The organism is Methylotetracoccus oryzae, assembly GCF_006175985.1.
GTDB classification, from domain to species: domain Bacteria; phylum Pseudomonadota; class Gammaproteobacteria; order Methylococcales; family Methylococcaceae; genus Methylotetracoccus; species Methylotetracoccus oryzae.
In genome coordinates, this window is record NZ_SRSH01000024.1 from 1 (window position 1) to 57671 (window position 57671).

At 63.9% G+C, this 57671-nt stretch carries 50 protein-coding genes, 1 tRNA gene and 2 pseudogenes (1 of these 53 running past the window's edge); 37 read left to right on the top strand and 16 right to left on the bottom strand.

Translation table 11 applies throughout. The features are described from left to right. Nucleotides 1-607: 607 nt before the first annotated feature. From BWR02_RS18680 to BWR02_RS18730, 11 genes are all read left to right on the top strand, one after another. Complete coding sequence (locus tag BWR02_RS18680) at nt 608-952, top strand: hypothetical protein (RefSeq protein WP_236102425.1); 345 nt, start codon at nt 608-610, stop codon at nt 950-952. A 131-nt stretch (nt 953-1083) separates the two neighbouring features. Then, on the top strand, nt 1084-3663 hold the full coding sequence (locus BWR02_RS18685) for a heavy metal translocating P-type ATPase (protein ID WP_236102427.1): 2580 nt from the start codon (nt 1084-1086) through the stop codon (nt 3661-3663). A gap of 96 nt (nt 3664-3759) precedes the next feature. Continuing rightward, entirely contained in the window at nt 3760-4317 is a 558-nt protein-coding gene (locus BWR02_RS18690) for a hypothetical protein (protein ID WP_139559431.1), read from the top strand. An 80-nt stretch (nt 4318-4397) separates the two neighbouring features. Next, on the top strand, nt 4398-4592 hold the full coding sequence (locus BWR02_RS18695; protein WP_129883211.1) for a hypothetical protein: 195 nt from the start codon (nt 4398-4400) through the stop codon (nt 4590-4592). A 6-nt stretch (nt 4593-4598) separates the two neighbouring features. Then, nucleotides 4599-6962: a P-type ATPase actuator domain-containing protein gene (locus BWR02_RS18700; protein WP_139559432.1), complete on the top strand. Its 2364-nt coding sequence runs from the start codon at nt 4599-4601 to the stop codon at nt 6960-6962. 93 nt (nt 6963-7055) lie between these two features. After that, nucleotides 7056-7517, top strand: a complete 462-nt coding sequence (locus BWR02_RS18705) for a hypothetical protein (RefSeq protein ID WP_139559433.1) — start codon at nt 7056-7058, stop codon at nt 7515-7517. Nucleotides 7518-7554: 37 nt separating this feature from the next. Continuing rightward, complete coding sequence (locus BWR02_RS18710) at nt 7555-8022, top strand: hypothetical protein (protein ID WP_162560236.1); 468 nt, start codon at nt 7555-7557, stop codon at nt 8020-8022. A 1-nt stretch (nt 8023) separates the two neighbouring features. Further along, nucleotides 8024-9202: a transporter gene (locus BWR02_RS18715; RefSeq protein ID WP_201276328.1), complete on the top strand. Its 1179-nt coding sequence runs from the start codon at nt 8024-8026 to the stop codon at nt 9200-9202. A 409-nt stretch (nt 9203-9611) separates the two neighbouring features. Beyond that, a complete protein-coding gene (locus BWR02_RS18720) occupies nt 9612-11177 on the top strand; it encodes a Re/Si-specific NAD(P)(+) transhydrogenase subunit alpha (protein ID WP_139559435.1) in 1566 nt (521 codons plus the stop codon). A gap of 10 nt (nt 11178-11187) precedes the next feature. Beyond that, nucleotides 11188-12588 carry a Re/Si-specific NAD(P)(+) transhydrogenase subunit beta gene (pntB, locus tag BWR02_RS18725; RefSeq protein ID WP_139559436.1) on the top strand — a complete coding sequence of 467 codons (1401 nt, stop codon included), beginning with the start codon at nt 11188-11190 and terminating at the stop codon, nt 12586-12588. A gap of 61 nt (nt 12589-12649) precedes the next feature. Then, complete coding sequence (locus tag BWR02_RS18730; RefSeq protein ID WP_139559437.1) at nt 12650-13180, top strand: hypothetical protein; 531 nt, start codon at nt 12650-12652, stop codon at nt 13178-13180. 9 nt (nt 13181-13189) lie between these two features. Here the strand turns inward: BWR02_RS18730 and ppnP are convergent, their stop codons facing one another. Continuing rightward, a complete protein-coding gene (gene ppnP / locus BWR02_RS18735) occupies nt 13190-13501 on the bottom strand; it encodes a pyrimidine/purine nucleoside phosphorylase (RefSeq protein WP_139559438.1) in 312 nt (103 codons plus the stop codon). Nucleotides 13502-13618: 117 nt separating this feature from the next. Between ppnP and BWR02_RS18740 the strand changes: the two genes are divergently transcribed. The 8 genes from BWR02_RS18740 (at nt 13619) to BWR02_RS18770 (ending at nt 19298) form a co-directional block, all read left to right on the top strand. Then, nucleotides 13619-14725: a class I SAM-dependent methyltransferase gene (locus BWR02_RS18740; RefSeq protein ID WP_139559439.1), complete on the top strand. Its 1107-nt coding sequence runs from the start codon at nt 13619-13621 to the stop codon at nt 14723-14725. Nucleotides 14726-15201: 476 nt separating this feature from the next. Next, nucleotides 15202-15801, top strand: a complete 600-nt coding sequence (gene hisB / locus BWR02_RS18745; protein WP_139559440.1) for an imidazoleglycerol-phosphate dehydratase HisB — start codon at nt 15202-15204, stop codon at nt 15799-15801. Nucleotides 15802-15838: 37 nt separating this feature from the next. After that, nucleotides 15839-16489 (top strand): imidazole glycerol phosphate synthase subunit HisH, encoded by a 651-nt coding sequence (gene hisH, locus BWR02_RS18750; protein ID WP_139559441.1) that lies wholly within the window; start codon nt 15839-15841, stop codon nt 16487-16489. 57 nt (nt 16490-16546) lie between these two features. Beyond that, entirely contained in the window at nt 16547-17278 is a 732-nt protein-coding gene (hisA, locus tag BWR02_RS18755) for a 1-(5-phosphoribosyl)-5-[(5-phosphoribosylamino)methylideneamino]imidazole-4-carboxamide isomerase (RefSeq protein WP_139559442.1), read from the top strand. Nucleotides 17279-17306: 28 nt separating this feature from the next. Continuing rightward, on the top strand, nt 17307-18071 hold the full coding sequence (gene hisF, locus BWR02_RS18760) for an imidazole glycerol phosphate synthase subunit HisF (protein WP_139559443.1): 765 nt from the start codon (nt 17307-17309) through the stop codon (nt 18069-18071). Then, a complete protein-coding gene (hisI, locus tag BWR02_RS21130) occupies nt 18068-18457 on the top strand; it encodes a phosphoribosyl-AMP cyclohydrolase (protein ID WP_201276329.1) in 390 nt (129 codons plus the stop codon). The genes hisF and hisI overlap by 4 nt, the downstream gene beginning before the upstream one ends. Further along, complete coding sequence (locus BWR02_RS21135; RefSeq protein WP_201276330.1) at nt 18454-18777, top strand: phosphoribosyl-ATP diphosphatase; 324 nt, start codon at nt 18454-18456, stop codon at nt 18775-18777. The genes hisI and BWR02_RS21135 overlap by 4 nt, the downstream gene beginning before the upstream one ends. After that, the gene (locus tag BWR02_RS18770) at nt 18774-19298 is read left to right on the top strand and encodes a gamma carbonic anhydrase family protein (RefSeq protein WP_129883196.1); all 525 of its coding nucleotides are present in this window, start codon (nt 18774-18776) and stop codon (nt 19296-19298) included. The genes BWR02_RS21135 and BWR02_RS18770 overlap by 4 nt, the downstream gene beginning before the upstream one ends. A 49-nt stretch (nt 19299-19347) precedes the next feature. Here BWR02_RS18770 and aroE read toward each other — a convergent pair whose 3' ends face one another. Together aroE and hemB are read right to left on the bottom strand one after the other, a co-directional pair. Beyond that, the gene (gene aroE, locus BWR02_RS18775; protein WP_139559445.1) at nt 19348-20187 is read right to left on the bottom strand and encodes a shikimate dehydrogenase; all 840 of its coding nucleotides are present in this window, start codon (nt 20185-20187) and stop codon (nt 19348-19350) included. 30 nt (nt 20188-20217) lie between these two features. Then, nucleotides 20218-21231 (bottom strand): porphobilinogen synthase, encoded by a 1014-nt coding sequence (gene hemB, locus BWR02_RS18780; protein ID WP_268921429.1) that lies wholly within the window; start codon nt 21229-21231, stop codon nt 20218-20220. 135 nt (nt 21232-21366) lie between these two features. Here hemB and BWR02_RS18785 point away from each other — a divergent pair, with 135 nt between their 5' ends. Next, nucleotides 21367-22053, top strand: coding sequence for an MlaC/ttg2D family ABC transporter substrate-binding protein (locus BWR02_RS18785; protein ID WP_139559446.1), 687 nt, complete (start codon nt 21367-21369; stop codon nt 22051-22053). Here the strand turns inward: BWR02_RS18785 and hemF are convergent. After that, nucleotides 22048-22968, bottom strand: a complete 921-nt coding sequence (hemF, locus tag BWR02_RS18790; protein WP_139559447.1) for an oxygen-dependent coproporphyrinogen oxidase — start codon at nt 22966-22968, stop codon at nt 22048-22050. The genes BWR02_RS18785 and hemF overlap by 6 nt on opposite strands. Nucleotides 22969-23072: 104 nt before the next feature. Between hemF and cmoB the strand changes: the two genes are divergently transcribed. Further along, nucleotides 23073-24056, top strand: coding sequence for a tRNA 5-methoxyuridine(34)/uridine 5-oxyacetic acid(34) synthase CmoB (gene cmoB, locus BWR02_RS18795; RefSeq protein ID WP_139559448.1), 984 nt, complete (start codon nt 23073-23075; stop codon nt 24054-24056). A gap of 39 nt (nt 24057-24095) precedes the next feature. On the opposite strand, the gene BWR02_RS18800 is transcribed toward cmoB, so the two are convergent. Next, a complete protein-coding gene (locus BWR02_RS18800) occupies nt 24096-24863 on the bottom strand; it encodes a hypothetical protein (RefSeq protein WP_139559449.1) in 768 nt (255 codons plus the stop codon). A gap of 585 nt (nt 24864-25448) precedes the next feature. Continuing rightward, nucleotides 25449-26762, bottom strand: coding sequence for an MFS transporter (locus BWR02_RS18805; RefSeq protein WP_139559450.1), 1314 nt, complete (start codon nt 26760-26762; stop codon nt 25449-25451). Nucleotides 26763-27058: 296 nt separating this feature from the next. Between BWR02_RS18805 and BWR02_RS18810 the strand changes: the two genes are divergently transcribed. From BWR02_RS18810 to recJ, 7 genes are all read left to right on the top strand, one after another. Continuing rightward, nucleotides 27059-27997 (top strand): transporter, encoded by a 939-nt coding sequence (locus BWR02_RS18810; protein ID WP_162560237.1) that lies wholly within the window; start codon nt 27059-27061, stop codon nt 27995-27997. 72 nt (nt 27998-28069) lie between these two features. Then, nucleotides 28070-28591 (top strand): C40 family peptidase, encoded by a 522-nt coding sequence (locus BWR02_RS18815; protein WP_139559452.1) that lies wholly within the window; start codon nt 28070-28072, stop codon nt 28589-28591. A gap of 59 nt (nt 28592-28650) precedes the next feature. Next, complete coding sequence (locus BWR02_RS18820) at nt 28651-29646, top strand: zinc-dependent alcohol dehydrogenase family protein (protein WP_139559453.1); 996 nt, start codon at nt 28651-28653, stop codon at nt 29644-29646. Nucleotides 29647-29867: 221 nt separating this feature from the next. Then, on the top strand, nt 29868-32591 hold the full coding sequence (gene ppdK, locus BWR02_RS18825; RefSeq protein ID WP_139559454.1) for a pyruvate, phosphate dikinase: 2724 nt from the start codon (nt 29868-29870) through the stop codon (nt 32589-32591). 157 nt (nt 32592-32748) lie between these two features. Continuing rightward, entirely contained in the window at nt 32749-33654 is a 906-nt protein-coding gene (locus BWR02_RS18830; protein ID WP_139559455.1) for an NAD(P)-dependent methylenetetrahydromethanopterin dehydrogenase, read from the top strand. 120 nt (nt 33655-33774) lie between these two features. Beyond that, a complete protein-coding gene (locus BWR02_RS18835) occupies nt 33775-34680 on the top strand; it encodes an NAD(P)-dependent methylenetetrahydromethanopterin dehydrogenase (protein ID WP_139559456.1) in 906 nt (301 codons plus the stop codon). A gap of 178 nt (nt 34681-34858) precedes the next feature. Continuing rightward, a complete protein-coding gene (recJ, locus tag BWR02_RS18840) occupies nt 34859-36607 on the top strand; it encodes a single-stranded-DNA-specific exonuclease RecJ (RefSeq protein WP_139559457.1) in 1749 nt (582 codons plus the stop codon). 11 nt (nt 36608-36618) lie between these two features. Here the strand turns inward: recJ and BWR02_RS18845 are convergent, their stop codons facing one another. The 3 genes from BWR02_RS18845 to BWR02_RS18855 all read right to left on the bottom strand — a co-directional run bounded on the left by BWR02_RS18845 (nt 36619) and on the right by BWR02_RS18855 (nt 39512). Further along, nucleotides 36619-37809: an iron-containing alcohol dehydrogenase gene (locus BWR02_RS18845; RefSeq protein ID WP_139559458.1), complete on the bottom strand. Its 1191-nt coding sequence runs from the start codon at nt 37807-37809 to the stop codon at nt 36619-36621. A 1-nt stretch (nt 37810) separates the two neighbouring features. Then, complete coding sequence (locus tag BWR02_RS18850) at nt 37811-38107, bottom strand: antibiotic biosynthesis monooxygenase (protein ID WP_139559459.1); 297 nt, start codon at nt 38105-38107, stop codon at nt 37811-37813. A 106-nt stretch (nt 38108-38213) separates the two neighbouring features. Then, entirely contained in the window at nt 38214-39512 is a 1299-nt protein-coding gene (locus tag BWR02_RS18855) for a citrate synthase (protein ID WP_139559460.1), read from the bottom strand. Nucleotides 39513-39866: 354 nt separating this feature from the next. Between BWR02_RS18855 and BWR02_RS18860 the strand changes: the two genes are divergently transcribed. Together BWR02_RS18860 and BWR02_RS18865 are read left to right on the top strand one after the other, a co-directional pair. After that, a tRNA-Ala gene (locus BWR02_RS18860) sits at nt 39867-39942 on the top strand. Nucleotides 39943-40583: 641 nt separating this feature from the next. Then, nucleotides 40584-42245: a choice-of-anchor tandem repeat GloVer-containing protein gene (locus tag BWR02_RS18865; RefSeq protein ID WP_162560238.1), complete on the top strand. Its 1662-nt coding sequence runs from the start codon at nt 40584-40586 to the stop codon at nt 42243-42245. Between the two features lie 123 nt (nt 42246-42368). Here the strand turns inward: BWR02_RS18865 and BWR02_RS18870 are convergent. Beyond that, nucleotides 42369-42779, bottom strand: a pseudogene (locus BWR02_RS18870) (IS5 family transposase); the annotation flags it as partial. Nucleotides 42780-42875: 96 nt separating this feature from the next. On the opposite strand from BWR02_RS18870, the gene BWR02_RS18875 reads away from it, so the two are divergent. The 5 genes from BWR02_RS18875 to BWR02_RS18900 all read left to right on the top strand — a co-directional run bounded on the left by BWR02_RS18875 (nt 42876) and on the right by BWR02_RS18900 (nt 48275). After that, nucleotides 42876-43367, top strand: a complete 492-nt coding sequence (locus BWR02_RS18875; RefSeq protein WP_521615337.1) for a hypothetical protein — start codon at nt 42876-42878, stop codon at nt 43365-43367. A 91-nt stretch (nt 43368-43458) separates the two neighbouring features. Beyond that, nucleotides 43459-43803, top strand: a complete 345-nt coding sequence (locus BWR02_RS18880) for a hypothetical protein (RefSeq protein ID WP_139559463.1) — start codon at nt 43459-43461, stop codon at nt 43801-43803. Between the two features lie 44 nt (nt 43804-43847). After that, nucleotides 43848-44231, top strand: coding sequence for a hypothetical protein (locus tag BWR02_RS18885; RefSeq protein WP_201276331.1), 384 nt, complete (start codon nt 43848-43850; stop codon nt 44229-44231). Nucleotides 44232-44968: 737 nt separating this feature from the next. Then, nucleotides 44969-46036, top strand: coding sequence for a hypothetical protein (locus BWR02_RS18895; protein ID WP_139559465.1), 1068 nt, complete (start codon nt 44969-44971; stop codon nt 46034-46036). A gap of 793 nt (nt 46037-46829) precedes the next feature. Then, nucleotides 46830-48275, top strand: coding sequence for a sigma 54-interacting transcriptional regulator (locus BWR02_RS18900; protein WP_139559466.1), 1446 nt, complete (start codon nt 46830-46832; stop codon nt 48273-48275). Nucleotides 48276-48385: 110 nt separating this feature from the next. Here the strand turns inward: BWR02_RS18900 and BWR02_RS18905 are convergent, their stop codons facing one another. The 3 genes from BWR02_RS18905 to BWR02_RS18915 all read right to left on the bottom strand — a co-directional run bounded on the left by BWR02_RS18905 (nt 48386) and on the right by BWR02_RS18915 (nt 51287). Continuing rightward, a complete protein-coding gene (locus BWR02_RS18905; protein WP_162560240.1) occupies nt 48386-49477 on the bottom strand; it encodes an outer membrane beta-barrel protein in 1092 nt (363 codons plus the stop codon). Nucleotides 49478-49647: 170 nt separating this feature from the next. Next, complete coding sequence (locus BWR02_RS18910) at nt 49648-49995, bottom strand: hypothetical protein (RefSeq protein ID WP_139559468.1); 348 nt, start codon at nt 49993-49995, stop codon at nt 49648-49650. Then, the gene (locus BWR02_RS18915; RefSeq protein ID WP_139559469.1) at nt 49992-51287 is read right to left on the bottom strand and encodes an ammonium transporter; all 1296 of its coding nucleotides are present in this window, start codon (nt 51285-51287) and stop codon (nt 49992-49994) included. The genes BWR02_RS18910 and BWR02_RS18915 overlap by 4 nt, the downstream gene beginning before the upstream one ends. 187 nt (nt 51288-51474) lie before the next feature. Here BWR02_RS18915 and BWR02_RS18920 point away from each other — a divergent pair, with 187 nt between their 5' ends. Then, a complete protein-coding gene (locus tag BWR02_RS18920; protein ID WP_139559470.1) occupies nt 51475-52743 on the top strand; it encodes a porin in 1269 nt (422 codons plus the stop codon). Nucleotides 52744-52862: 119 nt separating this feature from the next. Here BWR02_RS18920 and BWR02_RS18925 read toward each other — a convergent pair whose 3' ends face one another. Next, complete coding sequence (locus BWR02_RS18925) at nt 52863-53162, bottom strand: hypothetical protein (protein ID WP_236102429.1); 300 nt, start codon at nt 53160-53162, stop codon at nt 52863-52865. A gap of 1537 nt (nt 53163-54699) precedes the next feature. On the opposite strand from BWR02_RS18925, the gene BWR02_RS18930 reads away from it, so the two are divergent. Next, nucleotides 54700-56418, top strand: coding sequence for a choice-of-anchor tandem repeat GloVer-containing protein (locus tag BWR02_RS18930; protein WP_139559471.1), 1719 nt, complete (start codon nt 54700-54702; stop codon nt 56416-56418). A gap of 342 nt (nt 56419-56760) precedes the next feature. On the opposite strand, the pseudogene BWR02_RS21380 reads toward BWR02_RS18930, so the two are convergent. Continuing rightward, nucleotides 56761-57246: pseudogene (locus tag BWR02_RS21380) on the bottom strand (transposase); the annotation flags it as partial. 268 nt (nt 57247-57514) lie between these two features. Then, nucleotides 57515-57671 carry the 3' portion of a hypothetical protein gene (locus tag BWR02_RS18945; protein WP_139559474.1) on the bottom strand. The gene runs 272 nt beyond the window's last position, so the window shows 157 of its 429 coding nt (coding positions 273-429); its start codon lies off the right edge, out of view; it ends in the stop codon at nt 57515-57517.

Here is a 57671-nt window from a genome sequence, read left to right on the forward strand (position 1 = left end):
GCTGTCGTCGGCCATCGTCGTCTCCACGTTCAGGTTGTCTTTCGCACTTTCAACCTTACCGGAGTTCGCGATGGCCTCCCATCTCTGACCCTCGATTTACACCACGTCGCTGGACTCTACCCGATCCCCGGACCGTTGACCCGCACTTGGGCGGGTTTCGGACGCCACTTAGGAAGCATGCGAAACTATTGGCCCGGCACCGCCCGACGACAGGCGCGGCAAATCCTGCCGCAGTGGGCCCGAGTATCGCATAGCACCGGACACCACCAGATTCCTCGGGCGATACCGCAAGCATCAGGCAGCTGAAAGCGTATCCATAGCTATGCATTGGAACCGGGACGCAAACACCGCGCGCCGTCGACCTGTTCGCCCCGTCATGAGCGGCGAAAGAAAAGGGAAACCGGCGTCGGATTTACTGCGCTTTTCCGATAGCCGAGGCCAGCCGAAGCATGCTTCACTTTCACCAGTTGGCAACGTAAGCTATCAATAATAATGCGGTAAATCACGGCCCCGAAGCATAGATCGGGACACTCCCGCCACCGGTTTTGCGCCGAGCCAGATTGTCACCTTTTCGATTTTGATAAACCTTGCCAGGAGGCCTCGTATCATGTCTCAAACGAACCAAACCGCCACCAGTGAAGCAGACCCGCTGCGCTCCATTTCCGATGCCATGCGCGACGCCGTAGACCAGGCGTCGGAAGACGCTGCGAAAGCGCGCGAAAAGCTGCGTGACGCAAGCGCGGGCGCCGCCAACTCCGTTTCGCGTTTCGCCTACACCAGCTCGTACATGATTTCGTACGGCATCGTCTATGCCACCGTCTTCGTTGCGAAATCGATCCCGCAAGACAACCCTATCGTGGAGGGTTTCATCGATGGCGGACGAGCTGCGCTGGACGCCCTCAACGAAGCCAAGGCGGTCTCGAGTCCGCTTGACGCCAGCAGCGAGGCCTGACCGTCGCCCCAACCCGCGGGCCCCGTGTTGGCGCGAAAGCCAACTGCGCAGCCCAGCACGCCAGTGACGACCGGCACTCGCAAGGGTAACGGCGCTGGCTGCCTCGTACTCAACCAGCGAGAGAAATCACCATGCGCGAGCGCGCCACGCCGGTCGATCTGTCCGGCCATGTCGACGTAGCGATCACTCTGCCCAGTCACGGCACTGTCCGCGTCTCCAGCCGTCTGTTGTTCGGGACACCCGACAACCCCCTGAGCCTCCGCTTTCTGAGACGTGCTTTCAGCGCGGAGATGCTGCGGAGCGTCACGATCGTCAATGGCCAGCAGGCGAGCGCGGATCTGCATTATGACCCGGCCCGTCATTCCGCCCGGGACGTTCTCGCAAGGGTTGCCGATTGCCTGGAACGGGAAGGCGCGGCGGCCCCCGACACAACGAAAGCCGAAGGTACCGGTAAACCGTCCCGCGCCGTCACGGTTGCGCCGATCGCCAGCGCCACCGACCGTCATGGAGTGATCCGCTATCACCGCTACGGTCATGTGGTGACCGGCTGGCAGGTCATTGCGCACAAACCCGGTTCCCTGAAACTGAAGAATCCCGCGCTGTACCGGCGCAGCGTGCTATGCGAAGCGATCGAGCGCGAATTGATCAGCGTACTGGGGGTCGACCGCTATCAGACCCATTCGCTGCGCTGTACCGTACAGATTCAGTACGACCCACGTCGCATCGGCGCGCTGAGCCTGATCGAGATCCTCGATGGCGCGTTGGCCGCCGCTGAACGTCAGGAAACGCTGGACAAGCTGGATCTGGATCTGACGATCTGCACGGTGTCGTTGCCGATCGCGGCGGCGGCCCAGTTTGCGGCGCCCGCACTGCTCCCCGTCGCGGCGGGTCTGTTCGCCTACACCGCGATTCCGTGCTTCCAGGGTGCCTGGGACGTCCTGTTCAAGGAACGCCGGCTGGGTATCGATGTACTCGATTCGATCGTCGTCCTGGGCTGTCTTGCCACTTTGCAGGTCTTCCCGGGTGCGGTCCTCGCGTGGTGTCTGTCCTTTGGCCGGCTGCTGGTCAAGAAAACCGAGGACAACTCGAAAAAGCTGCTGCTGAATGCCTTCGGCAAACAGCCACGCTTCGTCTGGCTGGTTCAGGACGGGGTCGAGATCGAGGTGCCGCTCGACCGCGTCGCGCAAGGCGACATCGTCGCCGTACACACCGGCGACATGGTCCCGGTCGACGGCCACATCGTCGAAGGGATGGCGATGATCGATCAGCATGCGCTGACCGGTGAGTCGACCCCGGCCGAAAAAGGTGTCGGCGATCGGGTTTACGCCTCGACGATACTGGTTGCCGGGAAGATCTTCGTGTCGGTCGAACAGGCCGGCAGCGAGACCGCCTCGGCCAAGATCAGCCAGATCCTCAACGACACTGCCGGCTACAAGCTGACCTCCCAGAACAAGGGCGAGCGTCTGGCCGACATGGCCGTCATCCCGACGCTTGCGGTGGGTGGCCTGGCCTACGCGATGATGGGTCCGTTCGGGGCCGTTGCCGTTCTGAACAGCGATCTCGGCACCGGCATCCGCATGGCCGCACCCCTGGCGATGCTGTCGTCGCTGGCGCTTTGTGCGCAGAACGGCATCCTGGTCAAGGACGGGCGTGCGCTCGAACTGATGAACGAGATCGACACGGTGCTGTTCGACAAGACCGGAACGCTGACCCGGGAACGTCCCGAGGTCGGCGACATTGTGACCGCGAACGGACACGCTGCGAACGATGTGCTGCGTTATGCGGCGGCCGCGGAGCGCAAGTTCCACCACCCGATCGCGCTGGCCATCCTCCACCGGGCACAGGAGCAGGGCCTGGATCTGCCGGCCACCGACGACACCCAGTATCAGGTGGGCTATGGGATCCGCGTCGTCGTGGAAGGCCGCACGATCCGGGTCGGCAGCAAACGCTACATGGAAATGGAGGGGCTCCCGATCCCGCCCTCGGTCGAGGCCAAACTCGATGCCGTGCACGCGGACGGCGATACCATGGTGATGGTCGGCATCGACGATCAGCTCGGCGGCGCGCTCGAATTGCGCGCGGCCCTGCGGGCCGAGGTCAAGGACATCATCGCCGGGTTGCGGCAACGCGGGATTAAGCATCTGGCGATCATCTCGGGCGATCACGAGGCACCGACCAAGCGGCTGGCCGAGGAACTCGGCATGGACCGCTACTTCGCGCAGGTGCTTCCGGCCGACAAGGCCGATTACGTCGAACGCTTGCAGCAGGAGGGGCGCAAGGTCTGTTTCGTCGGCGACGGCATCAACGACTCGATTGCGCTGAAGAAGGCGAATGTGTCGATCTCGCTGCGCGGCGCGACGTCGATCGCGACCGACACCGCCCATATCGTCTTTCTGGAACAAAGTCTCGGTAAACTGTGCGAACTGCGGGACATTTCGCGCGCACTCGATGCCAACATCGCCCGCAGCTGGGCGATGATCATCGCTCCGAACGTGGCTTGCGTGGCGGGTGTGTTCACACTGGGTTTCGGTATCGGCGCGTCGGTGCTGAGCAACAATGTCGCAGCGCTGGCCGCTCTGGCCAATGGCATCTGGCCGATGCGCAAGGTGGCGCTGCTCGAGGCCGAGCGTCGTCATCAACTGGAACTGGAATTGAAGGCCGCAGGCTACGATGCAGGATCGGAAGAAGAACGGCTGCTTCAAGAAGCGTGAAGCGACCAGCGGCGCGCTCCCGACGACGATGAGGCCGCGACGGGCCGCCAGTGAAGGCAGACACGGTAATCTCCAGCAGCAGAGGACTCACCGAACATGACGCAACAAGACGACATGCTTTCCGAAAAGACCCGCAGTCGCACGCGTCGCAGCCGCGCGACAGCGACCGCCCAGGCCGCCCCTGACACATCGGCCGCGGTTGCCGAAAGCGGCAGCACCACGGGCCCGCGATTCCATTTCTTCCTGATCGACTCCGGCTGGAATTCAGCCGCGGCCCGCGTCATCCGCGAGAACATCGAGATGATCACACGATTCCAGAACGACGACCCGCTGTTCATCCTCGATCAGGAGCAATCGACCGCGTTGATGCGTCGCCATCCGCACCTGATCGGCAAGGATCCCATCCTGCTCGCGCGTGACCTGCACGCCCGAGGCGCCAGCGGCGACGGCGAATATCACGGCTTTCACCTCAACATGGGCCTGGTCAAGGACCCGGTGACCGCCGTTGCCGGTTTGCGGAAGTTCCTGCACCTGCTCGCCGTGCATCGCCACGGCGCCAACATCGAGGACGTCGTCAAGGAGCAATTGCACCGCGCGGGCCTCAAGGGCGCCATCGAGATCCTGCGCGAAGGCGGCGAGGCGATGCTCGGCTGACCCCTGCGACATTCCCCAGTCCCGCGTCGACGGCAACGCTCGACTCGGCTCATTCCCGCTCAAGGCTTACGGAGATACCCGTGGAACAGTTCAATCACGCACTCACGACCGTTTTCGGCATCGCGTTGCTCGGCGCGCTGGGCTTCGAGATCAGTCGCCGGCGCCGCAAACTGCGCGATCTCTACAACGTACTCGATGCGGAAGACAAGCACGTCGTCGCGGAACTCGACGATCTGGTCGCCTCCGGCCGGCTGCAGCCCTATGTCGCCAACTGACCGATCATGACCGCGACTGCCACGGCGCATCGCCCACCCCAGATCCGAATCGAAGACACGCATCTGCAGATACAGGCGCCCGGGGCATTTGCAACCGGGCGGCTGGCTCAGACGCGTCACTTTGCCCGGCGGGTACTGGGCATGGCGGAAGTACGTTCGCTGAGCCTCGACCCGGCCCGCGGACAGGCCTGCCTGAGCTATCGCGTCGCGGCGGACGAGAAGACGGAATGGCTGCGGCGCCTCGCGGCCGCAGTGGGCGGCGAGGGACCCGTTCTTGCGGATGACGCGTTGCCCGCCTGGCCGGACGGCAGCGAAGTCACGCTGACCCGCAGCGACGATACGATCACGACACTCCGCACCATCGACTCGGGTCCCGATTGGCTGCGGGTCACCACCGGCAGCGGGTCGCCTCTGTCTCGGCAGGATGGACTGAAGGCCGCCCGGGCACTGGCGACCCGGCATGGCGTACTCGCCGCCGAAACCGAAGGGAACGGCATCGTGTCGCTGCACGTGCGCTTCGATCCGACGCAGATCCCGCGCGGCGCGGCGCTGCGCGCCATCGAGGAGGAACTGGCCGCAGTTCCATTGCTCAATGGCGTGCCGGAACAACCGCCGGTCGACTTCGGGCTCTCGAACACGACGCTCGGCCTCAGTACGGTCGGAGAGATCGTCCTGCCCGCCGCGACCCCCCTGGCTGCGGGGATTCTGGTAGCCAACAAGCTGAGCGTGATTCGCGATGCGGCCGTCGACCTGAGCCGCGGCCGGATCGGCGTGCCGCTGTTCGACACGGCCTTGCTGACCTGTTCGATCGTGACCGGACAGGTGCTCGCCTATGCGCTGACCGACTGGTCGCTGCGCTTCTGGCAACAGCGGCGGCGCCGCCAGTTGACCGACGAAACCCGCCGTCTGGCACACGAGGCCTCCGCCATACCCCCGCTCGCGCAACGTATCGAAACCGACAGCGGTGCGCTGCGCGAAGTATCGGTCACGCAGATCGTTCCCGGCGACCGCATCCGCGTCACCACCGGCCACCGGATACCCGCCGACGGGCGCGTCGTTGACGGCATCGCACTCGTGGACGCATTCCCTGGCAGCACGCAAGGCGCACCGATGCGACGTACCGTCGGCGACGCCGTGCTCGCAGGGTGCGTGGTACGCGCTGGCGAACTCGTCCTGCAGGCCGAACACACCGGGCCGAACACACATGCCGGCGCGCTGGTTGCCGCCATCAGGGAGGCGGCCGTCGCATTCCCGCGCGAAGCGACTCTGGAACGTCAGTCGGAGCAGCTCGCGGAGCGATCTGTCGTACCGACCCTGGCCACCGCCGGAGTCGGCTGGGCGGCAGGGGACCTGATCACGGTGGGTGCGATCCTGCATCAGGACTGGATCAGTGGGCCCGCGCTCGCTGTCCCGCTGCTGACGATCAAGCAGATGCGGGATGCGCTCGGCGCCGGCGTCCTGATTCGCAACCCGACGACCCTCCAACGCCTCGCGGAAAGCGATTTCCTCGTACTGGATGGTGATGAACCGGCCCTGGCCGCAACCGTCATGGAACTCACCCGAATCGACAGCGCCATTCCCGACGTCGACGAGGTTCTGCGGCAAGCGGCAGCGGCCGGGATATATCTGGGCGACGAGCGGGGCGAGGCGCTGACCGACGCTTGCCGCGCGCGCGGGCTCGCGGTGCGGCAGGCCGCGCTGGAGGACATCGCGCCCGGTCGAGTCGGTGTACGCCGCGGCCAACACCAGATCACGCTCGTCGATGATCCGAGCACGGACGCGGGTCCGACCGGGCTCCTGGTCGGGATCGACTCGCATGTGGTCGGCCGGCTCGGTTTCGGCCACGGTAAAGGTCTACGTGCCGCGGGTGCGGTGCAACGCCTCCGCGCGGCCGGGCTGCAGACGGGTGTCATCGCCAGCGCTCCGGATGCCTGGGCGGAGGCATTGGGACAAGGTCTGGGTACGGATCTGGCCGGAGGGCAACTGCAGGCGGCCGGCAAGCTGCGTTTCCTGGAGGGACTCCGCCGACGCGGACTGCGTCCGGTCTACGTCGGGCCACTACAGACCCATCCCGAGTTGTCCGCGGTGGCTCATGCGGTCGTGGATACCGGCGGACTCGGCACCCAGTCGACCCGGGCCGACGCGCTACTACTTGCCGGCAACTACGAGTCCCTGGCCGATCTCGTCGAACGTTCGCGGACGCATGAGCCGGCCATTCGGAGCTCGACGCGCATGGCCACGGTTCCCAACCTGCTGTGCGTGGCCGGCGCCTTCGCCGGTCTGCTGAATGGCATCACCGCCGGAATGATTGCCAACGTCGGCGTGCTGGCCGTGGACCGGGAGCTCCGCCGCCGTCTGAGGGCCAATTGACAACCGGCCGGCTGAACGCGAAACACCGCTGACCGCGAGCGATCGGCCGCAGCCAACAGCCCAGCCCCCAACCACCCGTTTTGCCAGATCGACATGAACCAGAAGCCCCGAACGCAGCGCCGCACCGCGAGCACGTCGCGCCGCGAGACAACTGCTCCCGAACCGCCTGCCGCAGCGGCACGCGCTGAAGCGGGACCCGTAAGCCCCCCCGAAACAGAAGCCACGCCACCCGGGCATGCGCCCGAGACCCCGCCGCTGGAGCATGCACTGGAGGCCCTGTCAGTCGACCACGAAACAGCCGAACGCCTGCAACGGCTGCCACGGGATGTCGGTTGGTTACTGATGACCGCCGGTGTCGTCGGCGTGGTGATGCCGGGCGTACTCGGCGTGCCGTTCCTGCTCATCGGCGGCCTGATCGTCAGTCCCGCGACGAACAAACACGCGGAGCGGTGGCTCAGCGGGCATGCGCCGGGCGTCTTCAAGGGCAGCATCCGTCAGATCAACCGCTTCCTCGATGATCTGGAACGCCGCTACCCGCGGCGATCGCGCAGTTAAACACCGGGCACCGACACGGATCCTGCCGGTGAGAGCGGTGCGTGGCATCTTGGGTGTCCTGCTCCTGGTTGCAGCGGGCAGCGGGATGCACGACAGTCCGCGGGCCCAGACCGCCGACCCGCTGGCAGAGCTGACCGACCGCTACCACCGGGACCGCCGTCGCCTGATCACCGAGAACCTCGCGTTGACGGCCGCCGAGTCACGGGCTTTCTGGCCCCTGTACGAGGAGTACGAGCGCGATCTCACCCGTCTGACCGAGCGCCGAAGAGCCTTGATCGCCGAGTTCGGCGAAAACTTTGACGCGATGTCGGACAACATGGCCAAAAAGATCCTGCTCAACCGCCTGAAGATCGAGGAGGAGCGCAACCGGCTCCGCCGCAGTTATCTGCCCCGATTCGAGAAGGTGCTGCCGATCCGCAAACTGGCGCGGTACTACCAGCTCGAATCGAAGATCCGCGCGGCAGTGGAGGCGGGTATCGCTGAGGAACTGCCGTTGCTGGAGTGACGTGAACACCGCATCGGGACACCCCTGCAACAACGACCGCGCCGCCCTGGTGCTGCTCGCCGCACTGACCGGGCCAGCGACAGCCACCCCGATACACTCACCACCTGCAACGGTCGCACCTCAGGCCCCGACCGACACGTCCCGCGCCGCGGACGCGGCCACGACGCCCGCAATGCAAAAGGACCGGCTGATCTGCTGCGCGAGTTTTCGCGAGTACGGCCGCATCGAAGCGAAGACCTTGTGGAACCGGGCGCGGACCCGTGCCCGGTCGTCCGACACACCTCCGCCGACCCGAACCTTTGTGGCGCGCAACGACCTTACCGCCCTCGCACAGGAACAGGCGACGGATGCGAGGGAGACCTTTTTTCGCGGCCGCTACAACCGGTCCCGGGCACGCTTGCCGGAGAATATCGAACGCTGGCGTTCCCAACCGGACATCGCCAACCCCGGCCCCGACCTCGCCAATTTCCCGAACAGCGCCTTCACGCTACCGGCCGGACGCGCCTACATCGAGATGTCGCCATTGACGTTCTACGGTACCGCGGCAGGACAACCGGTCCAGTACAACGCCGAATACCTGTTGCGTTACGGCCTGACCGATGACATCGAGCTCCGCCTGTTCGGCAATGGCCCGAGTTGGATGGGCGGTGCCAGGAGCTCCGCGGGCTTTGCGCCCATCGCCTTCGACACCAAGATCCAGCTCTGGACCGAGAAACCCGACTATTACCTCCCGGCGGCCGGATTCGAAGCCTACCTGCTGACTCAGTGGTTCGGATCCGCCCCGTTCAATGCCGGCACCCAACCCTCGTTCACGTTCAACTTCGACCAATCCCTGCCGTTCGAGATCGACTTCGAATACAACCTCGGCGCCACGCGGGTACAGGCCAGCGACGGTGTCAACGTCTGGGAGTTCAGTTTCCAGTGGGCCCTGCAACGCGACCTGTTCGACGAGGACTTCGCCGTATTCATCCACGGCTTCTATAACGCGATGTCGCTGCCGCGACTGCCCAACGTGACCGTGCCGCGGAGTTTCTACGACGACGTCAAGCAGAATGCGGTTGGCGCCGGTTTCATCTGGACCGCCAACCGGCGTTTCGCGCTGTACGGTCAGGTCAGCGCCGGTACGACGAAGTTCACGCCCTCGACGATCAGCATGCTCGGGTTCGCCGTGTCGTTCTGACCCACCATGCAGGCGTTTAGTGCGCACAGCGCACAGCAGGCGCATCTCGTACGCCGCGCATTGACGCGAATCGTCACCCGCCCCGCCTTTGCGAATACGCGCCCTACATTGCATCGCATCGCCCTCTGCAGGGAGTCCACCGATTTTGTCGGGTGCACCCTGGCCCAGCGCCACCTGCTCGCTCGAACCAAACCACACGCCACCGGTGGCGAAACTGTTCGCTGGCGTGCGCTTTCGTGGGTAAAATCGACGCCCACCGACCCCAACCGGTTTCGCCGCGGTGAGGCTCGAACCCGGCGGCTCCGCAGCTTGGCCCGGTCTGCGTCCGCGCCGAGACGCGCTTTGACGCGCTGGTTCGACGACTGGCGTGGACTTTTGCCTGACCCATAACGAGTGGAGGAGATCGTTGATGCAGATCGGGATACCCAAAGAGATACACGCCGGTGAGAAGCGTGTCGCGACCACGCCCGACGTGGCCGAGAAACTGATGAAGCTGGGCTTCAGGGTCGCCATTCAGACCGGCGCCGGCGAACACGCCGACTTGCCCGACGATGCATTTCGCCAGGTCGGCGTGACCATCGTCGACGATGCGAAGACGCTGTGGAAAACGTCGGACATCATTCTGAAGGTGCGAGCGCCCGAAAGTCAGCCTGAGGTCGCGGCAGACGAAGTCGAATTGCTGCGCGAGGGCAACTGTCTGATCAGCTTCATCTGGCCGGCCCAGCATCCCGAACTGATGGACCGGCTCGCCGCCAAGAAGGCGACCGTGCTGGCCATGGACAGCGTACCGCGCATCTCCCGGGCGCAGAAGCTCGACGCGCTGAGTTCCATGGCGAACATCGCCGGATACCGGGCCGTGATCGAGGCAGCCCACCATTTCGGTCGCTTCTTCACCGGTCAGATCACGGCCGCAGGCAAGGTGCCGCCGGCCAAGGTCTTCATCATCGGCGCGGGCGTGGCCGGGCTGGCGGCATTGGGCGCCGCCGGCGGGCTCGGCGCGATCGTGCGGTCGACCGACACTCGCCCGGAGGTCAAGGACCAGGTCAAGAGCATGGGCGCCGAGTTCATCGAGGTCGACTACCAGGAGGAAGGTGGCGGCGTCGGCGGCTATGCCAAGCTCATGAGCGAGGGCTACCAGAAGGCCCAGCGCGAGATGATCGCGCGTCAGTGCATCGAATGCGACATCGTCATCACGACCGCGCTGATTCCGGGCAAACCCGCGCCCAAACTGATCTCGGCCGGCATGGTCGAGTCGATGAAGGACGGCAGCGTCATCGTCGACATGGCGGCCGAACAGGGCGGCAACTGCGAACTGACCGTCCCGGGCCAGGTCGTCGTCCGCCACGGCGTCACCATCATTGGCTACACCGATCTGCCGAGCCGCCTCGCACGCCAGTCCAGCCAGCTTTATGCGACCAACCTCCTGCGGTTGATCGAGGAGCTGTGTCCCGGCAAGGACGGCACGCTGAACGTCAATATGGATGACGAGGTCATCCGCGGCACCACCGTGATCAAGGAAGGCAGCATCACCTGGCCACCGCCACCGCCCAAGATTTCGGCGACACCGGCACCCAAGATGGCGACCCCTGCGGGGCCTGTCGTCACCGCGAAAGAGAAGGACAAGGCCATGCCGACCTGGCTGTCGGCGACGCTGACGATCGGCATCGCCGCACTGGTGTTCGGCTTCATCGGCGCGACGGCACCGGCCGCGTTCCTGGAGCATTTCACGGTGTTCGTGCTGGCCTGCTTCGTCGGCTACATGGTCATCTGGAACGTGACGCCGGCGTTGCACACCCCGCTGATGAGCGTGACCAACGCGATCAGCAGCATCATCGCGATCGGTGCGCTGATCCAGATTTCCTCCCCGGGCACGCTGATGCTCGTGCTGGCAGGACTCGCGGTCGTACTGACCAGTATCAACATGGCCGGCGGCTTTGCGGTCACCCAGCGCATGCTGCGCATGTTCAGGAAATAAGGGGAGCATCATGAACGAAGGTTTGATGACGGTTTCGTATATCGGAGCCACCATCCTGTTCATCCTGAGCCTGGGCGGCCTCAGCAATCCGGAAACCGCGCGGCGCGGCAATCTGTATGGCATGGTCGGGATGGCCATCGCGATCCTCGCAACCGTTCTGGGCCCGAAGGTCACGAGCTACCTGCCGATCCTGATCGCGATGGCGGTCGGCGGCGGCATTGGGCTGTTCGCGGCGGCCAAGGTCAAAATGACCGAGATGCCGGAGCTGGTCGCGCTGATGCACAGCCTGGTCGGCCTCGCCGCGGTGCTGGTCGGCTACGCGAACTTCTTCGATACGACGATCAAGCTTGAAGGGGTCGAGAAGACGATCCACGAAGTCGAGATGTACATCGGCATCCTGATTGGCGCCGTGACTTTCTCGGGGTCGGTGATCGCGTTCGGCAAGCTGTCCGGAAAGATCAGCGGCAAGCCGATGCTGCTTCCGGCCCGGCATTGGCTGAATCTGGCCGGACTGATCGGCGTCATCTATGTCGGCGCACTGTTCCTGCATGCGGAAGGTCAGGCAGCCCTGATCTACCTCGGCATCATGACGGGGATCGCGCTGCTGTTCGGCATCCACATGGTCATGGCCATCGGGGGCGCCGACATGCCGGTGGTCGTCTCGATGCTGAACAGCTATTCCGGCTGGGCCGCTTCCGCGACGGGCTTCATGTTGTCGAACGACCTGCTGATCGTGACCGGCGCGCTGGTCGGCTCATCCGGTGCGATCCTGTCCTACATCATGTGCCGCGCGATGAACCGGCACTTTCTGTCGGTCATCGCCGGAGGTTTCGGCACCGAAGGCGGCGCCCCGGCCGCTGGCGGCATGCAGCCGGAAGGTGAAGTGCAGCCGATCAGTGCGGCGGACACGGCCGAACTGCTGCGCGACGCGGGCCATGTCATCATCGTGCCGGGTTACGGCATGGCGGTCGCCCAGGCCCAGCACACGGTGTTCGAGATCACCAAGCTGTTGCGCGACAAGGGCGTCGACGTTCGCTTCGCCATCCACCCGGTCGCGGGGCGAATGCCGGGCCACATGAATGTGCTGCTGGCCGAGGCGAAAGTACCTTACGACATCGTCATGGAGATGGACGAGATCAACGACGACTTTCCCGAGACCGACGTCGCAATGGTCATCGGCGCCAATGACATCGTGAACCCGGCGGCACAGGAAGACCCGAACAGCCCCATTGCCGGCATGCCCGTGCTGGAAGTCTGGAAGGCGAAAACCTCGATCGTCATGAAGCGTTCGATGGCATCGGGCTATGCTGGTGTAGACAACCCGCTGTTCTACAAGGACAACAACCGAATGTTGTTCGGGGACGCCAAGAAGATGCTGGATGAAGTGCTGAGTGCATTGAAGGCCGGGTAAGCGGCCAGCCCCCCACCGCGGGGCGGCCCTGCCGCCCCGACGACAGTCACGAGTCGCACGCATGCGAATTCCGTTATCGACGCGGCGCTCCTCGCAGCGCAAGCAGTGGCTGGCCACCGCCAGGAAGGTCTTCTACGGCCTTTTGGCGGTGATTGCCGCCGCGTTGTTTTTCGCGTTCGACATCACCTGGCCGATCCTTGAAGAGGTTCTCATCACGGCGATCGAGTTCGCCGAACAGGAACTCGAGCACATCTTTAGCGAGACACTTGGGTTCGGCCACTACTATGGCCAGGTCGCGACGGCCTGGACAGGGCTTTTCGTCTTTCTGGCCCTGCTCTTCATCTCGATTCGGCGCGGCATGCGACTCGCTCGCGCGGCAAAGGCGCAATGGCCAACCTGGCGCGAGCAGAGAAAGGAACAAGCCCTGGGCTGGTGGCAGCAGGCGCTCGATCGGTTCAACCGCTGGTGGCAGCCTCTGAGCCTGCCAAGGAAGATCGCCGCCGGCACGGCGGCGATCCTGATCACCGTGCCTGTGGCCTGGATACTCGCGGTCGTGCTGACGACGCTGATCCTCGCGCTGCTCGGCTTTTAGCGGCCGGTCTCAGCCGAAATGGCAGATATAGTTCACGACGTCGAGCGCTTCGATATCAAAGCGACTGTCGGCAGGAACGGAGAACGACTGTCCAGCGGAGTAGGACGTCCATTCGCTCTGTCCGTCCAGACGCACGCGGCAGGCTCCGCCGGTGATTTCCATGGTTTCCGGGGCGCCAGTGCTGAAAGTCAGCGTCGACGGCAACAACACGCCCAGCGTCTTGCGGCTGCCGTCGCCGAGGATCACGGTATGGCTGACGCACTTGCCGTCGAAATAAACATTGGCCTGCGTCAGTACGCTGACATTGTCGAATTGGCTCATGGGGAACTCCATTGATGACGAGCGCGCATTATAGCGATCCTCCGGGGCGCGCCTCTTGCTCCTGATCCACCCTGCCAACCGACATCGGTCTCTCTCCATCCAACCCCGCCGCAACACATGCCAGCCCCCCCCGAGAACGCTCAAGGCCACGCACTGGCCCGTTTTTTCGAGCAAACGCACCTACCGATCCCCGACACAGGGTCGATCCTGGCAATACGCAGCACCTCGACCGCAGGTCTATCAGAGTTCGAAACCGAGCGGATCACCTGCCTGCAGACCGAGCGCCGACACGCGGCGGCGCTCGAGCGCGCCGGGCTGGCGGTCGTCAGCGAGGCATCAGGCTCCTTCGCCCTGTGTCTGATCGAAGCCACGCGGGACCGGGAAGAGAACCTGTATCACATCGCGCTGGGCTGGTCGCTGCTCGCCCCTGGCGGCATGCTCGTCCTCACCGCCGCCAACTCGCTCGGCGGAGAGTCGCTGGGGAAAAAGCTGCGGGACTGCGGCTTGCCGGTCGCCAGTGTCTATTCGAAGGCGAAATGCCGGGTCATCGCGCTCGCCCGTCCCCTGGGCTGCGACGCGCCGCCCCCACCCGAATGGCTGGCACTGGGCGCCTTCAAGGAGATTCCCGGCGCCGGACTCGTGGCCGGTCCGGGCATGTTCTCGGCCCATGCGATCGATGCCGGCACCCGGTTGCTGTGCGATGCGCTCGACGGTCCGCTGACCGGATGGGGTGCGGATTTCGGCGCCGGCTACGGCGCGTTGAGCCGGCACGTGCTGGGGCGTTCTCCCGAACTCCGCGCACTCGACCTCTACGAGTCGGAAGCGAAGGCGCTCGCCGCCGCACGGCGCAATCTCGTTGCCTGGGAAGACCGAGTGGAACTTCGGTACCACTGGAGCGACCTGACGGCGACTCTGCCGACGCAACGCTACGACTGGATCGTCATGAATCCGCCGTTTCATTCCGGTTCCGCGACCGAGCCAGCGCTGGGGCAGCAGTTCATCGCGACTGCCGCGAACAGCCTGCGCCCACGCGGCACCCTGTGGCTCGTCGCCAATCGCCATTTGCCCTATGAGACCCTCCTGGCGAGTCGCTTCTCTCACGTCGTCGACCTCGGTCAAACGGCAGGCTACAAGGTTTACCGGGCGTCTCATCCGCTCGATATGCGACACAACGAGCGCTCGCCGCGGACGACACTGCAGCGCGGCCGACACCGCGCCGGCTGACAGGGAAACTCTGAACAAGAGCCGTCGTGTCTTTGTTCAGCGCCGGTGAGCCACAACAGGGCCTCACCTCACAGGATCAAACGTTCGTAACGTTGGTTCCTGGCGATCGGTCCCTGCCGCGCGGGAAGCGCTGAACTGATAAGGACTTCCCAGGGAGATCGGTTGACCTCGTATCGTTCCGATACGTAGAATGAGGCGGTCGCCGGGCGTACGGACAGCTCGGCAACACGACCAACCGCAAACCCGTTGCGGCCGCTCAGGTCATCCAATGCCTGCATCAGGCCCAGTTTTCCTGCCGGGGGTCCAGCGCACGGAGTTACCCACGCCGAATCCGCGCCGAATTCGGATGCAGCGAAGCGGGACGCACAAGGCTTCGTGAGTCGGCGGGGTAAGTCCATGTCTTTTTTCCGCTCCACCCGGCGCGCGAAAATCGGATACCATTGTGGCTGGCCAAACATGTCTTCGTACCCCTAGCGATGTCTACTCAGCCCAGGACCGCGGCGGTCGAGCGCAATACGCTCGAAACGCAGATCGCCGTCCGTCTGAACCTCGATGGAACCGGCGTCTCCGCGCTGCGCACGGGCGTCCCCTTCCTCGAGCACATGCTCGATCAGGTGGCCCGCCATGGTCTGATCGACCTTGACATCGCCGCCACGGGCGATTTGCACATCGACGCCCACCACACGGTCGAAGACGTCGGCATCACCGTCGGTCAAGCCGTCAGTCGGGCGCTGGGCACGAAACAGGGCATCCGTCGCTACGGCCATGCTTACGTCGCACTGGACGAAGCCCTGACCCGGGTCACGATCGACCTCTCGGGCCGGTCTGGACTGTGGTACGAAGTCACTTTCCCGCGGGCACGGATCGGCGATTTCGATGTCGATCTGCTGCTGGAATTCTTCCGCGGCTTCGTGAATCACGCCCAGGTCACCCTGCACATCGACAATCTCAAGGGCACGAACGCGCACCACATCGCCGAAACGATCTTCAAGGCATTCGGACGCGCGCTGCGGATGGCGGCCGAACCCGACACCCGGATGCAAGGCGTGTTGCCGAGCACCAAGGGCGCCCTCTGAACCCACGCCGCTCCCAGACCTTCGCACTCCCCCGGACATGTCTACCGTCGCCGTAATCGATTACGGAATGGGCAATCTCCATTCCATCGCCAAAGCGCTGCAGCATGCCGACCCATCGGTCATCGTGACCGTGACGGCTGACCGCGAGACGATCCTGCAGGCCGATCGCGTGGTGTTCCCCGGCGTCGGTGCGATCCGCGACTGCATGGCGGCGCTGCAACGCCTGCGACTCGACGCGGTGATTCGCGAAGCCGCGGCCGAGAAGCCATTGCTCGGAATCTGCCTCGGGATGCAGGCCCTGCTCGACTCGAGCGAAGAAAACGGCGGCACCCCCTGTCTCGGGCTGATTCCCGGACGGGTCGTCCGCTTTGCCGAATCGACCGGCAACGCGTCGTACAGCCAACAGGAGTTGAAGGTGCCGCACATGGGCTGGAACCGGGTCCACCCGCTGCATGCGCACCCGGTCTGGGATGGGCTGGGGCGGGACCGCTGGTTCTATTTCGTCCACAGCTATTACGCGCAGCCGACGGATCCCCGCTGCATCGCCGCCACGACCGACTACCCCGAGCCGTTTGCTTCGGCGGTGGCGAAAGGTAACATGATCGCGGTGCAGTTCCATCCGGAGAAAAGCCAGGCCGACGGTCTCCGGCTACTGGCCAACTTCCTGCGCTGGCAGCCCGAACCCTGACCCTGCTTTGCACCCCCCGCACCCCCCAATGAACGGCTGATCGAGGCTTAGGATACGATGCTACTAATACCGGCTATCGACTTGAAGGACGGCAAGTGCGTCCGCCTGCGCCAGGGGCGGATGGAGGACGACACGGTATTTTCCGATGACCCGGTGGCGGTCGCCGGACGCTGGGTGCAGGACGGCGCCACCCGGCTACATCTGGTTGACCTCGACGGCGCCTTCGCCGGCGTGCCGCGCAACGGCGCAATCATCCACGCGATCCGGGAAGCCTACCCCGATGTCGAGATCCAGGTCGGCGGCGGGATCCGCGACGAGGAAACGGTGCAGGGCTATTTGAACGCCGGCGTCGACTTCGTGATCATCGGCACGAAAGCCGTCAGCGCACCGCATTTCGTGACCGACGTAGCCGCCGAGTTTCCCAACCACATCATCGTCGGGCTCGACGCCAAGAACGGCAAGGTCGCGATCGACGGCTGGTCCAAATTGTCGCATCACGATGTGGTCGACCTGGCAACGAAGTTCGAGGACGACGGGGTCGTCGCGATCATTTACACCGACATCAGCCGCGACGGCATGCTGGGTGGCGTCAACATCGAGGCGACGGGGCAACTCGCCCGCGCGATAAAGATCCCGGTGATCGCCTCGGGCGGCATCACGAACATCGACGACATAAGGGCGCTGGGCGCCATCGCCGGCGACGGCGTCATGGGCGCGATCACCGGTCGCGCGATCTACGAGGGCACGCTCGATTTCGCCGCCGCGCGGCAGATCGCCGCCGAATACTGAGCCGCCGCCCCCAGCCTGTCACTCCCCGATGCTCGCGAAACGCATCATTCCCTGCCTGGACGTCGACAACGGCCGCGTCGTAAAGGGCGTTCGCTTCGTCGACATTCGCGATGCCGGCGATCCGGTCGAAATCGCCCGGCGTTACGATCAGGAAGGCGCGGATGAACTGACCTTCCTCGACATCACGGCCAGCCACGAGAATCGCGACACCATGGTGCACGTGGTCGAACAGGTGGCCGGCGAGGTATTCATCCCGCTGACGGTCGGCGGCGGCATACGCAAACTCGACGATATCCGCCGTATGCTGAATGCCGGGGCCGACAAGGTCAGCATCAACACCGCGGCCGTGTTCGAACCCGAGTTCGTCAAGGCCGCGGCCGAGCGCTTCGGCTCGCAATGCATCGTCGTCGCGATCGACGCCAAGTGCGTGGGCACGGACCCGCTCCGCTGGGAGATCTTCACACACGGCGGCCGCAAACCGACCGGGCTCGACGCGATCGAATGGGCGCAGCGCATGGTCGACTACGGTGCCGGGGAGATCCTGCTGACCAGCATGGACCGCGATGGTACCCGGATCGGCTTCGACCTCGCGGTGACACGGGCGATCAGCGAGGCGGTCCCGGTGCCGATCATCGCCTCGGGCGGCGTCGGCAATCTGCAGCATCTGGCCGATGGCGTGCTCGAAGGCAAGGCCGATGCCGTATTGGCGGCCAGCATTTTCCATTTTGCCGAATACACCGTCCGCGAAGCCAAGGAGTTCATGGCGGCGCGCGGGATCGAGGTGCGCCTGTGAGCACGACCTGGCTGGACGAGGTGACTTGGAACAGCGATGGACTGGTTCCGGTCGTCGCTCAGGAAGCGGAGAGCGGCGATGTGCTGATGGTGGCCTGGATGAACCGCGAAGCCCTGGCGATGACGCTGGCCGAAGGGTATGCGGTCTACTGGTCGCGGTCGCGAAACCGTTTCTGGCGCAAGGGCGAAGAGTCCGGGCACCGCCAAAAGGTCAGCGAGATCCGCCTCGACTGCGACGGCGACACCGTGTTGCTGAAAGTCGAGCAGGCCGGCGGCATCGCCTGCCACACCGGCCGTCATCATTGCTTCTTCCGCAAACTCGACGACGGCGTGTGGGAAGCCGTGGACCCGGTACTGAAGAAACCCGAAGAGATTTACCGCTCGTGACCACCGATGTATTGCGGCAACTGGCCGCCGTGCTGGAGCAGCGCAAGTCGGAAGCAGCCGACAAATCCTATGTCGCCAGCCTCTACGCCAAGGGACTGGACAGCATCCTCAAGAAGATCGGCGAAGAGGCCACCGAAACGGTCATCGCCGGCAAGGACGGCAGCCCGGAGAAGATCGTCTACGAAATGGCCGACCTGTGGTTCCATTGCCTGGTACTCCTGGCTCATCAAGGGCTTGAGCCGGGAGCGGTGCTGAGCGAACTCGAACGGCGTTTCGGCCTGTCGGGCCATGTCGAGAAAGCCTCCCGCACGAAGCCATGATCGAAACCTTCAACGGCATCACGCCCACGCTGGGACGGAATGTCTACATCGCTGGCAGCGCGGTCGTTATCGGCGACGTCGCGCTGGGCGATGAGGCCTCGGTGTGGCCGACGACCGTGATCCGCGGCGACGTCAACGCGATCAGGGTCGGGCACGAAACCAACATACAGGACGGCTGCGTGTTGCATGTGACACAGAAGACGGCCTCGAATCCCGACGGCCATCCGCTCATCATCGGCAATGGCGTCACGATCGGTCATCGCGTCGTGCTGCACGGCTGCACGATCGGCGATCTGTGCCTGATCGGCATCGGCGCGATCGTCATGGATGGAGCATTCGTCGAGGACCGTGTCATGATCGGCGCCGGCGCATTGGTCCCGCCGGGCAAGCGGCTCACGAGCGGCTTCCTCTACGTCGGCTCACCAGCACGACAGTCACGGCCGCTGACCGAGGCAGAACTGGCGTTCTTTGAAATCTCGAAAAACGGCTACGTGCGGCTGAAGAACCTTTACTCTGCCTAACAGCGCTGCGCGGGCGGCTGTCAACCGTCAGGTCCGCGCGTACTGCCCGCTAGAAACCCCGTTCGTTGCTCAGCAGTTCGATCACGGAGCGCGTATCCGGGCGCACTCCCCGCCACAGTTCAAAGGCTTCGGCCGCCTGCTCGACCAACATGCCGAGCCCATCCGCACTGATCCTCGCGCCGCGCGCCTGCCCCCACAACAGGAACGGCGTCGGCTCCGTGCCGTAGGCGAGATCGTAACAGCCCGCCCCCGAAGCGAGCAGATCGTCCGGCAGCGGAGGAAGCTCGCCAGTAAGACTGGCGGCACTGGCGTTGATGACCAGATCGAACTGCCGCCCCGGAAGCTGATCGAAGCCCACGGCACTGACGGACCCGAGGTCCGAGAAATCCCTCGCCAGTATCCGGGCACGCTCCGGCGTGCGGTTGGCGATGACCACTGCGGCCGGCGATTCCCCGAGCAACGGGGCGAGGATGCCGCGCGCGGCACCACCGGCCCCGATCACCAGGATGCGCCCGTTCGGCACGATCACGCCCAGACGGCAAATCAGATCGCGCAGCAGACCCACGCCATCCGTGTTGTCCCCGAACAGCGAGCCATCGGAGCGGAGCGCCAGCGTGTTGACGGCCTGCGCGCGGCGCGCCCGATCGCTGAGCGTATCGGCCAGCCGCCACGCGGCTTCCTTAAGCGGCAAGGTGCAGTTCAGGCCACGCCCGCCTTCCGCGCCCAGGAAGGCGCGCACCGCCGCCTCGAACTGCGGCAGGTCGACATCCCTGGCCTCGTAATGCAGGCTCTGGCCCGTCTGCTCGGCGAACAGCCGGTGGATACGGGGCGATTTGCTATGGCCGATGGGGTGGCCGAAAACAGCGTACAGGTCTGGCGGCAGGCTCATGGCTTCTCGTCCCGGAAACGGACAGCGTGGCTAGCGATGCGCCCCTTCGCGCAGCCACCGGGCGGCATCCTTCGCGAAGTAGGTCAGGATCGCATCGGCCCCGGCGCGCTTGAAGGCCAACAATGACTCCAGCACGGTCTTGCGCTCGTCGAGCCAGCCGTTCGCCGCAGCCGCCTTCAGCATCGCGTACTCGCCGCTGACCTGATAGACGAAGGTCGGCGCCCCGAAAGCCTCTTTCACTCGGCGGACGACGTCGAGATAAGGCAGTCCCGGCTTGACCATGACCATGTCCGCACCCTCCTCCAGATCCAGCGCAACCTCGCGCAAGGCCTCGTCCGTGTTCGCCGGATCCATCTGATAGGTTTCCTTGCTGCCGCCGCCGAGACTTGCAGCCGATCCGACTGCATCGCGAAAGGGCCCGTAAAAGCTCGATGCGTACTTTGCCGAATAGGCGAGGATACGGGTGTTCACGTGACCGCCCGCTTCCAGCGCGCGACGTATCTCACCGATACGCCCGTCCATCATGTCGGATGGTGCGACGATGTCGGCGCCGGCCTCGGCGTGCGACAGTGCCTGCCGCACCAGCACCGCGGTGGTGGCATCGTTGGCCACGTAGCCGCTGTCGTCCAGCAAACCGTCCTGGCCGTGTGAGGTATACGGATCCAGCGCGACGTCCGTAATCAGACCGAGCGCCGGAAAGGAAGCCTTCAGCGCCCTGACCACGCGCGGCACGAGCCCGTCCGGATTGAAGGCCTCACTGGCATCCAGGCTCTTAAGAGAGCCCGAGACCACCGGGAACAGCGCGATCGCCGGGATCCCGAGCGCCAGCATTTCCTGGGCCTCGTCCAACAACACGTCAAGACTGAGGCGTTCGACGCCGGGCATCGACGGCACGGCCTCACGCCGCCCGCTGCCTTCCGTCACGAACACGGGGTAGATCAGATCGTCGACGGTCAGGCTGGATTCGCGCATCAACCGGCGGCTGAAGGCGTCCTTGCGCATGCGCCGCAGGCGCGTTGCGGGAAACTGGCTGGGGCTGGTCACGGCGGTGGCTTTGGGGAGTCAGAAGGGAGAGCCGGACGACGGCAGCGAAGCGCGTCGTCATATCGAGCCGATAGTCTATTGTGGCCGAGCGCGCTATTATACCGTGCTGGGAAGAGTCCTCTAGGAAACAACGCAATGAATTTCGAACGAGTGGTTGGTGCCCGCACATTCGCTGTTTGGGTTTCGCTGGCAGTGCTTCTCTTCACCGGGCTCGCGCTCGCCGACGAGGGTAGCCTGACGCCAGCCCAGAAGGTGATCCAGGACACGGCCGACCAGCTTCAGAAGAGCCTGCAGCGGCCTGACGTCAAGAGCGACTTCACCAAGGCCACCGGCATTGTCGACACGATCATCCGACCGGCCATCGACTTCGATCGTGTCTCGATCATGGTCCTCGGGAAATACTGGAAGACGGCAACACCGGCCCAGCGCGAACGCTTCAAGACCGAGTTCCGCCGCCTGCTGGTGCGAACCTACACGACTGCCTTCACCGAATATTCCGACTGGAAGATCACCTATCTCCCGTCGACGTCCGAATCCAGCGCAGACAAGACGACGGTCAGGACGCAGATCCTGCAGGCCGGCGCGCAACCCGTCGCGATCAACTACCGCATGGTCAATACCAAGGGAGAGTGGAAGGTCTATGACGTGCTGATCGAGGGCATCAGCCTGTTGCAGAACTATCGCACGAGCTTCACGAGTCAGATCGGCGAGGGCGGTTCACTGGACGGCCTGATCGCCGACCTGACGAAGCGCAACGACACGGCTCACAAGGAACCGGTCCCGGAGGGTGAGTCCGGCGCCGCTGGCGATAAGGACCTATAGCCCCGAACCCAGCCAATCACGCGGCGCCAGATAGTCCCGATAAAGCGCTTCTTCGGCACTGCCGGGCTCTGGCCGCCAGTTGTAGCGCCAGTTCACGACCGGCGGCAACGACATCAGAATCGATTCCGTCCGACCTCCCGATTGCAGCCCGAACAGCGTTCCGCGATCGTAGACCAGGTTGAATTCGACGTAGCGCCCTCGACGGTAGAGTTGGAAGGCACGTTCCCGGTCCCCGTACGGCGTTGCCTTGCGGGCCTGGACGATCGGCAGGTAGGCCGACAGGTAATGGTCGCCGACGCTCCGCATGAACGCGAAAGAGCGTTCGAAACCCCATTCGTTCAGATCGTCGAAGAACAGACCACCGACGCCGCGCGTCTCGTTCCGGTGTTTCAGGAAAAAGTACTCGTCGCACCAGCGCTTGAAACGCGGATAGACCTCCGGGCCGAAGGGTTCGCACGCAGCGCGTGCGCTGCGATGCCAGTGCACGACGTCGTCCAGGCGCGGATAGAAGGGCGTCAGGTCGAAACCGCCGCCGAACCACCAGATCGGCGATTCACCGGCTTTCTCGGCAATAAAAAACCGCACATTGGCATGCGAGGTCGGGACGTAGGGGTTGCGTGGATGGATCACCAACGACACGCCCAGCGCCTGAAAGCTGCGCCCCGCCAGTTCCGGCCGGTGCGCCGTGGCCGAGGCCGGCAGACGTTCGCCGCGCACATGAGAAAAATTGACCCCACCCTGCTCGAACACCTCGCCGTCGTACAGCACGCGCGTTTGCCCGCCACCACCGGAATGGTGCTGCCAGCGATCCTCGACGAAACGCGCGAGCGGTTCCTCGCCTTCGAGACGGCTGCAGATCGTTTGCTGCAGTTGCGTCAGATAGGCCTTGACCGCTTCGATTTCCGTACCTTGCATGATGATTCCCGAACCCCGGAGATAAAGGGCGCCACCCGTCGTTGCGGCGCCACGGACAGACTCGCCGAGTCTATCACAGGGCTTGCCGGGCGCAGCCCGTGCCCATGAGCGAGCCCGCATGCTGGCCGGGACTGGCCGCGATCGACGAGCCCGGCTTCCCGAAAGACTGGCGCGACACGTTGCGCACCGACCTGGAGGCCGTGTTCGCGAACGGCCGCCATGGCCGCTGGCGTGAGTGGCTGGACACCGTGGCGGAGCTGCCACCGGCCAGCCCGTCGGCACTGGACTTCACTTGCGAGGCCGTGACCATCGGCGCACCGGGCGACATCGCGGGACCCGCGCGGGAACAGCTCACGACCCTGTTGCAACGGCTGCATCCCTGGCGCAAGGGCCCGTTCCGGCTATTCGGCATCGATATCGACGCGGAATGGCGGTCGAACCTGAAGTGGCAGCGACTGCAGGCAGCCATCGCGCCCTTGCACGGACGGCGGATCCTCGATGTGGGCTGCGGCAACGGCTACTACGCATGGCGCATGCTGGGCGCCGGCGCCGAACTGGTCGTCGGCATCGACCCCACGCTGGTCCATATCGCGCAATTTCTGGCTGTGAAGCGTTACGCCGGAACATGGCCGGTGCATCTGCTGCCGCTGGGCATCGAGCAGGTCCCGCCACAGCTGCAGGCGTTCGACACGGTGTTCTCGATGGGCGTGCTCTACCACCGGCGCTCGCCGCTGGATCACCTGCTCGAGTTGAAGGGGTGTCTGCGACCCGGAGGGGAGCTGGTGCTCGAGACGCTGGTGATCGACGGCCCGGAAGGGCAGAGCCTGCTGCCCGAAGATCGCTACGCCCAGATGCGGAACGTCTGGTTCATCCCGTCCTGCATGACTCTGGTCGGCTGGCTGCGGCGCTGCGGTTACCGCAATTTGCGGGTCGTGGACGTTGCCGCCACAACACCCCTGGAACAACGGGCAACAGCCTGGATGCGTTTCCAGTCGCTGACGGACTTTCTCGACCCGCACAACCCGTCCCTGACCTGCGAGGGCCTGCCGGCGCCGCAGCGCGCCGTGGTGCTGGCCGAAAGCCCGTAAGCCGAGCCGGACAGCCCTCGCACCGCGAATCTCCCCGGCCTAGGGTTTCGGCCAGACTCCGGTGATGGGCAGATGCGCATCGATGTCCTCATCCGAAGCGTACACATCGACGATGAACCCTTCGCCACAGCGCGGCTTTAGCGGATTGGCGACGAGATCACGTTTGAAGGAGATCTGCAGCGAGTTCTCCCCGACGCCATGGACCGGATGGGGGAATTTCGGCGTCGTATGCTCCATCCAGATGTTGACCTCACCCTCCTTCGGGTCGCGGGTGATCTTGCAGATATCCGCGCCGACGGGATGCACGATGAGCCCCCTCGCACACGAAAGGGCCTGGAAGAAGACCGGGTAGACCGTGAAACGTGTCTCGCCGTTGAATTTTTCGGGCACACTGCCGTGGGTGGCGCCGACACCGACGGGGTTGCCCAAGTCGGGTGAATCGATCGAAAGATAAAACCTGTTGAACACGGCCCTGTCGATCATGGGCTGAAAGCTTCCCACCAAAGACCCCGTCTCGAGGATATCGAAAAGATCCCTTTTACCGTCCTTGTCGATATCAGGAATGGCACCACCGCCCTGCCGCTTCAACACGGGATTCGTGCTGGGCATGATCAAGCTCATGGCAATGACCGGCGCGCCGTCACAGCCATGCACGATCCTGTACGCTGCCGTGACCGAGGAATCCACGACCGCGTAAGGGGGCGGCATGATGATGGCCGAATGTGCCATGGCATGTTGTCCGGGCCCGCAGGCCATCAAGACGAAGAATGCAGCCTTGGCGCCCCGGGTATGCGTTGTGATCGGCATGTCTCCGAACCTCCTGTAAATTGGATGAGCACGAGAAAACGGGGGCTACCGATCAGGACGTACGGGCAAGATATCGTTGCCGCCCAACTCGCTGCACATTGTCTTACGACAGTACTCCCTGCCATGACGGACGACCCTTGTGGCCTTCGCCCGCGACAGATCAGCGTCACAGAGAAGGCAATATTGGCGCCAGCGCGGCGGATGCGGATCCTCACTGCGGCGCAAAACGGCCGGCAGACGCAACATCCGCACCACCAGAACGACCTGCGCGCTGCGGGAACAGGCCGGGCCTGGCTCAGGCCAGGCGACAGCGGGTGGCAGCTGCGAGCCGCCAAAACATGGCGTCCGAGGCCACGCGGCTCGAACACGTCGATACCGGGAATCGAGCGCTATCACGCATCGCCTGCGCGTTATCCCTCAGGCCGACGGGCGTACCGAGCGAACTGGACAACCGAACGTCCGAGACGCGTGCGGCTTACCCTTTCCCGGAGTGCAGCGGAGATCAGCGCTCGATGGCCGCGAGCACGGTGGAGACGGTACCCATGGCCAGCGGGGCCCTGACGGGGGAGTGGTTGCCGCCAAGGCTCAGCGGCGGAACTTCACCCCTTCCTCGGAGGGCACGGCGCCCCAGCCTTCGAAGGCGCCGTGATCCAGCACCCGGATCGCCAGCACCGCAGCCGCGCACAGGGCCGTCAGGTAGTAGCCGAATACCGCGAAACCATCGTTAGTCCCGTAATCGCGCACCAGCCAGGCGGCGAGCAAGGGGGCGGTACTGCCGAACACCGGCGAGGCGATGTTGACCGCAAGACTGACACCGCTGTAGCGCACTCCGGTCGCGAACAAGCCCGTCACGGCGGCAAAGGCCGAGCTGGTGTAGATGCCGATCAGGACCGTGAACGCGAAGAACGCCGGCAACACCCAGCGCGGTTCGGGGTGGCCGGACATGGCGTCGAACAGCGGATGAACGCCGACGACCAGCCCCACGATCCCGATGGCCAGAATGCGCTTGTAGCCCCAGCGATCCGCCAGCCAGCCCCCCAGCAAGGTCGTTGCCAGGGCCACGATCAGGCCGGCCGACGTCACGAGCAACGCACGGCTGGGCGGAAACTGGAGGTTGGCCAGCATGAAGCTGTTGAAATACACGAACGCGAAGAAGAAGCAGCAGGTCATCGGCGTCACCACGGCCACTCCGATCAGGACCCGACGCTTGTGACGGGCAATCACCGCCGCGACCGGATTGCGGTGCAGGGCGTTCTGCGCCTTGGCGGCTTCGTACAGGGCACTTTCCGGCATCTTCTGTCGAATCCGAAAGCCGATCCACGCGGCTCCGAGACCCAGCAGGAACGGGATCCGCCAACCCCAGGACAGGAACTGCTCCGGCGTCAGCCACGCCGAAATTGCGCTGGAAATCAGCGTCCCCGACAACAGGCCCAGACAGGTACTCGCCTGAATCAGGCTGGATGCGAGGCCGATGCGATGACCCGGCGTATGCTCCATCACATAGGTCACGGCCCCGCCCATCTCACCGCCCAGCGAAATGCCCTGGAGCAGCCGCAGCAGGACCAGCAGGACCGTCGCGGCAACGCCGATATCCCCGAACGAGGGCAGCAGCCCGATCGCAGCGGTAGGCAGCGCCATGCCGAGCATCGAGAGAGACAGCGCGCGCTTGCGGCCCCAGCGATCGCCGATCGCACTGAACAGTAGCGCGCCGAGCGGCCGCATGAAAAAGCTGACGCTGAACACGGCGAATGCGGCCAGCATCGCCAGCCCCGGCTCCTCCTTCGGGAAGAAGGTCTCGCCGATGATCACCGAGAAATGGCCGTACAGTGCGAAGTCGTACCACTCGATGGCATTGCCGGCAATACCGGCGACGATGGCTTTGCGCGGGCTGCGACTCATGTAAGCTGGGGATCCGAAACGGTGACGGCAAACATGACCTCGAACACGGATGTTGTCCTGGAGGGCAAGAGGGTTGATCAGGCTCGGGCCCTGCCGAACGCTCGGCAGGGGACCGAAATGCGGTGCAGGGCGGACGGCGGATGATACCCGAGCCCACCCGAAGTTGTGAATTCAGCGCCTTGCGGCATCCGCCGCACACCACCAGACCGGCGCGCGGAGTATTCCCGCCCCGCCCCTCCCGCGGCGGGATGATGCGCGGACGCTCCCGGCATGCTGCACGGCGGCTTCTGATCGTCGTGGCCGCACTGATTTTGCCGAGCTGTGCCGGACGCGGCACCCCCACCCCGGAAACGTCGCCCCCAACCGACCTGGAACGCCGCGGCAAGGGCCTCACGCGTTCCGAGGTTCCGGAATCCAGCCCCGCGACGCGTGAGTGGATTTGGGCACCCTATCTGTACCGAGATCCGGCAACCCCGCAAGAGCGGGCGCAGCCGGACATCAGCACCCCTGGACCGGACACGGCCAACTTCCCGAACAGCGCCTTCACGCTGCCCGAAGGCCGTTTCTATTTCGAGAATTCGCCGGTGGGCTATTACTCGGCCACGCAGCGGACGGCCCCGCAATACGACTGGGAGCTGTTCTTGAGGTATGGCGTCACGGACAATCTGGAATTTCGTCTGTTCACGAATGGCTTGACCGTGGTCGAGGGGGCACCGACGACGGTCGGTTTCAGCCCGTTGACGTTCGATGTCAAATATCAGATCTGGGAGGAAAACCTGGCTTATCGCATCCCGGCCGTTGCCCTCGAAACCTACGTCCAAACGACCTGGGGCTCGTCCTCACTGAGCAATCACACGCAATGGGCCTGGTCCGTCAACCTGGACCACACCCTGCCCTTCGGGCTGGGTCTGGAGTGGAATATCGGCTTGACGAGCATTTTCCTCAACCACGAATCGAACCTCGTGGAGGAAACCCTGTCATGGTCGCTGCAACGCGATCTGACCGAAGACGTCGCCCTGTTCGTGCATGGTTACCACAACGGCGCCGCTTTGCCGCGCGGATCCACCGTGCGCGTCGATCGCGAGCGACTGTTCCGGAGCTTCAACGGACAGGTCTTCGGGGCCGGCGCCACCTGGACCCTGGATGACACCCTGGAAGTCTTCGGGAGCGCCAATGCCGGCATCGGCGATGCACCGGGCTTCATCGGCCTGGCCGGGTTCGCGGTCGCCTTCTAGCCCCTCGGTCTTTACAGGCCCCCGGGTCCGGAGTAAAAACTCGCGCACCGAACTTCTGATGGCGCAACGGGCATGCTGGGCACCCAATCCGCGCATTTGACTCCTGACTGGCGGCGTCTCACCCTCGCCGGCGTGCTGTGCTGCCTCGCGGCCTGCTCCAGCGCCCCGAAAGCCCCGCCCGCCGCAATACCGCGCCCCCGCGCGGCAGTACCGCAGCCGACGGTCATCCCGTTCGCGCTGAGCCTGAAGGGAACCCCTTACCGCTGGGGCGGCAATTCCCCCGCCGAGGGTTTCGACTGCAGCGGATTCGTGCGATATGTCTTCGGCCGCTACGGCATCCATCTGCCCCGGCGCGCGGTCGAACAGGCGTCCTGGCTACCCAAGGTGCCGGTCGGTGCGCGCCGCCCGGGAGACCTGGTGTTCTTCGATACCGGCACGCCGCCGGTGTCACACGTGGGCATTTACATCGGCCGCGACGAATTCGTGCACGCCTCCAGCGCCAAGGCCGGACAGGTGATCATTTCCGACCTCAACAAACCTTACTGGCGCGAACATCTGGTTGCGATAGGCCGACCTCCACCGCTCCGCCGCTAACCTGCAGCGCCGGAGCTGCGCACCGGTCACACTCACCGAACAAACCGAGAGCACCCCCCATGAAAGCGATGTTGATGACCGCAGTCGGCCTGCCCTCCGTGCTGCAACTGGCCGACCGTCCCGAACCCGCCATCACCGCCCCGACACAGATCAAGGTCGCGCTGCACGCCGCGGGAATCAATCCGATCGATACCAAAGTGCGGCAGCGCGGGGTGTTCTACCCGGATGCCCTGCCCTGCGTGCTCGGCTGCGACGGCGCCGGCATCGTCGTCGACAAGGGCGCGGACGCGCATCGCTTCCAGCTTGGCGACCGGGTCTACTTCTGTCACGGCGGATTGGGCGGCGACCCCGGCAACTACGCCGAATATACCGTGCTTGACCAGCGCTGGGCCGTACCCATGCCGGCCAGCCTGAGTTTCGAACAGGCCGCGGCGGCGCCGCTGGTGCTGATCACGGCCTGGGGCGCACTGTATGACCGGGCACGCCTCCAGCCGAGCCACACGGTCCTGATCCATGCCGGCGCGGGCGGCGTCGGACATGTCGCAATCCAGCTGGCCAAGCTTCACGGCGCGCGGGTCATCGCCACCGTCGGTTCGGCGGACAAGGCGGCCTTCGTCCGCGCTCTGGGCGCCGACGAGATCATCGACTACCGTGTTATGGACTTCGCCATGGCCGTCAATGATCTGACCGGAGGCGCAGGCGCCGACGTCGTGTTCGACACGGTCGGGCCCGCGGTCTTTGAACAAAGCATTGGTTGCACCGCGCACTTCGGCGATCTGGTCACGCTGCTCGACATCAGGGACACCGCACTCGCCGAGGCACGGATGCGAAATCTGCGCATTGGGTTCGAGTTGATGCTCACACCGATGCTGCGGAACCTTGACGCGGCGCGCGATCACCAAATCGAGATACTGAGCCGCTGTGCGGAATGGATCGACCAGGGCCGGCTGCGCGTCCATGTCGCGGACACTTTTCCGCTGGCCGAGGCCGCAGCCGCACACGCCGCCATCGAAGAGGGGCACACGACGGGAAAACTCGTGCTGCGCATTCGCTGAACTGCGCGAACCTAGTGAGAAGAGAGCCTTGTCGCCAGGCGACGCCGCCCAACCGGCGCGTCCTGCCCGACAACGGTGACCTCGATACCCCCGCGAAATTCAGTGTCGCGTCCCGGCATTCTCAGGCTTGGCCATACCCCGATCAGGTATCATAACCACAACAATTTGGCGGTTTCGCGCCACAACGCATAATCCTCTACAAAGCCAAGGGAGTTCTTTCAGTGAACAGCAAATACGTCTACGCGTTTCACGAGGGCGACGGCAAAAACAAGCATCTGCTGGGTGGCAAGGGCGCCAACCTCTGCGAGATGACGCAGATCGGCCTGAACGTGCCGCCGGGCTTCGTCATCACGACCGCGGCCTGTCTCGAATACCTCGACGGCAAGCGGCTGCCGAACGGCCTGATCGACGAGGTCCGCAGCCATGTCGCGGCGCTGGAGCAGAAAACCGGCAAGGGCTTCGGCGGCGCCGACAACCCGCTGCTGGTGTCGGTACGCTCCGGCTCGGCGATGTCGATGCCCGGCATGATGGACACCATCCTGAATCTCGGCCTGAACGGCCAGACCCTGCGAGGACTGATCGCGCAGACGCAAAACGAGCGCTTTGGTTACGATGCTTACCGTCGCTTCATCCAGCTGTTCGGCAAGGTCGCGCTCGGCGTACCCGATGAACTGTTCGACCGGCAATTCGACGAGGTCAAGCGCCAGGCCGGCGTCAAGGCCGACATCGGTCTGAACGCCGCCCATCTGAAGGACATCGCCGAACGCTTTCTACTCGTCGTCAAGGAACATACCGGCAAGCCGTTCCCGGAAGACGTCTACGAGCAACTCGAGATCGCCATCCAGGCGGTTTTCAACTCGTGGATGGGCAAGCGCGCTGTCGACTACCGCCGGGAGTTCCACATTACGCCGGAAATGGCCAACGGCACGGCGGTCAACGTCGTGACGATGGTCTTCGGCAACATGGGCGATGACTGCGCAACCGGCGTCGGCTTCACGCGCAACCCCGGCACCGGTGAAAACGAAATGTACGGCGAGTACCTCGTCAACGCCCAGGGCGAGGACGTCGTCGCCGGTATCCGCACACCGAAACCGGTGCACGAGATGGCCACCGAGATGCCCGACCTGTACCGGCAGCTCGTCGAACTGCGGAACAAGCTCGAAGGCCATTACAAGGAAGTCCAGGACTACGAGTACACCATCGAAAAGGGCGTGCTGTACTGCCTGCAGACCCGCAACGGCAAGATGAATGCGACGGGCATGGTTCGCACCTCGGTCGAGATGGTCGGCGAAGGCCTGATCACCAAGGAGCAGTCCTTGCTCCGCGTGAACCCGGAACTGTTGGAACAGCTCCTGCATCCCGCACTGGATCCATCCCATTCGCAGGAGGCTTTGGCCCAGGGCCTGCCGGCCTCGCCGGGTGCCGCGAGCGGCCAGTGCGTATTCGATGCCGATCAGGCCGAACTGCTGGGACGCAATGGCACGAAGGTCATCCTGGTCCGCGAGGAAACGAAACCGGAAGACATCCACGGTTTCTTCGCCTCCCAGGGCATACTGACCAGCCGCGGCGGCAAGACCTCGCATGCGGCTGTCGTCGCGCGCGGCATGGGCAAGGCCTGCGTGGCCGGCGCGGAAGGGATCAAGGTGGATTCGCGCGCACGCATCGCGGTCATCGGCGACATCACACTGCGCGAGGGCGATGTCATCACAATCGACGGCAGCACCGGTAACGTCTATCTCGGCGAGATCCCGACCATCCCGCCGGTCTTCTCCGACGAACTGAAGACCCTGCTGGGATGGGCCGACGAGCGGTCGCAGCTGAAGGTCATGGCGAACGCCGACACGCCGGCCGCGGCGCAGCGGGCCCGCGAATACGGCGCGATGGGTATCGGCCTGTGCCGCACCGAGCGCATGTTCAATGCGACCGACCGGCTGCCGGTGGTCGTCGAGATGATCCTCGCGCACAACACGGAGGAGCGAAAGGCCGCGCTCGACAAGTTGCTGCCGTTCCAGCGCCAGGACTTCAAGGAGATCTTCACGGCGATGGCTCCGCGACCGGTCACGGTGCGGCTGCTCGACCCGCCGATGCACGAATTCCTGCCCGGAGAGCATCAGCTGCTGGACGAGATCGAAGCGCTGAAGGAATACCGCCTGGCCGTCCGAGGGCGCAATGCCGCGGCAATGATGCTGGGCGGCATCGCGACCAGCGACATTGGCGAAGATCAGGTCAACGCCGTGATCGCGCGTAAGGAAGCGATGCTGAAAAAGGTCGCCGAACTGTTCGAGGTCAACCCGATGCTAGGCCACCGCGGTGTCCGGCTCGGCATCACCTACCCCGAGATCTACGAGATGCAGCTCCGCGGTATCCTCGAGGCGGCAGCCGAATGCCTCAAGGCCGGCGTCGCCGTCGCGCCCGAGATCATGGTGCCGCAGGTCATCAGCGCGGAGGAGCTCAAATGGGTCAAGACCTGCGTGGACCGGTTGCGCGGTGAGATCGAAGCCCAGTACGGCGTCACGCTGAACGTCAAGTTCGGCAGCATGATCGAAACCGTGCGGGCCTGCACCCGCGCCGATTCGCTCGCCGGCGTCGCCGAGTTCTTCTCGTTCGGGACCAACGATCTGACCCAGGCGACGCTGTCGTTCTCGCGCGAGGACGCCGAGAACAAATTCCTGCCACTGTACATCGAGAGCGGCATCCTGAAGGACAACCCGTTCGAGGTGCTGGACGTCAACGGTGTGGGCACGCTGATGAAGATGGCGGTCGAGCGCGGCAGGCAGACCAAACCGAATTTGAAGGTCGGTATCTGCGGTGAGCAAGGCGGTCATCCGGCCTCGATCCGCTTCTGCCAGGGCGTCGGACTCGACTATGTCTCGTGCTCCGCGCCCCGCGTGCCGGTCGCCCGGCTCGCGGCAGCCCATGCCAAGCTGCTGGCCGATCCCGCATAACCGCCCGATCGGCGTCCCATCCGGTCCCGGTGTCGCGCCCGGGACCGTCCCGTCCCGCCGGTGGTTATGTGGTATCCTCCGCGCCGAACCGGCCGTCCCCGCCCCGACGGGGACGGTCCCACCCGTCAAAACACCCAGAACCACCGAGGCGCGCTTCATGGATAAGCCCTTTATCCTGCACATGTTCACCCCCGAGAAAAACCTCAGCCCGTTCGACGTGAACATGGGGCTGGACGCCGGCTGGGATGCACTGATTCCCTACCTGAACATCGAACTCGGCGAGATCACCGCACTGGTCCAGGACGTGATCTTTTCCCGCAAGCCCAAGGGCCTGAAGCGCACCGGCATCTTCATCGGCGGACGCGACGTCAAGATGGCGATGGACATGCTGGCGGCGGCGAAAGCCTCGATGGTGCCGGACTTCGGTTTCCAGGTGTCGGCCTTCGCGGACCCGAGCGGATCGTTCACGACCGCGGCGGCGATGGTCGCGATGGTCGAGCGGGAACTGAAGCAGCGTTTCGACACCGATCTCGCCGGCAAGAACGTGCTGGCGCTGGGCGGCACCGGCCCGGTCGGTCAGATCGCCGCCGTGCTCGCGGCGAAGGCCGGTGCGAACGTCAAGATCGTCGGTCGCCAACTCGAAAAGGCGCAGCGCGTCGCCGATTCGTGCAACGAAGCCTATGGGAACGGCGAGACCGCGATTGCGGGTGAGGCCGATGCCAACAAGGGCGAACTGATCAAGACGGCGGACGTCGTCTTCGCGACCGCCGCGGCCGGCATCGAAGTGTTGAGCGCGGAACTGGTCGCCGCAGGTCCGCAATTGAAGGTGGCCGCCGACGTCAATGCCGTGCCGCCCCCCGGTATCGCAGGTCTGGAAGCGCATCACAAAGGGACGCCGATCGCCGGATCGAAGAGCGGTGCCGTCGGCATCGGCGCGCTGGCCATCGGCGTGATCAAATACAAGGCGCAGCAGCGCCTGCTGGAACGCATGCGCGAGGGCAACCCCGAATTCCTGGCTTACCACGACGCCTTTGCCGTCGCGCGGGAAGCCGTCCGGGAATAAGTCCGGGATCGCACCCGACGGGCCCATCGAAAAAGCCGGCTAGCCGGCTTTTTCCCTGTCAGGGCCCCGGTTACGCTGCTACCCTATGCCGATCTGATTGACCGAACCCGAGGCGACACCATGGAAAAGCGTTCCATTCTTCACATGTTCGATCCGATGCCGCATGTGAGCCCATTCGACATCAACATGGCGGTGGACGCAGGCTTCGATGTGCTCGTGCCTTATGACAACGCACAGACCGAGCAGGTCAACGGCCTGGTGCAGGATGCGATCTTCTCGCGCGGCCCGGCCGGCGTGAAGCGGACCGGCGTGTTCATCGGCGGACGCGACATCGGCGTCGCGCTGAACATGCTTGATGCGGCGAGGAAAGCCATGGTGCCCCCATTCGAGGTATCGGTGCTGGCCGATCCCAGCGGCGCCTTCACGACGGCCGCCGCGCTGGTCGCACTGGTCGAGAAGAAGCTCAAGGATCGTCATGGCCTCTCGCTCAAGGGACAACAGGGCGTCGTCTTCGGCGGCACCGGCCCGGTCGGCGTCGCCACCGGGGTCATCGCCTCCCTCGCCGGTGCGGACGTCACGCTGGTCGATCCGTTCAACATCGCCGCGGCGATGGAGAAGGCCGACGAATACAACCAGCGCTGCGGCAGCACGCTGCGCGGCACCTTCGCCAGCTCGGACGCCGACAAGGCGCGTCTGATCAGCAAGGCCGACATCGTGTTCTGTACCGCCAAGGCGGGGGTCCAGGTTTTGAACGCGTCGGTCCTCGCCGACGCCAAGGAGCTCAAGGTCGCAGGTGACGTCAATGCCGTGCCACCGCTCGGCATCGAAGGCATCAAGCTGAAGCATTGCGGCGAACCGCTGGTCCATGCGACCGGCAGCCCCGGCGCCGTCGGCATCGGTGCGCTGGCCATCGGCGACATCAAGTACCAGCTGCAGAACCGGCTGCTGGCCCTGCTGCTCGAGACGGACAGGCCGGTGTTCCTGGATTTCCGTGCCGCATTCGAGAAGGCGCGCGAGCTGGTGTAGCGTGCGCTATGCGCACGAATAGCGTTCCGCGCGGGAGGCGGGCAACACGCGCACGAATAATGTTCCGCGCGCACGGCGCGCGCTACAAATGCTCGCGGGTAGCGTGCGCTGTGCGCACGGATGATGGCCGCCGGCCAACCGGCCGTCACCAACAGATTCGCCCCGGATAGTGGCGGACATGCTGTTTCACCCCAGACCCCGCACCATCGCTCGACGCGCGGTTCCCGCTAAGACCGAACTCGCTGCACTGCCGGAGCTCCTGCGGCGCGTCTACGCGGGGCGCCGGATCATGGCAGCCGACGAACTCGACCACTCCCTCGCCCGCCTGCCATCACCACGGCTGTTGTCGGGCATCGATCAAGCGGTAAGCCTGCTTGCAGACGCGATTCGGGCCGATCGGGCCCTGCTGGTCATCGCCGACTTCGATGCCGACGGTGCGACCAGCTGTGCGGTCGCGCTGCAAGGCCTGCGCGCGCTCGGAGCACGGCGCGTCGACTTCCTGGTACCGAACCGCTTCGAGTTTGGCTATGGCCTGACCCCGGAAATCGTTCAGGTCGCACAGAGCCGTCAGCCGGACGTGCTGATCACCGTCGACAACGGCATCTCCTCGCACGAAGGCGTTCGCGCCGCCCGGGATCTGGGCTGGCAGGTCGTCGTCACCGATCACCATCTGCCCGGCGCGACGCTGCCCGAGGCGGACGCGATCGTCAATCCGAACCTGTCGGGCGACGCCTTCCCGAGCAAGGCGATGGCCGGCGTCGGCGTGATGTTCTACGTGCTCAGCGCGCTGCGCTCGCGGCTACGTGCAACGGGCTGGTTCGGCGGCAGTCGTCCCGAGCCCAATCTGGCGGAACTGCTCGACTACGTCGCACTTGGCACGGTCGCCGACGTCGTCCCGTTCGATTTCGTGAACCGCATACTGGTGCACCAGGGGCTGCAACGCATTCGAAGCGGCCGGGTGCATCCCGGCATCACCGCATTGCTGCAGGTCGCAGGCAAGACGCACACCGGCCTGACCGCCGAAGACCTCGGCTTCGCGATCGCTCCGCGCCTGAATGCGGCCGGACGGTTGGAGGACATGAGTCTCGGCATCGCCTGTCTGCTGGCCAACGACAAGGATGAAGCCCTGACGCTGGCAACGCGGCTGGACGAGCTGAACCGGCAGCGCAAGGAAATCGAGCGGCAGATGAAGGAGGATGCGCTGGTCCATGTCCGGCGGCTGGACGCCATCGACACCCCGCTCGAGCGCGGCGGGCTGTGTCTGTTCGATGAAGCCTGGCACGCCGGTGTCGTCGGCCTGCTCGCCGCGCGCATCAAGGACCGCTTCCATCGCCCCGTCATCGCTTTCGCCGAAGCCGCGAACGGCGAACTCAAAGGCTCGGCCCGATCCATCCCGGGCCTGCATATTCGTGACCTGCTCAGCGACATGGCCGCAGCCCATCCGGGCCTGATCGGGCGTTTCGGCGGGCATGCGATGGCCGCCGGCCTGAGTATCCCACGCGAACACCTCGACGCATTCCGCGATTGTTTCGGGCGCATGGTGGGCGAGCGCCTGGGGGGCACCGAGGAAGGCCTGCTGCTACACAGCGACGGCGCGCTGGAGCCGGGGCAGATCGACATCGGCACGGCCGAGTCGCTCCGCGCAGCCGGTCCCTGGGGACAGGCCTTCCCCGAACCACTGTTCGACGGCGCGTTCGATGTGGTCGAGCGCGCCGTCGTCGGCGCCCAACACCTGAAGCTGCAACTGCGCCCGACCGGAACCGACCGCCGCGTCGACGCGATCGCGTTTTTCGTCGACGAACCCCGCCAATGGCTGGGCGTCGACCGCATCACCGCGGCCTACCGGCTCGACGTCAACGACTTCCGCGGCAATCGGACCGTGCAGTTGAAGATCGAGTACATGGAAGGGACCCGAACGGCCGGCTGAGGTCGAGCCGGTCAGGCCAGTCGCGCCGCGAGCACCTGGGCAACTTCCGCGTCGCTCAGAACGACAGGGTTCGTCTTCATGCTGGAACCGCGACAGTTGGCGATGATCCGTGGGAAATCAGCCTCGGCGACCCCCAGCGTCGACAAGCCCGGCAGCGCCATCGTTTCGGTCCACTCATCCAAAACGGCAACCAGCCGGTCCTGGGCTTCACTGTCGGCGGGAACGTCCTGCGCGGCGAACAGGCGGCCGACCGCAGCATATTTCGCCAGGGCCGGATTGCCCGGATCGCGCGCGCGCATCACCTCGATATTGACCCGGGTCGCGGCGGCGACGAGTGTGCCGCACACCACACCGTGCGGGATCGGGAACAAGGAACCGAGCGGCTGGGCCAGCCCGTGAACGGACCCGAGGCCGGCCTGCGCCAGACAGATGCCGGACAACAGCGAGGCGAGCGCCATCCGTTCGCGCGCGGGCGCCGCGTCGTCTCCGCCCCGATACCACGCCAGCAGCCCGTCGCGTGCCGCGGCCATGCCGGTCAGCGCCAGCGCATCGGTGATCGGGTTGGCGCGAATTGACACGTAGGACTCGAGCAACTGCGTGAACGCATCCATGCCGTTCGCCGCGATCAGGTCCGGCGGGCAGCTTGCGAGCAGATCCGGATCGAGGATCGCGAACTCGGCCATCAGCTTGTCATCACGAAACGATTTCTTGAAGCCGTCCGGGCCGAGCCGGGACAGCACAGCGTTCTTGGTCGCCTCCGAGCCGGTGCCGGCCGTCGTCGGCACGGCGATGAACGGTGTCGCCGGACCGCGATAAGGCAGTTCGGGACCGACGCCTTCGAGGTGATCCATGACCGAGTTGCCTGGTCCGAGCAAACCGGCGATCGCCTTGGCCGCATCGAGCACGCTGCCACCGCCGATAGCTACGACGGCATCGATTCCGGCTCCGCGCCATTCGGCCACGGCCGCGTCGACAATCTCCGGAGAGGGCTCGCCAAGGATACGTACGACATGCCAGGACAGGCCTGCGGCGTGCAGGGACTCGAACAGCGCCTCCGCGCGCGGCGTGCCGCTGAACGAGCGCGCGCCCAGCACCAGCAGCAAACGCTGGCCGAACGGCGCCGCAATACCCGGCAATTTGTCGAGGCTGCCGGAACCGAACTCGATCCGCGGCAGACGGCCTATCGCGAAGGGTGCGATCACGTCAGCCCTCCGGATACAGCCCGTTCATCAGCACCCCGACGCGCGGCTCGGCCATCATGTCGGCCACCGCGTCGCGCCACGCGGCATAGTGCGGCGTGCCCTTGTGAGCCGCGGCATCCTCCGCCGATACGTAGGCCTCGTACAGGATGAAGCGGGTCGGGTCGTCGGGATTCTGCAGGACGTCGAAGCGCCGATTCCCGGGCTCTCGCACCGAGGCTGCGTGGTTGGCCACCGTGGCGGCGATGAAAGCCTCGAGGCAGTCGGGCTTTATGTGAACATGGACCAGAGTGACATGCATGGCGTGATTCCGATTGACACAGGATGCACCGCGCGCCGCCGCGGCACGAGCCACCCGGACAGTCCGGTGACTCGCGGCCGGTCAGCCGCGCGCTGCGCCGATGGTGTCAGTTCGAACCGCGCTGGGCAAGAGGGACGTAGTCGCGGCGCGTCGCCCCCATGTAGACCTGCCGTGGCCGGGCGATCCGCATGCCCGGTTCCTCGATCATCTCCTTCCAGTGGGCAATCCAGCCCGGCAAGCGCCCCAGCGCAAACATCACCGTGAACATGTTCGTCGGAATCTGCAGCGCCCGATAAATGATGCCCGAATAAAAGTCGACATTCGGATACAGCTTGCGCTCGATAAAGTACTGATCGGTCAGCGCCGCCTCCTCGAGGCCCTTGGCGATCTCCAGCGTCGGATCGTTGATGCCGAGGTGGTCGAGCACCTGATCACAGTATTTCTTGATGATTTCGGCTCGCGGATCGTAATTCTTGTAGACGCGGTGACCGAAGCCCATCAGCCGGAATGGGTCGTTCTTGTCCTTGGCCTTTTCGATGAATTTCTTGTAATTACCGCCGGCCATGTGGATTTCTTCAAGCATCTCGATCACGGACTGGTTCGCGCCGCCGTGCCACGGACCCCATAGCGCGCAGATGCCAGCGGAAATGGCCGCGAACAGGTTCGCCTTGGACGACCCGACCATACGCACCGTCGAGGTCGAACAGTTCTGCTCGTGATCCGCATGAATGATGAACAACACGTCGAGCGCCTTCCGAACCACCGAATCGGGCTCATAGGTCCGCATCGGCGTCGTGAACATCATGTGCAGGAAGTTGGCCAGATAGTCCAGCTCCGGGCGGCTATAGACGAAGGCCTCACCGACCGAACGCTTGTAGGCGAAAGCGGCCAGCACCCGCACCTTCGACAGCAGGCGCGAAATCGTCTCCTCGCGCTCCTCGCCGGTCTGCTCGGCCTTCAGCAACTGGGGATGATAGACGGACAGCGAACAGACCATCGCCGACAGGATCGCCATCGGGTGGGCGTGTCCCGGGTAGCTCTGGAAGAAGCTCTTCATGTCCTCGTGGATCAGTGAGTGGGCCAGCACCCGCTCCTTGAAACGCGAGAATTCCTCGTCGGTCGGCAACTCGCCGTAAATCAGCAAGAAACAGACTTCCATGAACGTCGAGCGCTCGCACAGCTCGGCGATGTCATAACCGCGATATCGGAGGATGCCCTTGTCGCCATCGATGTACGTGATCGTCGAGACACAGGCGCCGGTGTTGCCGTAGCTCGGGTCAAGCGTGATGTAGCCGGTGTCCGCGCGCAAGCGCTGGACATCTATCGCTTTTTCGTCCTCGGTACCCTCGACGATGGGGAGGCTGTAGGGTCGTCCTTCGATTTCTAACTGGGCAGTCTTTTCCATCGGGCGGATCTCCGAGAGTGCAGGGAAACAGGGGTAGACTCTAACCTTACCAAGAATCGCGCCACCCCGTCACGCCGGCGGGCACGGGCCTCGCCAGCGCCTAACCGGCGCCAAAGAGCGGCAACGCCCTCCCGCAACGCACCAAGAGGAGGCGCCAACACCCGCTGTGCAAGGCGGGCAACGGGCCAGCGCGCCCGCCCGCCGACGCGGCTCATCCATGCCAGCAACCGGACCTCGGCGGTCGCGCATCCGGGTCCTTGAAATCGCTCTGAACAACGCCGAAACGCGCGTCCTTGTCGTCCCGCGAACTCTTGTTGTCGGCCGGCGCCATCGGCTATGCTACGGCCTCCGCGTGGGGATGTAGCTCAGCTGGGAGAGCGTCGCGTTCGCAATGCGAAGGTCAGGGGTTCGATCCCCCTCATCTCCACCAATCCCAAAACGCAGAATCCTTCTCTCCTTTTTCCGACGCGCTCGGAGCCGCACGGCTGGCGCGGGTTCCGCTATTTGCCTGTTGACGGCCGCTCTGCCCAACCCCCGGTCTCTGGCTGAATTTTAGCCATTTCGCCTCTCTGTTTTCTGTCGATGCATTGACTGTCAAGGCATCGGATTATAGAAAACCAATGGGTTGCGAGAGCGCGGTTGGAGCGGGAGTTTGGTTGGCAATAGCGACCCGCATCAGAAGAGAACACCATTCCGCTCTGCGGGTCCCGCGGTGACATGACCTGCAGCTGTCATCCTCAATTTCCGACCTTCGGGTTGCTCTGTGATACCGCTCGGGATGAAATCGAGCCTGGATTAGCCATCAGGGATAACGCTAGTCAGCGCGCTAGGTTTTAAGGCTCTCCGTAAAGACAGTGCCTTACGTGGAAATACGTATTACCTCCGCGCGGTTCCTTTTTGGCATAATTGCCGTCGGGCCATGCTGTCCCCGGTGGATGGCAGGCAGAGGTTGAATTGGGAGGGGATCCAACTGCACCGAAAGCCCTGCGATTCCTCACAGAAGTGTGGCGCACTTTTTTGGCTTAACGAGACCCCTCCGCGATGATTGAACCTATACCCCCCACCCCTTCCATGTGGCGTACCGCCCTTCGGCACCGTGTCACCTTCGGACTCGGCTTGGCGCTGGCGGTTAGCGCGATGGCCAACGCCGCAACGCTGACCGATCTGCACGATTTTGACTTTTCCAACGACGGTGGTTCTCCCTGGTTTACTGGGCAACTTGCCCAGGGCCGGGACGGCAGTCTGTATGGCACGACGCCTTCCGGCGGCAGTTACGACGCGGGCACCGCGTTCAAGCTGACGCCGGCCGGAACCTTCACCAAACTGCACGATTTCGACTCTACGAACGACGGCAAGAACCCCTGGGGGGGTCTTATTCTAGGCAAGGACGGGAACTTCTACGGCACAACTGCCTACGGCGGCGTCAATAATTTCGGCACGGTGTTCAAGATGACGCCGGCAGGCGCCATCACGATCCTACACACTTATACTGGCCTGGACGGCCAAGCCACGCCCGCGCCGCCCACCCAGGGGCGGGATGGAAACCTTTACGGCACGACTGCCTACGGCGGGACGGACAGCCTTGGCAGCGTTTACAAACTCACTCCGGGGGGTAACTACACGACGATATTCAGCTTTCCCAGATACACGGCGCAGGGCAATTATCCACAGGGCGCTTTGCCCTATGCGCCGCTAATTCAGGGCACGGACGGGGCATTTTACGGCACCACCACAGCCGGCGGCAGTGGCGGTGCCGGCACCGGCACGGTGTTCAAGGTCACCACCGCTGGAGTGGTATCCACCGTTTACAACTTCGATATCGCTCACGGTAGACGGCCCTATAGTCCAGTGGTCCAGGGAACTGACGGAAACCTGTATGGCACGACTACTGAAGGTGGGACAGCGGGGCGTGGAGTAGCCTTCAAGCTGACATTGAAGGGCGCCATCACGGTGCTGTATAACTTCGATGGCACGAGCACTGCCAGCCGAGCCAACGGTTACACTCCGTACGCCGGCCTGGTGCAGGGCAGTGACGGGAATTTCTACGGGACGACCTATTCCGGTGGTATCAGAAACTCCGGCACACTGTTCCGGATAACGCCGGCCGGTGACTTCGCAATACAGGCGAGTTTCAATGGCACGAATGGCGCACATAGTCAGGGCACGCCATTACTGCACACTAACGGTAGGATCTACGGCCTGAGCCAGTCGGGCGGCACGTTCAGTGTCGGGACAGTCTACAGCCTCGACGTCGGCGCCCCGGGCTTCATCGCACCGATCCCGAATGCCGCCAAGGCCGGCACGTCGGTCGGTCTGCTCGGCGCAGTGGGTGGCACCACCGGGGTAAGCTTCAACGGCGTCAACGCCAGCTTCTCCGGGACGGGCAATACCTTCCGCACGACCGTCGTGCCTGCCGGAGCGGCCACGGGTCTCATCAAGGTAACGACCCCGACCGGCACCCCGCAGACCCTGAAGGCCTTCCAGCAATTGCCGACGCTGACCGCCTTCGGCCCGGCCAGCGGAGCGGTGGGCAGTGCGGTGATCCTGACCGGCTCTGGCCTGACACAGACGACGAAGGTCACCTTTGGTGGTGGCAAGATCGCGAGTTTCGTCGTCAACAGTGCCGAGCAAATCACCGCCACGGTACCAGCAGGGGCTACCACCGCCAAGATTGCCGTGACCACCAAGGGCGGGAGTGTCAACAGTGCGATGGCCTTTAACGTCACGCCATGAGCTGAGCGGATTGAGCACGTCCCGGTACGACACCGGGACGTGGCTCCGAGGCCGAGGTTCTGGCTCGAATTCGCGCATCGCGTCCAACTCGCCATACCCAGCGCACGCCCAACCTTCTGCCGCGCGTTCCGCGGCCAGGTTGCGGTCGTTGCGGGTGTAGGCGCAGTCCCCTAGGACCACCGTCTCCTCGCCATGCAGTAGCGCATCGGTCATGGCCCCGTCGGTGACCTTGGCGGTGGTGATGGACACGGTATGCACCAGTCCCGAGTCAGCATCCACGCCGATGTGCGCCTTCATCCCAAAGTGGTAGTTGTTCCCCTTCTTGGTCGAGGTCATGTCCGGGTCACGTTTGCGGTCGCGGTTCTTGGTGGACGGCGGGGCCGCAATCAAGGTGGCATCCACCACCGTCCCCTGCCGCAGCAGTAAGCCCTGTTCGGCCAGCTGCGCCGTCGTCTCGTCGAACAACACCTGCGCCAACTGCTGCCGCTCCAATAACCGCCGAAACTTGAGGATCGTCGTCTCATCCTTCTCGGATCGGTGGTTCGGGGTTGGCATGGCAGATTCCTTGTCATCAACTGAAGAACCGAGCAGCGTGTCATGACGTTGGCAAGACAAGACGAGGCTTAACCGTTGTCGTTAACGTATGCGTGTTGGCGGTCGCCTCGCCCGATCGCAGGTCAGTTCCGGGCGGAACCGGGGAGCTGGGAGGCGGGCCTTCTGCAAGAAAAGATCGCCAAGGACAATGTTGCAGGCTGGCGGCGGAATCTGGACCGGAAACCCTGGTCGTTGGAAATTCCCTACCAGACGGGGGGCGAGGTGCTCCCCATGTTCCCGGATCTGGTGATCATCCGTCAGACAAAGGATCGCGAGTACGCCATCGACATCCTCGAACCGCACGACCCGAGGCTGGTCGACAACATCGAGAAGGCGGTCGGCTTGGCGCGATTTGCCGAACGGCGTGGCCATCTGTTCGGTCGCATCCAGCTCATCCGCAAGCAGTCCTCCGTCGCCTGGGACCATTTCGCGCGACTCGAAATCAACAGCACGGCGATGATCGCCAAGCTCCTGCTGATCACCGGTAATCGACAGCTGGATGCGCTGTTCGCGGAATTGGCCTCTTGAAGCTCGCTCCGACGGCAGCGCTTCGATCGTCGGATGAACCTCAATCCCGCCCTCGATGCCTCGTGACATGAGAGATCGGAGATCAAGCGAGATGAAGCAGGCGAACAAGGCCGTGATCGGCCAGTGGCGCATCACCGACATGGAAATGTGGGATGCCGAGTACTTCGACATGGAGGTACCAACCTATGTCACGGTGCGCGAGAACCTGACCGGGAGTTTCCAGTTCGGCCTGGTGCAAGGCGAACTGGACGGCCGGATCGGGGTGATCGGCGGCTATCCCCGCTTGGAATTCAGTTGGTCCGGTTCCGACGAGAACGACGAGGCGTCAGGGCGTGGCTGGTTGCAGGTCACGGGGAATGCAGCCGAGGGCGGAATCTTCATTCACCAAGGCGATGACTCGAGATTCTCGGCAACCCGTCAGGATGACAGCGCATAAGCCTGCCTCAAGGCACAATGGTCGACGATAGACGAACGATCTCTGTGACGGCAACGCAAAACACCAGGAATCGTGTCGAGTTCATTACCCTTGAAAGCGGAAAGGACCTCATCGTCTCCTTCGCCGTCACAGCGCCAACCGCGGCGTTCGGCATTCAAAGTCTGACGTTGCTTCGCACGCCGTTGTACGAACCCATTCTGGAAGAATGGGAACGCGGCGTCTCCTTTTCCTTCGAGCGATACGACGATGAGGATGATCACCTAGAAACCTTGCAATGGGACGGACCCAGCGCGGTCATGCGGCTGAAGACTCGCCGACGGGATTACGAACTCGATCTCCGCAACGTGGACCGAAAAGCGCGATTGGCCACGCGCAAGCGGCTCAAGAAAATGAATTTCGATCGACGAATCGACATGACTGGCTTCTAATGTGCAGGCTGCCGCACACAAGAAATTAGACGGCATCCCGCTTTTTGTCGCAGCCCAGTAACGTCACCTCGGAGTCTCAAGATGAACCGCGCAATCTTTCTGAGGGCAATCGCATTAGCCCTGACCGTAACCGCCTTACCAGTTGACGCCGTCGTGTATTGCAAGGCGGCGGGCATACCGAAGGGCTGTGTGGCTCGCCCCATCACCCCGGCGGCTGGCGCCGTGGCGACGCCGGCCTTGCGTGGCGGTTGGGGTGGTCCAGCCTCGGGTGTTGGAAGGCTGCCCGGCGCGGGTGCCGGTGCTGCGGGTACGGCTGGTTACGGCGTAGCCAATCGAAATGGCGGAGTGAACCGCGCTGGCCGGCGCTGAGCGGGAGCGTGAAGGTACCGTCTGGCTTATCGCTCGGCACAGTGGGACACCCGCCATCAACGGCACCCATTCGCCCTCACCGGCCCTCACGAGTTGAGAAAACGAGTTTCAGCCCAGGACCCGACTCCACGATTGGGCCTTGCGGTCGAAATCCGCATTCGAACCGGTCCGTGAACGCAACGCGCATGCACGGAGCCTTCCGGCCGCTCCCTTTGTCCGTCAAAACTCCTTTGCCTGGTGCACGATTCCCAATCGTTCTCGCGCGTTGACAGGGCCCCGTGGTGGGCCCATCCTCTGCCAAAACAGGCGGCGGCACCCATGGAATTACTTGTCCTTCGCACCATCCTTCCGCCCCCGAGGAGTTTCTGATGCGCCCCTGGCTCCGCACCGTGATCCCCTCCACCATCGCCGCGCTCGCACTGGTAGCGCCGGGAGCCCAGGCGCTGGCCGCACCCATAGCCCCCACTACGTCAGTCAACGCCACCTTCGGCGCCTGGTGTGAACTCTCAGGCTATACCGACCCTGGCCTCGAGTTGGCCCTGACCCAGACGACGAGGTCGGGTGTGACGAAAGCCGTCTACGAGGTCGTCGGTAACAACACCGACGGCTTCTGGTTCACGGAATGCAAGGGCCTGGCGTCGACGGATCGGCTGATCATCACGACCCGCCCGGACGGCCTGCCGGTGCGGACCGTGAGGATCCCGATGATGTCGACGAACATCGACCGGGCGACCGACACAGTCACCGGAGTCGTCAGGGGCAACAGAGCTCCATCGCTTATCGTAACCCCTTGCGACGCGTGGAACTGTGTCGATGGGAACGGCCTGACTCTCGCCCCGGATGCCAACGGCAGCTTCAGCACGGCGACCCCCATGCCGGTGGACGGGCGCGACCTGCTGGCTCTCTACGCGGTCCGCGGCGATGACGAGTACCAGCGCATGCAGGCCGCACCGACGCTGAGGGTCTTCCTCGGCCACGCAGGCGTCAGCGGCACCGCGCAGCGGCCCGGCGCCGAGGTGACCGTCACGGTGACTCGCGGCGCGCGGGTGGCCACGTTCAAGGGCACAGCCCGCCGAGACGGCCAGTTCAGCGGCAAACTCCAGAGGCGCAACGGGACGCCGTTCAAGCTTGCGGCTGGCGACCGCGTAACGTCGTCCATCGCGTCGGACCTGGACTTCGTCGTCCCAGCCAGCGCGACGATTACCGGCAGCGCGGTGTCCGGGACGTGCTTTGCGGGCCAACAGGTGGTGGTCTCGGCGGTGGCACCGGATAAGTCCTTCTCGGGCGTCACCCATCTGACGGCGGGCGGCGATGGATCGTTCTCGATCGACTTGACGGACTTGCTCCTCAGGACCGTAACGCCGGGCATCATCGTCTCCGTCGAGTGCGACCCCGGCGAGGGTGACACCGTGCTGATCCGCGAGGTCGTGCCGTAGCAGATGGCAATAGACAGTCGGTAACACCGGAGTATCGGTCCCGCCCGCGGATGCCCTGGACATCGGCCAGTTGTCGGACTTGCTGCGCTAGCACGACCGAATGGTCAGGCCGCTTGCGACCATTCTTCAGGCGCGACTGATCACGGAGTTCTGGTGGCCAATAGCCATTTCAAAGCGTGATTCTTGATCCGGACGCGCCTTAAATCGGAATTGATCCGAGGTTCGCTGCATCTTTCCGACGCACCGCACCGCTGGCGCCGTTTCCACGGTTCGCATCTTGACGCCCACTTGAGCGGCCGCCCGACTCCCGGCTGGTTTTAGCCAACCAGCCTGCCGCGGCGCCGTTGGCTGACGATAGCCGCTGCAAAATCCGCGGATCACTGTCGCCCACAGAAGCCGCGGATGCCGACACTTGATCCGGTGACCTGATCCCCAAACCAGGAACAAACGCCCGCACCACGACACATCCGGTCTCGCGTTCATGTGGCGACTGGACGACGATCGCCCCGTCCGACTCGTTGAGTTCAAGGTCGCCAACGCCTACGCCTGGCTTGCGTTGCCCGGCTTGATCCCGGCGAACCGATACAGGGCACACATCCGGTCCTGCCCCTTGGCAGCACTCTCATGCCAGGTCACCTCGAAAGGTTGCTTGCGGCAACGAATTGGTTGACATGGTATCGATTGCGAACATAACATCATCGACACCCGGCCGTCGCACCGGGCAATAGCCTGCCGGGGCGGCAACGCCGCGATCCTTGGGCAGCGAGAAGCCAATCCATTCATTTCAAAGGACATGCCAGCAAGATTTCGCGTATGGATAGCGACCGACGATGCAGCGGTCAGTGAAGGCTTACGGTCGGCTCTGGCGGACTCCACCTTCAGGGCGCGTCTCCTGTCCGATAGTTCGCACCTCGTCACTGCTCTCACGCAGGAGGTTCCGGACGCGCTGATTCTGCAGGTCACTCATCATCCAGCGCGACGACAGAGCGCCATCCAAGAGATCCACGCCCGATGGCCAAAGCTTCCCATCATCGCGATAACCACCTCGGATCTGGATAGTGCCGTGACCGCTTTCCACGATGGGGCATTCGACTGCCTTGCGACCCCCTTCGTCGGCTCCGAAGTCAACCGGCTCGTGACGCGCGCCTGCGACCATGCAAGAGCCCTGATCGCCCAAGGCACGGCATCACCTCCGAAGATGGGTTCAGACTTGAGTTCCGAGATCATCGGACACTCGCCTCCGATGCGCGAGATCTTCCGAGCAGTGGCACGCCTCGCGCCGCACGACATGCCGGTCATCATTGCCGGTGAGCCGGGCTCCGGCAAGGAACTGATCGCACGCGCGCTACATCGGTATGGCCAGCGCTGCAGCCACGCCTTCGTCGCCGCCCGGCTGACCGGACTGAGTTCTGCGGAGATCGATCGCGGACTGTTCGGTGAGGGATCGGACGGTGAGCCTGGAAACGCCGGACCGGGTAGCGGCCTGATCGCAGCGGCTATTCACGGGACCTTGTTCCTGGACCAGATCACCGAACTTTCTCGCGGTACGCAAACACGCCTGCTCCAGCTCGTCGGCGAAAGTCGGTATCGCAGCGCGGAGGAAGGGAACGCCGCAAACATCGACCTCCGACTGATCGGGTCTGTCACCACCGATCCCCGGAATGCAGCAGCAACCGAAGCGCGGAACTCGCTTGCGGAACTCCTCGGTGCGATTGTGATAACCGTCCCGCCATTGCGCGATCGGCGTGAGGATGTTCCGTTGTTGCTGGCTCACCATCTGAGCGAGGCCGCACACGAGTTGGACATGGCTCCGCGCAGGCTCAGCAGCGATGCGGTCGCGGCGCTCTGTGACCTGGACTGGCCGGGAAACGTCGGGCAGCTGGCAACACTTTGCCGCTGGATCACGGCGATGAGCCCGACTGTGGAGGTGGGCATCGCGGATCTGCCCAACGAACTCTGGACCCTGCCTGAACGCGTTCAGTCCCACCTGGAACCGATCGTCACCAGAACCTGGGAAGACTCGCTCGGGCTGTGGGTCGATGATCGCTTGCGGCGCGGCGAGGTCGGTCTGGCGAAGCGTGCCTTCGACTCGGTCGAGAACGTTCTCATCACCGCGGCTCTCCGCTACACGCGCGGCCACCGGCAGGATGCTGCCAGGTTGCTCGGCGTCGGACGCAACACTCTGACTCGCAAGATGAATAAGTCCACCCGCAACGGACGCGGGATACACAAAGCCTGAAAGCCGGAACCGCCCGGTTCGGCCGCCAACGCCCTAGCCCGTGCTGCAGCTGCAGCGGAAGCGGCTCAGCCCGGTTCGCTTCGGGAAGACCATCGCCGATCCGCCCCGAGCTACGGCCGGTCCAAGGAGATCAGCACCGCCAACAGGACGGTGGACTGGCCCGAAACCAGCGGCCCGTCCGTACCGCCTGCGCCGAAGAATCCACCTTGCCGCCCCGTCGAGTTATCGTAGCGGTATTCGGCGCGGAGCTGCGTCGTCCAACCGTCGGCAACGATCGCGTACTCGACGGTGGCCGTGAGCGCCCGGATGAACTGGATCGATCCGGTCAGCGTGCCATTGGGGTCCCAGTACAACTCGGGGCGTATCGCGAGCGCCCAGGGCCCTTGAATCTGCCAGCGGGTGAACAGGGCCGCACCGGTCCAGAAGTTTTGGACTGACGCGACCAGGCTCGCCTCCTGCTGCGTTCCGACGTCATACGCCAAACCTATCGCGTGCACATCGTCAGTCCACTGCAGAATGCTGTCGGAAAAGAAGCGCCAGTAGCGAATGGCCGTATCGGTCTGCTCGGGCCCTGCGAAGACATTCTGTGTCAGCTTCCATCCCGGGCCGATGCGCCAGGAGATCTGCCCGGCATATTTGGGATGATTGTTGTGATGGGCCAGATAGTCGAAATCGCTGACGATGAACAGCGACGCGTCGAGCCCGTCGCTGATCCGGTATTGTGCTCCAGCGCCGATCAGAAAGAAGGGCGAGTAGTCGGCGATCCAGCTGCGCGTGTAGTTGGGGTTGTCCCTGGCATAGAAGGATTCGTAGCCGATGAAGCTGCTCATCAGCCCGCCGGTCAACAGGAGTCCATTGCCGACTGGCGCCCGGTAGCTGACGTTGGCATGGGAGAGGTACCGCAGCACTTCGGCACCCGCCAGTTGAGATGTCGCCGGCACCTGCCCGTCCGTGTCGTAGCCGCCCTGCGCTCCGATCTCCAGACCGAAGGGCGATGCTTCCGACGCCTCGCGCCGAAAGTAGATCATGCCCATGTTCGGGCTGAACTGACTGAGCCGGTTCGTCGTGAGCTTACTGCGCCAGGGATGGGGCTCGCCGGAATTGAAATTGGCCGGATAGCTCAGGTCCAGATAAGCAGTCCAGGTGCCAATCGCGTTTAGCTCGGCGATTTCGTCCGATCCTGCAGGGGACGCGACAGACATGAGTGTGGCCGCGAACAAGACAGACCATTGCCAAGTCCGTAATGGGCGCGATCGGTGCCCGATTCCTGCGGCAACGCGATTCTCGCGCCGGCGCGGCAAGCGGACGCCAAAGCACCCTGAGCGCAGGCGCTCGCCCATCCTTGGTCTCCCGACACACGCCATGGGGCGGCTCAGGCGCAGAGGCGTTGCGCGGGCTCCGAGACGGGCTCGACCGAACCGTTATCCAAGACACGCCAGCGAAAGCGCATTTCCATGCTCTTGGACACGCGGAGCGAGCGCTCAAGGTCGTAGTATCCCGTCCCGACGAACATCCGCCACCCCAGATCGCGCCGCGAGTGCCCTCGGATCTCGTCATCGAGTCGCCCGCCGATGGTACCCGTCCCGCAGGGCTTGGCTTCGAGGGCCCGCGCAGCGCTGGCTTCATCGGGTCCGGCGCCAGCCGATGTCGCGACTGCATAGAGCAACAGGCCAATGCGACACGCGCGACCGCCCTCGCGCCGGTTAGCCGATCGGATCACAAGTGATAGGCCTTGCCGTTGTGCAACGCGACATCCAGACCATCGGTTTCCTGGTCCGGTGTGACGCGAAGACCCACGAGACGTTTCAAGAGCAGCAGCAGGACGAGGCTGACCGCACCGCTCCATGCGGCAGCGACGATAACCGCGAAGGTTTGCAAGCCGAGCTGATGCCACGCGGAAACACCGGACGGGATGCCCCAGCCACCAAAGGTTTCCGAGGCAAACACGCCGGTCAGGATGGCGCCGATCATGCCGCCGACCCCGTGCACCGGGAAAACATCGAGCGTGTCGTCGATCCCCAGTTTCCGCTTGATCCAGTGTATGGCCGAAAAGCACCCGAAGCCGGCCGCCAGCCCCATCGCGATGGCACCGGCGGGACCTACGAAGCCGGCAGCCGGCGAGATGACACCCAGCCCGGCTATCATGCCGGTCAACACGCCGAGCAGGGTTGGCTTGCCGAAGCGCAACCATTCCATCGCCATCCAGACCAGTGCACCCACCGACGCGCCGATATGCGTCGTCAGCATCGCCATGCCAGCTGCGCCGGTGGCCATCAGTGCGCTACCGGCGCTGAAACCATGCCAGCCTACCGCCAGGAAGCCTGCGCCGGCAGCGGTCAGTGTCAGATTGTGAGGTGGCATCAACCGGCGCGGATAACCCCGGCGCGGACCGGCCAGCCCGGCCGCGATCAGTGCAGCGACGCCGGACGTCGTATGCACCACGATGCCGCCGGCGAAGTCGATCGCGCCGAGTTCCGCAAGCCAACCCCCGCCCCAGAGCCAGTGGCAGACCGGCGCATAAACCAGCACTGACCAGCACCCCGTAAACGACAACATCACCGTAAACTTCACGCGCTCGACGCAACTGCCGAGAATCAGCGCCGGCGCGAAGACCGCGAAGGTCAGGTGATACATGCAGAACACGACTTCCGGCAGATTGCCACTCAGGGTACCGGGCGTCATTCCCCGCAGGAATACACGGGACCAGCCTCCCAACCAGGGTTGGGTCGTCGCTCCGTCGGTGAGTGCCAGCGTATAGCCCACGACCACCCAAAGGACCGAGACCAACGACGTCACGGCAAACACCTGCACCATGACCGACAACGTGTTTTTGGTGCGGACGAGACCGCCGTAAAGCAGCGCCAGACCAGGCATCGTCATCAACAGCACCAGCCCGGTCGACGTGAGGATCCAGGCCGTATCCGCAGCGTTCAAGTTATCGTTGGCGTGTACGCAAGGGCTGGCCCCCCACGCCATCGCCCATCCCACCAGCCTGAGGCCGTATCGATTCATCTCATCTCCTTGCGCGCCATTCCGAGCCGGCGGCATGCCGCGCTGAAGCACATGCACCCGGCCCTTGCGTGGTCATAAACGATGCAATGGATGCACTAAAATAGATCACCCCGCCTTGATTCCCAGCAGACTCTCAACGATCATGGCCTCCCTCGGGAATGGATTAGCCCCGTTATGATGCAGATCTATGAGTTGGCGCACCAAGACGACGCGTATCAAATTCGATGAACGGCGACCATCCGTTCAGCGTGCGCTCCCGTTGCTGGGTAGCCTGTGGGCTCCCGTCCTGGCGGCAGCGAATTGGACCGAGTCGCCGGGACTCCTCGAACTGACCCCGGAGGCAGATCCCAACCGATCCCGACTCTTCCGACAGTTGCGCCTGACCGTCGACGGCTGGATCGATGCCGGATACACCTACAACGCAGCGAAGCCCTCCGACGGTTTCAACGGACCCGTGACCTTCAACGATCGGTCCCGAACCTTTCTGCTTAACCAGCTCTACCTTTACCTTGAGCGCCCGGTCAATGTGCAGGGCACCGACTGGGACCTGGGTGGCCGGGCCGACTTCGTCTTCGGCACCGACGCGGCCTTCACCCAGACTTTCGGCGACCCGGACAGCACCTGGGACAGTCGGCTGCTCGACAACCGCTTCTACCAAGTGGCTTTCCCACAGACCTACCTCGAACTGTTCGCGCCCTTTGGTTCCGGCATCAGCGTCAAGCTCGGCCACTTCTACACGATCATCGGCAGTGAATCGGTCATGGCGCCTGACAACTTCTTCTACTCCCATGCCTATACGATGCAATACGGCGAACCATTCACGCACACCGGCGTCCTGGGCCGCTATTCGCTGACGGACGAAATCGAGGTCTCGATCGGTGCCGTCACCGGCAGCCAGTTCGGTGGGTGGGATGGCGCATTCGACCGCAGCCTCGAGAACTGGGGGTTTCTCGGTGGTGTGACCTGGGCGAGTAGTTCGGGAGAAACAACGGCGTCGCTGAACGGCAGTTATGGCGCAACGCGCGACAAGTCTCCGGTTGATATCGGCCTCTATAGCCTGGTCCTGCAACATGACATCACTCCATCCGTTCACTACCGGTTTCAGCAGGATTACGGCTGGCTTGCCGGTGGCGGTGCCGAGGCCGACGCGGCGTGGTATGGAATCGTCCAGTACCTGACCGTCGATCTCGCCGAAAGCTGGGACGCGGGACTGCGGGCCGAGTGGTTTCGGGACGACGCAGGCGTCCGCGTGCTCGCGCCGGCTCGGGAACCGGGATTAGGGCCCGAACCGGCAAGCTACTTTGCGGTCACCGCGGGCATCAACTGGCGCCCGTTCGGTTGGCTGACGCTGCGCCAGAACGTTCGTAGCGACTGGAGCGACGGCACCCAGGCTTTCGACGCCGGTACTCGAGGGAGCCAGCTGCTCCTGTCATGGGACGTCATACTGCTGCTCTGACCACCCTCTCGCGGGACGGCAGCGAGTGTCGTATCGCCCGAATTCCTCCGAGAGCCCCCCACCATGACCGCACCCCACTCGTAGAGCTACCGGCGAACGCTTCTTGATGCCCGGCCGGATCAGCGCTGACAGTCGTACGCACGCGCCTCTGCGGCGCCGTTGAATGCCCCCGTCGAGCGCATGCTGGTCCATACGATATGGGTGGCACCGAGAGAACCTGCCTTTCGTTCCGCCTTTGATTTGGCGATGGGCATCCAGCCGGCATTCTTTCCATAACCCGATGATCCGCTCACGTTCTCAATAAAACGGCAGCTTTGTACCTCTTCGGGCGTCGCTACGTCGGGCTTCGCCTGCACGGCCGAGGCCACCAGTAGCGCAAGACAGAAAACGTAGGCGGAAAAGGCGAGTGTTCTTGGCATGGCGAGAGTCCTCCCAAATCAGTCGGTGCTGCAACACACGTGATCATTATTGTTCGTCCTTGGTGCACATATGCACCGTGACGGAGCAGAGACTCTCATAGTTTCGACTGCAGATCAACAGGCAGCCACCTCAAAACGCCATTCGAAGATCATGACCGAAAGAGTATGCAACCTAGTTTGTTGCTTTTCTTTATTTTGTCTTTGGTTGTTTCCTTCTTCGAACGCTTAATTTTGCGAACGACCTCTGACAGAGCCACATCCGCCACCATCCCATGATCGCCCCATTTCAGCGCACATTAGGCATGCACATGGACCATGCCGCTTACAGATGGCGGCCCTGCGCACCATTTCCGGTCATTCGCGGCGCTACGACAGGTGTCAGGCGTTGAAACAACGATGCCAATGGGCTCGCACTCAGCCGAACCCGAAGCGCATGCATCGCGGCGACTCTATCGGGTCCGAAAGGGGACACAGCCTCCGGACACCCTCGACGCCCGGAATCGGCAAAGCGGTGAACGCTGAACCCGAGTTCACAATGACCGCCCGTGTCGTCCTGCCAGCTCGACATGCCTCGGGTACGTCGGATGCCGTAACATGCACCCCGAGCTTGACATGGGCACGAGCCGATCAAGGGCACCGACAGGCAGCAGGTCGGTGGCGTTGAGGTGGAGTAAACGTTCGATGCTCCGCGGAAGCGGGACTGAGCTCGAAGGCCGCGTACGCGCCTGCTGTTCACGGAAGTTTTCATCGAGGCGGGCAGGCCAACAGGAGACAGCCGCTTTCATGCGACGGCTTGCAGCGCTGTCGATGCCCGGCCAACGTCTGCGCGCCTCCCTCGCGCACTGCCCGTGCATCGCGTTTGGCGACCCCATCGACGTCGCGGGCTTGACTGTCAACGCATCGGTTTCTCGAAAAGCCATTGGGTTGCTAGGAGCCTGTTGGAGCGGGAGTTCGGTAGGTAATGGCCCTACGGCTACGTGGGGGTCGTCGTACGCCGCTCGACCAGCGGCAGTGCCTCCACCGCCAACCCTCTGCAGACGCGGACCGAGCAGATCGTCCACCGCCATCACCCGCCCTGTGCGATCCCGCCGCTCATAGGCCGGTGCCAGCGCCGCTGCCAGTTCCGCTCACGGAATACGGCGCGCCAACACCGTCAACGGATGCGGCAGATCGATCATCTGCTCCAAGCGAGCCCGAAAGAAGTCGTGAGTCATCGATCGGCCCCAAAAATCCCGCAACTAGCGTGCGGCCTATTCCTGAAAATTCCGCGGGATTCTAATTCCCCACTAAATGCCGGAACTGCGCGTGCAATGTGGCTTCCAGCATTTTTGCAGGGGCGACTAAATGCAGCGCCTTACGTGGAAATACGTATTGACACTGCGTGCGGCTCCATTTTTCATAATAGCCTTCGGGCCATGCTGTCCTCGGTGGATAGCCGGCAGAAGTTGAATTGGGAGAGGATCCAACTGCACCGAAAATCGTGCGATTCCTCCCGGAATTGTGGGCGCATTTTTTGGCTTAACGTGAAACCTCCGCGATGCTTGAACCTATACCCCCCACTCCTTCCGTATGGCATACCGCCCTTCGGCACCGAATCACCCTTGGACTCGGCCTGGCGCTGGCCCTCAGCATGACAGCCAAGGCCGTGACGTTGACCAGTGTGCGCAGTTTCGACTTTGCCGACGGCGCGTCTGACCGTTTTTATGCTTATACCGGACAACTGGCCCAGGGCCGGGACGGCAATCTGTATGGAACGATGCCCTTCGGCGGCAGCAACAATGCCGGCACGGCGTTCAAGCTGACGCCTGGTGGAACCTTCACCAAACTGCACGATTTCGATTACGCCACCGAAGGCGGCAATCCCTACGGGGGCCTCACGCTGGGCAAGGACGGCAATTTTTACGGAACGAATACCGGAGGCGGCATCAGAGGTGCCGGCACTGTGTTCAAGATGACGCCGGCTGGGGCCGTCACGATCCTGCACCGTTTCAACGTTGCGGTCGGCGAAGGCTTCGGCCCGTACGCGCCCCCCATTCAGGGACGTGATGGGAACTTCTACGGCACAACCGGTTACGGCGGCGCGATTGGCTTTGGCAAGGGCGATGGTACGATTTACAGAATCACGCCCAGCGGCACCTTCACGACGCTGTACACCTTTGCCTACGATCCGGTGCTTGGCACTCACCCTCAGGGCTCTTTCCCCTTAGCGCCCCTGATCCAGGGCGCCGACGGTGCGCTCTACGGAACGGCTAATACAGGTGGAGATGTAGGCGAGTCGCTGCACGGGACGGTCTTCAAGGTCACCACGGACGGGGTGGTTTCGACCGTCTACGCCTTCGATTACACGCACGGTTCTAACCCATATGGCCCGGTGACCCAGGGCACTGACGGGAACCTGTATGGTACGACGGTATACGGTGGGACGTTCGGAAGTGGAACGGCCTTCAAGCTAACCCTCAAGGGCGTTATCACCGTGCTGTATAACTTCGACAACGGCAGCGCCGCCGCTCTCGCGAAGGGTTACTATCCGTACGCTGGCCTCGTGCAGGGCAGCGATGGGAGTTTTTACGGGGCGACCAATTCCGGTGGCGCCAACGGCCTCGGTGCGCTGTTCAGGATCACGCCAGCCGGCGTCTACACCGTGAAGGCAAGTTTCCATGGCACGGATGGCTCCTCGCCCCAATCCACGCCCTTCTTGCACACTAACGGCCGGATCTATGGCTTGACCAGAGCCGGCGGGCTGGTCAACGCTGGAACCCTCTACAGCCTCGACGTTGGCGCCCCGGGCTTCATCGCACCGATCCCGAATGCCGCCAAGGCCGGCACGCCGGTCGGTCTGCTCGGTGCGGTGGGCGGCACCACCGGGGTGAGCTTCAACGGCGTCAATGCCAGCTTCTCAGGGACGGGCAATACCTTTCGCACGACGGTCGTGCCTGCCGGAGCGGCCACGGGCCTCATCAAGGTAACGACCCCGACCGGCACTCCGCAGACCCTGAAGGCCTTCCAGCAATTGCCGACGCTGACCGCCTTCGGCCCGGCCAGCGGAGCGGTGGGCAGTGCGGTGATCCTGACCGGCTCTGGCCTGACACAGACGACGAAGGTCACCTTTGGTGGTGGCGCGATCGCCAGTTTTGTCGTCGACAGCGCCACGCAAATCACCGCCACCGTACCGGTCGGTGCGATCACGGGCAAGATTGCGGCAACCACGGCGGGGGGCCGTGTCAGCACGGCTACGGCGTTTACCGTCACGCCATGACCTGAACCGATAGAGCACGTCCCGGTCTTGAGCCGGGGCGTGTTTCTTGCCCAACTGGGCTGATTGGATTAGATCGCTAGCCGCTTCTGACTGCCCGTCATCACGCTCAAGTGGCTGGCTTTAGACGTTGGACGTTGAACTGGAGAGGATGCCGGCGGGGCCGGCCTATGACTCAACCATCGCGCATCTGCTGGCAGACTTCCTGAACCTATCGAGCCCGTTCTGCGCGACCCGTTTGCCACGCTGGCCCGTGTTCCGGTGCTGATCGTGCCGGGTGCGAATAGCAGCGTACTCACGCCTGAAGGCGTGGCGGTGATGCGAGTCCTCAACCCTGATCTCACCCTCGTCCTCGTGTGGCAGCACCGCCTTCGTCACCACCGCCGTGTCTACGGTAGCGCGGAGCAACTCTCCCACTCCTGCTTCACCGATCGCTTTCAGAAACCGACCGACCTGCGTGGCAACGCACGGCAACCGCAGCTCGCAGTACTCCCGACCACTGAAGTATTGCCCGACCACATTCTTGGACCAGCGTTCCGCCACCGCTTCGTCGCTGAGATTGAACGCGTGCTTCAGGTACAAGAGCGCCGCCATCAGGCGGATCGGCAAGCGGGGTGGACCCGCCGCACTGACGCCATCGCCGACCGTCTACAGACGCGGACCGAACAGGTCGTCCACCGCCACCACCCGACCCGCGCGATCCTGCCGTTCGAAGCTTGGTGCCAGCGCTCCTTCCAACTGCCCCCAGGGAATCCGCCTGGCCAACACCGCCAGCGGATGCCGCAGGTCGATCATCTGCTCCAAGCGTGCCGGGAAGAAATCGTCAGTCATCAGTGAGCCCCAAAATCCCTCAGCTATTGCTCCCCATTCCAGCAAATTCCGAGGGATTCTTATACCCAGGTGACCGGCAGAACTCCATGCGCCATGTGGCTTGCAGCCTTTCTGCAGGGGCGTCTATCCACCAAGGATCAGTCAAAAGGAAGCCTGGGAATGGTGCAATTGCTACCATAGAGATCTTCATAAAACACAAACTGGCCGCTACCCGGGTCGAAATGCGGCTGTAGCTTTACTTCTGCCCGCACAACGTATCACAGGGCATTCAATGCTCGGCAGCGCACGGTGCCGGTGTTACCCGATTGCCTTCCTGGGGCGCGATTCGCTTCATTGGAATGGTGATCGGTGTCGGGTAGCTATAGGCGGCGCCATCAGCCGTATCGGTGGCCGCCGATGCTGCGCCGCCAACCAACGCTCCCCCA

What these genes read in the sequence shown, in the direction of transcription:
- BWR02_RS18680 (WP_236102425.1), top strand. Translation starts at nt 608, where the DNA reads ATGTCTCAAACGAACCAAACCGCCACCAGTGAAGCAGACCCGCTGCGC.
- BWR02_RS18685 (WP_236102427.1), top strand. Translation starts at nt 1,084, where the DNA reads ATGCGCGAGCGCGCCACGCCGGTCGATCTGTCCGGCCATGTCGACGTA.
- BWR02_RS18690 (WP_139559431.1), top strand. Translation starts at nt 3,760, where the DNA reads ATGACGCAACAAGACGACATGCTTTCCGAAAAGACCCGCAGTCGCACG.
- BWR02_RS18700 (WP_139559432.1), top strand. Translation starts at nt 4,599, where the DNA reads ATGACCGCGACTGCCACGGCGCATCGCCCACCCCAGATCCGAATCGAA.
- BWR02_RS18705 (WP_139559433.1), top strand. Translation starts at nt 7,056, where the DNA reads ATGAACCAGAAGCCCCGAACGCAGCGCCGCACCGCGAGCACGTCGCGC.
- BWR02_RS18720 (WP_139559435.1), top strand. Translation starts at nt 9,612, where the DNA reads ATGCAGATCGGGATACCCAAAGAGATACACGCCGGTGAGAAGCGTGTC.
- pntB (WP_139559436.1), top strand. Translation starts at nt 11,188, where the DNA reads ATGAACGAAGGTTTGATGACGGTTTCGTATATCGGAGCCACCATCCTG.
- BWR02_RS18730 (WP_139559437.1), top strand. Translation starts at nt 12,650, where the DNA reads ATGCGAATTCCGTTATCGACGCGGCGCTCCTCGCAGCGCAAGCAGTGG.
- ppnP (WP_139559438.1), bottom strand. Translation starts at nt 13,501, where the DNA reads ATGAGCCAATTCGACAATGTCAGCGTACTGACGCAGGCCAATGTTTAT.
- BWR02_RS18740 (WP_139559439.1), top strand. Translation starts at nt 13,619, where the DNA reads ATGCCAGCCCCCCCCGAGAACGCTCAAGGCCACGCACTGGCCCGTTTT.
- hisB (WP_139559440.1), top strand. Translation starts at nt 15,202, where the DNA reads ATGTCTACTCAGCCCAGGACCGCGGCGGTCGAGCGCAATACGCTCGAA.
- hisH (WP_139559441.1), top strand. Translation starts at nt 15,839, where the DNA reads ATGTCTACCGTCGCCGTAATCGATTACGGAATGGGCAATCTCCATTCC.
- hisA (WP_139559442.1), top strand. Translation starts at nt 16,547, where the DNA reads ATGCTACTAATACCGGCTATCGACTTGAAGGACGGCAAGTGCGTCCGC.
- hisF (WP_139559443.1), top strand. Translation starts at nt 17,307, where the DNA reads ATGCTCGCGAAACGCATCATTCCCTGCCTGGACGTCGACAACGGCCGC.
- BWR02_RS18770 (WP_129883196.1), top strand. Translation starts at nt 18,774, where the DNA reads ATGATCGAAACCTTCAACGGCATCACGCCCACGCTGGGACGGAATGTC.
- aroE (WP_139559445.1), bottom strand. Translation starts at nt 20,187, where the DNA reads ATGAGCCTGCCGCCAGACCTGTACGCTGTTTTCGGCCACCCCATCGGC.
- BWR02_RS18785 (WP_139559446.1), top strand. Translation starts at nt 21,367, where the DNA reads ATGAATTTCGAACGAGTGGTTGGTGCCCGCACATTCGCTGTTTGGGTT.
- hemF (WP_139559447.1), bottom strand. Translation starts at nt 22,968, where the DNA reads ATGCAAGGTACGGAAATCGAAGCGGTCAAGGCCTATCTGACGCAACTG.
- cmoB (WP_139559448.1), top strand. Translation starts at nt 23,073, where the DNA reads ATGAGCGAGCCCGCATGCTGGCCGGGACTGGCCGCGATCGACGAGCCC.
- BWR02_RS18800 (WP_139559449.1), bottom strand. Translation starts at nt 24,863, where the DNA reads ATGCCGATCACAACGCATACCCGGGGCGCCAAGGCTGCATTCTTCGTC.
- BWR02_RS18805 (WP_139559450.1), bottom strand. Translation starts at nt 26,762, where the DNA reads ATGAGTCGCAGCCCGCGCAAAGCCATCGTCGCCGGTATTGCCGGCAAT.
- BWR02_RS18815 (WP_139559452.1), top strand. Translation starts at nt 28,070, where the DNA reads ATGCTGGGCACCCAATCCGCGCATTTGACTCCTGACTGGCGGCGTCTC.
- BWR02_RS18820 (WP_139559453.1), top strand. Translation starts at nt 28,651, where the DNA reads ATGAAAGCGATGTTGATGACCGCAGTCGGCCTGCCCTCCGTGCTGCAA.
- BWR02_RS18830 (WP_139559455.1), top strand. Translation starts at nt 32,749, where the DNA reads ATGGATAAGCCCTTTATCCTGCACATGTTCACCCCCGAGAAAAACCTC.
- BWR02_RS18835 (WP_139559456.1), top strand. Translation starts at nt 33,775, where the DNA reads ATGGAAAAGCGTTCCATTCTTCACATGTTCGATCCGATGCCGCATGTG.
- recJ (WP_139559457.1), top strand. Translation starts at nt 34,859, where the DNA reads ATGCTGTTTCACCCCAGACCCCGCACCATCGCTCGACGCGCGGTTCCC.
- BWR02_RS18850 (WP_139559459.1), bottom strand. Translation starts at nt 38,107, where the DNA reads ATGCATGTCACTCTGGTCCATGTTCACATAAAGCCCGACTGCCTCGAG.
- BWR02_RS18855 (WP_139559460.1), bottom strand. Translation starts at nt 39,512, where the DNA reads ATGGAAAAGACTGCCCAGTTAGAAATCGAAGGACGACCCTACAGCCTC.
- BWR02_RS18865 (WP_162560238.1), top strand. Translation starts at nt 40,584, where the DNA reads ATGTGGCGTACCGCCCTTCGGCACCGTGTCACCTTCGGACTCGGCTTG.
- BWR02_RS18880 (WP_139559463.1), top strand. Translation starts at nt 43,459, where the DNA reads ATGAAGCAGGCGAACAAGGCCGTGATCGGCCAGTGGCGCATCACCGAC.
- BWR02_RS18895 (WP_139559465.1), top strand. Translation starts at nt 44,969, where the DNA reads ATGCGCCCCTGGCTCCGCACCGTGATCCCCTCCACCATCGCCGCGCTC.
- BWR02_RS18900 (WP_139559466.1), top strand. Translation starts at nt 46,830, where the DNA reads ATGCCAGCAAGATTTCGCGTATGGATAGCGACCGACGATGCAGCGGTC.
- BWR02_RS18905 (WP_162560240.1), bottom strand. Translation starts at nt 49,477, where the DNA reads ATGTCTGTCGCGTCCCCTGCAGGATCGGACGAAATCGCCGAGCTAAAC.
- BWR02_RS18915 (WP_139559469.1), bottom strand. Translation starts at nt 51,287, where the DNA reads ATGAATCGATACGGCCTCAGGCTGGTGGGATGGGCGATGGCGTGGGGG.
- BWR02_RS18920 (WP_139559470.1), top strand. Translation starts at nt 51,475, where the DNA reads ATGAGTTGGCGCACCAAGACGACGCGTATCAAATTCGATGAACGGCGA.
- BWR02_RS18925 (WP_236102429.1), bottom strand. Translation starts at nt 53,162, where the DNA reads ATGCCAAGAACACTCGCCTTTTCCGCCTACGTTTTCTGTCTTGCGCTA.
- BWR02_RS18930 (WP_139559471.1), top strand. Translation starts at nt 54,700, where the DNA reads ATGCTTGAACCTATACCCCCCACTCCTTCCGTATGGCATACCGCCCTT.